The sequence below is a fragment of the Desulfosporosinus sp. OT genome (assembly GCF_000224515.1).
GTDB lineage: Bacteria > Bacillota > Desulfitobacteriia > Desulfitobacteriales > Desulfitobacteriaceae > Desulfosporosinus.
In genome coordinates, this window is record NZ_AGAF01000229.1 from 1 (window position 1) to 57,671 (window position 57,671).

At 41.4% G+C, this 57,671-nt stretch carries 55 protein-coding genes and 1 riboswitch (1 of these 56 running past the window's edge); of the genes, 12 read left to right on the plus strand and 43 right to left on the minus strand.

Features of this window, described 5'->3' with window-relative positions:
• Positions 1-534: 534 nt before the first annotated feature.
• From dapA to DOT_RS21165, 9 genes are all read right to left on the minus strand, one after another.
• The gene (gene dapA, locus DOT_RS21130) at positions 535-1,425 is read right to left on the minus strand and encodes a 4-hydroxy-tetrahydrodipicolinate synthase (RefSeq protein ID WP_009623352.1); all 891 of its coding nucleotides are present in this window, start codon (positions 1,423-1,425) and stop codon (positions 535-537) included.
• Between the two features lie 87 nt (positions 1,426-1,512).
• Positions 1,513-1,688, minus strand: a riboswitch (Lysine riboswitch).
• 91 nt (positions 1,689-1,779) lie between these two features.
• Positions 1,780-1,941 carry a hypothetical protein gene (locus DOT_RS31275; protein WP_009623356.1) on the minus strand — a complete coding sequence of 54 codons (162 nt, stop codon included), beginning with the start codon at positions 1,939-1,941 and terminating at the stop codon, positions 1,780-1,782.
• 152 nt (positions 1,942-2,093) lie between these two features.
• The gene (locus DOT_RS21135; RefSeq protein ID WP_009623358.1) at positions 2,094-2,672 is read right to left on the minus strand and encodes a hypothetical protein; all 579 of its coding nucleotides are present in this window, start codon (positions 2,670-2,672) and stop codon (positions 2,094-2,096) included.
• Positions 2,673-2,749: 77 nt separating this feature from the next.
• Positions 2,750-3,247, minus strand: a complete 498-nt coding sequence (locus DOT_RS21140; RefSeq protein ID WP_009623360.1) for a DinB family protein — start codon at positions 3,245-3,247, stop codon at positions 2,750-2,752.
• Positions 3,248-3,338: 91 nt separating this feature from the next.
• On the minus strand, positions 3,339-3,641 hold the full coding sequence (locus DOT_RS21145; protein WP_282433487.1) for a GNAT family protein: 303 nt from the start codon (positions 3,639-3,641) through the stop codon (positions 3,339-3,341).
• Complete coding sequence (locus DOT_RS21150) at positions 3,638-3,919, minus strand: hypothetical protein (protein WP_009623365.1); 282 nt, start codon at positions 3,917-3,919, stop codon at positions 3,638-3,640. Before DOT_RS21150 ends, DOT_RS21145 begins: the two co-directional genes overlap by 4 nt.
• Positions 3,920-4,002: 83 nt before the next feature.
• Positions 4,003-4,626, minus strand: coding sequence for a hypothetical protein (locus DOT_RS21155; protein ID WP_009623367.1), 624 nt, complete (start codon positions 4,624-4,626; stop codon positions 4,003-4,005).
• 79 nt (positions 4,627-4,705) lie between these two features.
• Complete coding sequence (locus DOT_RS21160) at positions 4,706-5,107, minus strand: hypothetical protein (RefSeq protein WP_009623370.1); 402 nt, start codon at positions 5,105-5,107, stop codon at positions 4,706-4,708.
• 635 nt (positions 5,108-5,742) lie between these two features.
• On the minus strand, positions 5,743-6,669 hold the full coding sequence (locus tag DOT_RS21165) for an ATP-binding protein (RefSeq protein ID WP_242833885.1): 927 nt from the start codon (positions 6,667-6,669) through the stop codon (positions 5,743-5,745).
• Positions 6,670-7,336: 667 nt separating this feature from the next.
• Here DOT_RS21165 and DOT_RS21170 point away from each other — a divergent pair.
• Both DOT_RS21170 and DOT_RS21175 read left to right on the plus strand, forming a co-directional pair.
• Positions 7,337-7,594 (plus strand): hypothetical protein, encoded by a 258-nt coding sequence (locus DOT_RS21170; RefSeq protein WP_009623374.1) that lies wholly within the window; start codon positions 7,337-7,339, stop codon positions 7,592-7,594.
• Between the two features lie 80 nt (positions 7,595-7,674).
• Complete coding sequence (locus DOT_RS21175; RefSeq protein ID WP_009623376.1) at positions 7,675-8,088, plus strand: RidA family protein; 414 nt, start codon at positions 7,675-7,677, stop codon at positions 8,086-8,088.
• A gap of 3 nt (positions 8,089-8,091) precedes the next feature.
• On the opposite strand, the gene DOT_RS21180 is transcribed toward DOT_RS21175, so the two are convergent.
• The 11 genes from DOT_RS21180 to DOT_RS21230 all read right to left on the minus strand — a co-directional run bounded on the left by DOT_RS21180 (position 8,092) and on the right by DOT_RS21230 (position 23,175).
• Positions 8,092-8,547, minus strand: coding sequence for a (2Fe-2S)-binding protein (locus DOT_RS21180; protein WP_009623378.1), 456 nt, complete (start codon positions 8,545-8,547; stop codon positions 8,092-8,094).
• Positions 8,548-8,608: 61 nt separating this feature from the next.
• Positions 8,609-10,852, minus strand: coding sequence for a xanthine dehydrogenase family protein molybdopterin-binding subunit (locus tag DOT_RS21185; protein ID WP_139024272.1), 2,244 nt, complete (start codon positions 10,850-10,852; stop codon positions 8,609-8,611).
• Between the two features lie 241 nt (positions 10,853-11,093).
• Entirely contained in the window at positions 11,094-12,362 is a 1,269-nt protein-coding gene (hutI, locus tag DOT_RS21190; protein WP_009623382.1) for an imidazolonepropionase, read from the minus strand.
• Between the two features lie 251 nt (positions 12,363-12,613).
• Positions 12,614-13,510, minus strand: a complete 897-nt coding sequence (ftcD, locus tag DOT_RS21195; protein WP_009623384.1) for a glutamate formimidoyltransferase — start codon at positions 13,508-13,510, stop codon at positions 12,614-12,616.
• Between the two features lie 3 nt (positions 13,511-13,513).
• The gene (locus DOT_RS21200) at positions 13,514-14,149 is read right to left on the minus strand and encodes a cyclodeaminase/cyclohydrolase family protein (protein ID WP_009623386.1); all 636 of its coding nucleotides are present in this window, start codon (positions 14,147-14,149) and stop codon (positions 13,514-13,516) included.
• A gap of 522 nt (positions 14,150-14,671) precedes the next feature.
• Positions 14,672-16,696 carry a urocanate hydratase gene (locus DOT_RS21205; RefSeq protein WP_040413110.1) on the minus strand — a complete coding sequence of 675 codons (2,025 nt, stop codon included), beginning with the start codon at positions 16,694-16,696 and terminating at the stop codon, positions 14,672-14,674.
• Positions 16,697-16,720: 24 nt separating this feature from the next.
• Entirely contained in the window at positions 16,721-18,277 is a 1,557-nt protein-coding gene (hutH, locus tag DOT_RS21210; RefSeq protein WP_009623389.1) for a histidine ammonia-lyase, read from the minus strand.
• Positions 18,278-18,437: 160 nt separating this feature from the next.
• A complete protein-coding gene (locus tag DOT_RS21215; protein ID WP_009623391.1) occupies positions 18,438-19,238 on the minus strand; it encodes a methyltetrahydrofolate cobalamin methyltransferase in 801 nt (266 codons plus the stop codon).
• Positions 19,239-19,457: 219 nt separating this feature from the next.
• On the minus strand, positions 19,458-20,090 hold the full coding sequence (locus tag DOT_RS21220) for a corrinoid protein (RefSeq protein ID WP_009623393.1): 633 nt from the start codon (positions 20,088-20,090) through the stop codon (positions 19,458-19,460).
• A gap of 127 nt (positions 20,091-20,217) precedes the next feature.
• Positions 20,218-21,672 carry a trimethylamine methyltransferase family protein gene (locus DOT_RS21225; protein ID WP_009623395.1) on the minus strand — a complete coding sequence of 485 codons (1,455 nt, stop codon included), beginning with the start codon at positions 21,670-21,672 and terminating at the stop codon, positions 20,218-20,220.
• Between the two features lie 45 nt (positions 21,673-21,717).
• Positions 21,718-23,175: a trimethylamine methyltransferase family protein gene (locus DOT_RS21230; RefSeq protein WP_009623406.1), complete on the minus strand. Its 1,458-nt coding sequence runs from the start codon at positions 23,173-23,175 to the stop codon at positions 21,718-21,720.
• Positions 23,176-23,841: 666 nt separating this feature from the next.
• On the opposite strand from DOT_RS21230, the gene DOT_RS21235 reads away from it, so the two are divergent.
• The 3 genes from DOT_RS21235 to DOT_RS21245 are packed head-to-tail and all read left to right on the plus strand — an operon-like array spanning position 23,842 to position 26,806.
• Positions 23,842-25,068 carry a glycine betaine/L-proline ABC transporter ATP-binding protein gene (locus DOT_RS21235; protein ID WP_009623408.1) on the plus strand — a complete coding sequence of 409 codons (1,227 nt, stop codon included), beginning with the start codon at positions 23,842-23,844 and terminating at the stop codon, positions 25,066-25,068.
• On the plus strand, positions 25,037-25,879 hold the full coding sequence (locus DOT_RS21240) for a proline/glycine betaine ABC transporter permease (protein ID WP_009623410.1): 843 nt from the start codon (positions 25,037-25,039) through the stop codon (positions 25,877-25,879). Before DOT_RS21235 ends, DOT_RS21240 begins: the two co-directional genes overlap by 32 nt.
• Before the next feature lie 24 nt (positions 25,880-25,903).
• A complete protein-coding gene (locus tag DOT_RS21245; protein WP_009623412.1) occupies positions 25,904-26,806 on the plus strand; it encodes a glycine betaine ABC transporter substrate-binding protein in 903 nt (300 codons plus the stop codon).
• Positions 26,807-27,033: 227 nt separating this feature from the next.
• Here DOT_RS21245 and DOT_RS21250 read toward each other — a convergent pair whose 3' ends face one another.
• The 9 genes from DOT_RS21250 to DOT_RS21290 form a co-directional block, all read right to left on the minus strand.
• Complete coding sequence (locus DOT_RS21250; protein ID WP_009623416.1) at positions 27,034-27,978, minus strand: glycine betaine ABC transporter substrate-binding protein; 945 nt, start codon at positions 27,976-27,978, stop codon at positions 27,034-27,036.
• 112 nt (positions 27,979-28,090) lie between these two features.
• A complete protein-coding gene (locus DOT_RS21255; protein WP_009623418.1) occupies positions 28,091-28,735 on the minus strand; it encodes an ABC transporter permease in 645 nt (214 codons plus the stop codon).
• On the minus strand, positions 28,736-29,851 hold the full coding sequence (locus DOT_RS21260; protein ID WP_009623419.1) for a betaine/proline/choline family ABC transporter ATP-binding protein: 1,116 nt from the start codon (positions 29,849-29,851) through the stop codon (positions 28,736-28,738).
• A 59-nt stretch (positions 29,852-29,910) separates the two neighbouring features.
• Positions 29,911-30,567, minus strand: a complete 657-nt coding sequence (locus DOT_RS21265; protein ID WP_009623420.1) for an ABC transporter permease — start codon at positions 30,565-30,567, stop codon at positions 29,911-29,913.
• A 309-nt stretch (positions 30,568-30,876) separates the two neighbouring features.
• A complete protein-coding gene (locus DOT_RS21270) occupies positions 30,877-32,280 on the minus strand; it encodes a sigma-54-dependent Fis family transcriptional regulator (protein WP_009623421.1) in 1,404 nt (467 codons plus the stop codon).
• Positions 32,281-32,331: 51 nt separating this feature from the next.
• On the minus strand, positions 32,332-33,228 hold the full coding sequence (locus tag DOT_RS21275; protein WP_009623422.1) for an FAD binding domain-containing protein: 897 nt from the start codon (positions 33,226-33,228) through the stop codon (positions 32,332-32,334).
• A 43-nt stretch (positions 33,229-33,271) separates the two neighbouring features.
• Positions 33,272-34,045: an ABC transporter permease gene (locus DOT_RS21280; RefSeq protein ID WP_009623423.1), complete on the minus strand. Its 774-nt coding sequence runs from the start codon at positions 34,043-34,045 to the stop codon at positions 33,272-33,274.
• The gene (locus DOT_RS21285) at positions 34,042-34,797 is read right to left on the minus strand and encodes an ABC transporter ATP-binding protein (RefSeq protein WP_009623424.1); all 756 of its coding nucleotides are present in this window, start codon (positions 34,795-34,797) and stop codon (positions 34,042-34,044) included. The genes DOT_RS21280 and DOT_RS21285 overlap by 4 nt, the downstream gene beginning before the upstream one ends.
• A 139-nt stretch (positions 34,798-34,936) precedes the next feature.
• Positions 34,937-35,929, minus strand: coding sequence for a MetQ/NlpA family ABC transporter substrate-binding protein (locus DOT_RS21290; protein WP_009623425.1), 993 nt, complete (start codon positions 35,927-35,929; stop codon positions 34,937-34,939).
• Positions 35,930-36,608: 679 nt separating this feature from the next.
• Here DOT_RS21290 and DOT_RS21295 point away from each other — a divergent pair.
• From DOT_RS21295 to DOT_RS21310, 4 genes are all read left to right on the plus strand, one after another.
• On the plus strand, positions 36,609-37,163 hold the full coding sequence (locus DOT_RS21295; RefSeq protein WP_009623426.1) for a sigma-70 family RNA polymerase sigma factor: 555 nt from the start codon (positions 36,609-36,611) through the stop codon (positions 37,161-37,163).
• Positions 37,156-37,920: a DUF4367 domain-containing protein gene (locus DOT_RS21300; RefSeq protein WP_009623427.1), complete on the plus strand. Its 765-nt coding sequence runs from the start codon at positions 37,156-37,158 to the stop codon at positions 37,918-37,920. Before DOT_RS21295 ends, DOT_RS21300 begins: the two co-directional genes overlap by 8 nt.
• A gap of 82 nt (positions 37,921-38,002) precedes the next feature.
• Positions 38,003-38,425, plus strand: coding sequence for a hypothetical protein (locus tag DOT_RS21305; protein WP_009623428.1), 423 nt, complete (start codon positions 38,003-38,005; stop codon positions 38,423-38,425).
• A 461-nt stretch (positions 38,426-38,886) separates the two neighbouring features.
• Positions 38,887-39,366, plus strand: coding sequence for a hypothetical protein (locus DOT_RS21310; RefSeq protein WP_009623429.1), 480 nt, complete (start codon positions 38,887-38,889; stop codon positions 39,364-39,366).
• 527 nt (positions 39,367-39,893) lie between these two features.
• Here DOT_RS21310 and DOT_RS31475 read toward each other — a convergent pair.
• Together DOT_RS31475 and DOT_RS21320 are read right to left on the minus strand one after the other, a co-directional pair.
• The gene (locus DOT_RS31475) at positions 39,894-40,055 is read right to left on the minus strand and encodes a hypothetical protein (RefSeq protein ID WP_207637060.1); all 162 of its coding nucleotides are present in this window, start codon (positions 40,053-40,055) and stop codon (positions 39,894-39,896) included.
• Positions 40,052-40,255 carry a hypothetical protein gene (locus DOT_RS21320; RefSeq protein WP_207637061.1) on the minus strand — a complete coding sequence of 68 codons (204 nt, stop codon included), beginning with the start codon at positions 40,253-40,255 and terminating at the stop codon, positions 40,052-40,054. The genes DOT_RS31475 and DOT_RS21320 overlap by 4 nt, the downstream gene beginning before the upstream one ends.
• 144 nt (positions 40,256-40,399) lie before the next feature.
• On the opposite strand from DOT_RS21320, the gene DOT_RS21325 reads away from it, so the two are divergent.
• Both DOT_RS21325 and DOT_RS21330 read left to right on the plus strand, forming a co-directional pair.
• The gene (locus tag DOT_RS21325) at positions 40,400-40,987 is read left to right on the plus strand and encodes a hypothetical protein (protein WP_009623435.1); all 588 of its coding nucleotides are present in this window, start codon (positions 40,400-40,402) and stop codon (positions 40,985-40,987) included.
• Positions 40,988-41,040: 53 nt separating this feature from the next.
• Positions 41,041-41,742 carry a hypothetical protein gene (locus DOT_RS21330; protein ID WP_009623436.1) on the plus strand — a complete coding sequence of 234 codons (702 nt, stop codon included), beginning with the start codon at positions 41,041-41,043 and terminating at the stop codon, positions 41,740-41,742.
• A 444-nt stretch (positions 41,743-42,186) separates the two neighbouring features.
• Here the strand turns inward: DOT_RS21330 and DOT_RS21335 are convergent, their stop codons facing one another.
• The 10 genes from DOT_RS21335 to DOT_RS21380 form a co-directional block, all read right to left on the minus strand.
• A complete protein-coding gene (locus DOT_RS21335; RefSeq protein WP_009623437.1) occupies positions 42,187-42,996 on the minus strand; it encodes an ABC transporter permease subunit in 810 nt (269 codons plus the stop codon).
• Between the two features lie 5 nt (positions 42,997-43,001).
• Positions 43,002-44,087, minus strand: a complete 1,086-nt coding sequence (locus DOT_RS21340; RefSeq protein WP_009623438.1) for a class I SAM-dependent methyltransferase — start codon at positions 44,085-44,087, stop codon at positions 43,002-43,004.
• Between the two features lie 531 nt (positions 44,088-44,618).
• A complete protein-coding gene (locus DOT_RS21345) occupies positions 44,619-45,428 on the minus strand; it encodes an ABC transporter permease subunit (RefSeq protein ID WP_009623439.1) in 810 nt (269 codons plus the stop codon).
• On the minus strand, positions 45,419-46,345 hold the full coding sequence (locus DOT_RS21350; protein WP_009623440.1) for an ABC transporter ATP-binding protein: 927 nt from the start codon (positions 46,343-46,345) through the stop codon (positions 45,419-45,421). The genes DOT_RS21345 and DOT_RS21350 overlap by 10 nt, the downstream gene beginning before the upstream one ends.
• 140 nt (positions 46,346-46,485) lie before the next feature.
• Positions 46,486-47,817, minus strand: a complete 1,332-nt coding sequence (locus DOT_RS21355) for an AarF/ABC1/UbiB kinase family protein (protein ID WP_040413111.1) — start codon at positions 47,815-47,817, stop codon at positions 46,486-46,488.
• A gap of 211 nt (positions 47,818-48,028) precedes the next feature.
• Entirely contained in the window at positions 48,029-48,586 is a 558-nt protein-coding gene (locus tag DOT_RS21360) for a hypothetical protein (RefSeq protein WP_009623442.1), read from the minus strand.
• Between the two features lie 241 nt (positions 48,587-48,827).
• Positions 48,828-49,541 (minus strand): lysophospholipid acyltransferase family protein, encoded by a 714-nt coding sequence (locus tag DOT_RS21365; RefSeq protein ID WP_009623443.1) that lies wholly within the window; start codon positions 49,539-49,541, stop codon positions 48,828-48,830.
• Between the two features lie 264 nt (positions 49,542-49,805).
• Complete coding sequence (locus tag DOT_RS21370; RefSeq protein WP_050809933.1) at positions 49,806-50,309, minus strand: nitroreductase family protein; 504 nt, start codon at positions 50,307-50,309, stop codon at positions 49,806-49,808.
• Positions 50,310-50,594: 285 nt separating this feature from the next.
• Positions 50,595-50,936 carry a toprim domain-containing protein gene (locus DOT_RS21375; protein WP_009623446.1) on the minus strand — a complete coding sequence of 114 codons (342 nt, stop codon included), beginning with the start codon at positions 50,934-50,936 and terminating at the stop codon, positions 50,595-50,597.
• A gap of 77 nt (positions 50,937-51,013) precedes the next feature.
• Positions 51,014-52,708, minus strand: coding sequence for a M3 family oligoendopeptidase (locus tag DOT_RS21380; RefSeq protein WP_009623447.1), 1,695 nt, complete (start codon positions 52,706-52,708; stop codon positions 51,014-51,016).
• 394 nt (positions 52,709-53,102) lie between these two features.
• Here DOT_RS21380 and DOT_RS27950 point away from each other — a divergent pair, with 394 nt between their 5' ends.
• On the plus strand, positions 53,103-55,397 hold the full coding sequence (locus DOT_RS27950) for a diguanylate cyclase (RefSeq protein ID WP_009623448.1): 2,295 nt from the start codon (positions 53,103-53,105) through the stop codon (positions 55,395-55,397).
• Here the strand turns inward: DOT_RS27950 and DOT_RS21390 are convergent.
• Together DOT_RS21390 and DOT_RS21395 are read right to left on the minus strand one after the other, a co-directional pair.
• Positions 55,394-57,262: an ATP-binding protein gene (locus tag DOT_RS21390; protein WP_040413112.1), complete on the minus strand. Its 1,869-nt coding sequence runs from the start codon at positions 57,260-57,262 to the stop codon at positions 55,394-55,396. The genes DOT_RS27950 and DOT_RS21390 overlap by 4 nt on opposite strands.
• Positions 57,255-57,671, minus strand: the 3' portion of a protein-coding gene (locus DOT_RS21395; RefSeq protein ID WP_009623450.1) for a response regulator transcription factor. 276 nt of this gene lie beyond the right edge of the window; only the last 417 of its 693 coding nucleotides appear in the window; its start codon lies beyond the right edge, outside the window; its stop codon occupies positions 57,255-57,257. Before DOT_RS21395 ends, DOT_RS21390 begins: the two co-directional genes overlap by 8 nt.

The following is a 57,671-nucleotide window of genomic DNA, read 5'->3' on the forward strand; positions in this document are numbered from 1 at the left end:
CAGAGATACGAACCTGACGTCACTATCAGAAGTTATTTTCTAAATAAATCTTATTGGAATAAACGAAGCAAGGAGGGCTTAACGCTCTCCTTGCTTCGTCATAAAAAAACAGGACTACTACAACGGCATGGTAAGATGCGTTCGACAGAGTATCCTAAGATTCCCAAGAAAAATAAGTTAGAGAGTAAGCCAACTATACCGCCATCTTGTACAAAGCGGTGTTGCAATCCACCATTCACAACTTACAAACTTGTGAGGCTCACGTCCTGGAACAGCCAAAATTACTGGAAATACTACTTGAAACACACACAAAATGGTAGTAATTCCAAAGACTACTGCAGTCATTAAAGGGAATTTGATCTTCAGCTACTTGATCTATAGTCCAGCCTTCACCATCAAACGCAAAAATCTGAAAAAGCCATTGTTTCCTTCATACCCCGGTGGGGTTGAATAAGCATTATTCGCTAACCAATTGGAAGGTATTGCAAAGACACGTCTCTTTCATTGATTTGCTGGTATCGTCCCTAATAACCTTCAAACGTTTAATCCATGTGCTCTCATAAGAGAGACCAACTTTTCACGGTTTGTATCCTCCATTGTAGTGAGAGGTAATCTGAGATAATCCTTACAGAAACCCATAGCTGCCATAGCAGCCTTGACCGGAATTGGGTTTACTTCACAAAACAGTGCGTCTATAAGGGTATAAAGTTTATATTGCTGCTCTGCACTACCGGCAATGTCACCTTTAAAGAAACGGGTGCAAATCTCACGTGTCTGTGCCGGCATAATGTTGGAAAGCACAGAAATGCCGCCAACTCCACCAAGCGCCATGAGTGGAACTATCTGATCGTCATTGCCTGAATACAAATCAAGCTTGCCACACACACGCGCCATCGTTTCAACAACTTTTGAAATGTTACCATTTGCTTCTTTAATCCCTACTATATTTTCGTGTTCAGCTAATACCTCGTAGGTTGCAGGCTCAATATTTATACCTGTCCTTGAAGGCACATTATAGAGAATGATAGGCTTTGTGCTCTTGTCGGCAATTTGAGTAAACATTTTAATCAGGCCTTTTTGCGTAGCTTTGTTGTAATAAGGGGTAACTACGAGCATGGCATCCGCACCTGCTTCGCAGGCACAACGAGTGAGATCATGCGCGTATTCGGTGTCATTACTACCTGTGCCTGCGATGATCGGCACTCTGCCTCCTGCGTACCGAACTGCAAATGTAATTGCTTCTCTGTGCTCCGCGTCAGTTAAGGTCGATGCTTCACCTGTGGTTCCACAAATCACCAGAGCATCAATCTCTTCTGCAATTTGCCAATCAATCAATTTGCCAAACTGCTCATAATTAATTCCGGATTCGTCCAGAGGAGTGATGAGAGCTGTGGCGATACCTTTGAAAACAGTGTTCTTTTTCATGTTAATTCTACCTCTCCTTTTATACAAAAAAATAGCTGATACGGAATCAGCTACTAAATTACTCATATGATTTTCTAATCATACTGTAATATAGATAGCTCTCCGCAAATGCGACAGTTGAACAAATCTTATTTTGTTCAACCAGCCCAGTCCCCACGTAATTGGAACCAACTTCGGCATCTACACCTTTCACCGAAGCTACGGTCTTACGTAAACCTTAACAACTTCGGGTACTGATTGTACAATGCACCTCTATCATTTATATCAGTCTAGCCATATATCCTTATACTTGTCAAGCACAAATTAGTAGACACACAAGGAGACAGGAGTATAAGGAGTGGTTTTTGTGAATTTTTATATCTTGTTTACACCTTTTAATGATTCCTCAAAACTATTACCGGTACCTATTCTTTTTAAGTGTGTTATTGCAAAGTTCTCAATAGTATCGGGTATTCTATCCCCGTGTTCTAGTCTCAGAATAAAAATCCTTCCTAAGTTTGCCTCTGAATATTTCATACTTCTCCCTCTCTCAACAAATTAAATATAATGGTAAACAAGCCGTCCTCATACCCGGATTCACCGACCATAATGTATCACGTATTGTCAAATCATCCTTAAAGCGGGGCGAATGCCGTAACAAGCTAAGTTGACACACCCATCTCGCTTGATTACGAAACCGCCAACACTCCCAGGAAAACAGCCATTACAAACGAATCCGTTATCAACGGAACCATGCCGTCCCAGTAACTTGACATTCCGTCCAATCGGTAATAAAGCACATAACAAATTAAACCGACAACGGTGGCAATTCCTACAAGAGCCCCCAATGCCGTCGCACGTCCAGATCCAAAGCGCCCCGTTCCGTACAGCACAGCGACTGCTGACAGCTCTAATGCCGCCCAAATATGCATTATTATCAGTTCCGATGTCACAATCCGGTGAAATGCCATGTTCGTAACCAATAGCAGTACAACGAACAAAACTGCGCCGCCAATCAGAATAAACTTTACCGGCAGACCTTTGGAAATAAATGAAAGCGAGAGAATGCCAGTAGACATCAGAGTAATCGCGACAACTCCTGCGATCAAAGCGGCAATAATAGAGAACACGCCGATCGCCCCACCGGGTGAATCCGGTCGAAAGGAAACAATCCACCAGATAAGGTAAAACAAGCTGCAAAACAAAAGCAGCAGATTTCCGTAGAATATCACCCAGATCGAGTCAGTGAAATTGTCGAAACATTTCATAGTGACCTCCCATACCCAATAACCATACACACCCCCAACGCTCTTTCACCCATCGCTTGTTGTCCAGAATTCCCTTCTTACTTGTTTTCTAAATAGTAATTAATCAAATCAAGTGAGGGCGGTTGTTTCTTCAATTGCCTCAGCATAGATACAACTTGCCCTCGGTGATAGGATGAATGATTATTAACGTGTAACATTTGCTTCCATAATTCCAAACGATATGGTATTCCTTTAAGATTCTTATAACTAATTTCTTCCATCAAATTCTCTTCTTTTAATGAATCCAAATAAGAATTCAACAGCTTCTTAAATTCACCCCATCGTTTGGTCAATGCATCAACAGTTGAAAAATCATTAGCATTTAATAAAGTCCTGCCTTGTTCTCCCCTCCAGCGCGATAGCCACAGTTCTTCGGCTCCTAAAATATGTACCATCGTATCTCTTACTGAACGGAAACTACTTGATAAGTCCCGGATTAACTCTTCATTTTCTAAATGACTTATCGCATCCAGTAACTTGAAATTGGCCCACTCGTCATAATAATAAAGTTCAATTATTTGTCCCTTGGTAATCATTGTCTTACCTCTTTCAAATGGAATTATTAGAATTTTTCTTCTTATTCCCCATAAATAACGAACATTGCATGATAAGTTTATATTAGAAACCTTATTTTGTAGTGTCAGACTTCAAAAACGAATATAATATCAAATCAACAACACCTTTACCTTTCCAAACATACCCTTGCCGAATTATTCCTTCTTTAACAAAACAATTTCTTTGTAATACATTCTGCGATTTAATATTTTCTGGCATGACGAAGGCTTGAATACGGTTAATGCCTATATCATTAAAGAGGTAATCTGTCATTGCCTTAACAGTTTTAGTAGCGATTCCCGTAGCCCAAAACCTCTCATTTAGTCTGTAACCTATTGTTATCATATTTACATCATGAGAGTAGTCAAAAGTTATCCGAGGTTTTCAAACCGATTTTCAGACAAACGTTTAATATCCAAAGTCTGACCATCAGTAACCCAGAACTTTAGCTGAAGTTTATCTTGATCGTCGAAGTCTTTAACCGTATATTTGGCCGATTTTTCACTAACACCTAGATATTTTTTAATTGTGTCTTTGCTTTTTTCTACATCTTCACATGAAATGCATAAAAACAAAGTTTCAATATTCCTTTCGTCTATATCAATGTATTCTTCTTGGATATCTTTGAAATTTTTTTCGTTAATGGAATCCATTAATCCTAATTCGATGTAATTTTTTAGAAGTCTGACCGTTTCCTTCCTTAGATATTTTAATGTATCCCAAGTAGTTCCATTAACTATTTGTCTTTATAGAAGTTATGTGAATGTCCCACTATTCCACTTCCATATCGATTTGTATCGTTCACTTTCGTTAGGTTGGTTCCAAAGGCAGACCTTCCATATTTTAATTCGATCAAAGCTAGACGGTGTCGACAATTGCCTTTGCCTTTATGAATTGCAATATAATCGAAACGACCGAAACCAATTCCGGGAGTGCTATACTCCATATCTGTTATAAAGTAATCCGAATCTGAACAAGAGTTATTTTTAAGAAGTATAGCCTGTTGGGCTATTTTTTCTTTCTTTATTTTATTCCTTGGGTTTGATCCATTCTGATATTTCTTAACATATAATTCGAGCTTAGGAATTATGTTCATCCATTCTTTTACTGGAGCGTTTTTTTGGGGAATCAGCTCACCGGAGTTCACGAGATATTTTTCATCAAAATCAAATCTCAACTGATTTTGATGAGTGCAGCTAATTTTCAAGAGATTTCCTCCCATATAATATATATTAACGTACTCATCACGAATTCCCAAATAATACTTGTCGCTATTATTCTTGATCATTTCTAACAGGTCGGTAAGTGCACCATCCTTAAATTGCTTATATAACACCTTGTCAGTTTCCAATCCCCTCATAATCAAATTCTCCTTCTTACCTTGAATTTTACCTAACGATTAATATTATTGATAAAATAAACCCCTTCTGTTAACTCGGTTACAGAATTTTTACAAATTCCTCTATAAACGCTACAAAAATATCATATCTTGTTTTACAGTAATTTCTATAAGCAACATAATGACTCATATCATACTTAAATACATCGACAGGGAATTCTCCCTTTTCTGATTCACATAATGCAATTAAGTTACTTCTAAAAGCCTCCTTAGTAAATCCAAAAGCTGCCTCCTTTAGCTCATACTCCCGGTTGTTTTCTGCCCATTTTGATACGATCTCCCAGAGAGTTTTATCATAATATGTCCCTAGACTGTCGTCTGCATCTCTCGGATTCTCACAGGGCAACTTAAGAAATGATGCGTAAGAAATCGGTGTAACTTCTTCCCCTTCAATCCATCGAATCGATTTGATCCCATGTCTATCACAAATTTTTGCTATCATTTTTTGTTTCCCTCCAATTTAGAGCTTACATCTAGTGGAATAATGACCTTAAGCTACATTCATGCTTATTTAATTATCAAAGAACGATTTAGTGTATGAAATCCATCAATGATTCATATTAGCTTAAACTGCTTAAGAATAGTTTACTAGACAGTCAGGACAGAAAAATGTTCTTACCTGAATGCGGTCCAATTGTGCTTTCAGTACATAATAACAAGAATCACTGGTTAGTTTCTACAAGGTGAGGAATTCGTCAACAAACGTTTGTCTTTTTCGACATTTTTCGTCCTAATTATAGAGATTCTTGAATTGCGGTGTTTATTAAGGTTAAGCTTTATCCAGAAATGCATTACTATATTCCGTCCACCTAATATCTCGCGTACTTGATCCCCATTTTGAACATAAAAACCCGGCCATAGTTACAAAGTAACCTAAGCCGGATTTAGTATCCTTACGTCTCCGAGCATCGACATTAAAGGACCTAGTTATTTGACACCATGGCCCTTCACCGTAGTTACAGAAGGCCGATATAGCGGCACTTAGGGAGCTACGGCGTAATTATTTTCGTTAACTATTAGGTCCACCGTTTAACGAGATCAGGTGGAATCTCGACGCACAACTCTTGCCACCGCTTCTTATTTACTCATTTCTATGTATACATAAAATGTAGAGCCGATCGGACTAGTGTCAACACTGATCCTCCCGTTATGTCGTGAAACTATACCGTAACACACGGCTAATCCTAAACCAGTCCCTTGTTCTTTCGTTGTAAAGAATGGGGTGCCTAACTTTTCTAGAATGTACTGTTCAATTCCATTGCCTTCATCCGATATTGCTAAGACTACCTCACTATTATTAGTAAAAGTTCTTATTCTTAACTGTCCGCCCCTAGACATTGCTTCAAATCCATTGCGGACAAGATTTAATATCAGTTGACGTATCTCTTGAATGTCAAGTTGCAAATCAGGTACATTATTAAGCTCTACAGTCACTAATGTATCATTGTTTTGGGCGTCAGCTTGAATGAGCGGCAAGGTGGATGTGACAATATCATTAATATTGTGTAATTGAAACATTGTGGGTTTGGTTCTTCTAATTGAAAGAAATTCCGCAAGAATAGAATTTGCACGATCTAGTTCTTCAATCATAAGGTCAAAATATTCTATATCTCGCGGCTCTTGTTTGTTCCTAAGCAATTGCAAAAAACCCTTCACTGTTGTCATTGGATTCCGGACTTCATGACTAATACTTGCAGCCATTTCACCAATTAAATTTAACCTTTCAAGTTTAGCCATCTCTATCTCGGCTCTTTTACGTTCCAATATTTCCTGTGTAAGTAAGTCATTAGCGGTTTGTAATTCCTTAGTCCGCTCTGTGACTAAATCCTCTAGATAAAACTTATGCAACAAATCTCTCCGCTTAAGTTTATATAGTAAGGCGGATAGAAAACATGATAGTAGAACTATCGAAAAACCGTTAATATAGTTCCCTTGGCGTATATTCAGATCCTTTTGACTAATAGTTAGTAAAATCATTAACACAACACATGATGATCCGTACATAGGTGTAATAGTCCTAATGTTATAATTGAACATTACAGCTATTGTAATGCATATTATAAGGTAAACAATAATTTGCCCATGGATCTTTTGATCGATCCAACCAGAGATTACAGCTGTAAGGCTTAGTAAAAAAAAAGAATACAGAATTACGTATAATTTATGAAATAAAGTTATCTCATTTACGAAATGAGCTATTATTTTGTAGAAAACCAAAATACACAGAAGTGATACCGAACTCAAAGCGACATGAGAATAAAATAGATAAAGATAACCATTATTAATAATCCAAAGACCCTCGGCTCTATTGAGATAGTCTATAAAAAGAAGAAATATACTTAACAATAATATAATAATAGATAAATTCTTGGTTCGTTTAAAATTATTGTAAGTTATAATCTCCTCAATGTCCTTTTTATGGTACTCGCTTTTATATTGTAATGGAAAGACCTCCATGCGATACATCTCCCTATTTCATATCCACCCTTTAGATAAAGATAATATTCCTTAATATTATAGAATATTCAACACAAACCGTGATTTTCCTGTATAATAGCGTGGATTTTAAAGTCAAAGCAGATCACAGCAGTTCACATAATAATTGTATCATAGTATATTGGTACCAAGGTACAAAAATATTATGATACTTGTTTTGAAAGGGGTCATTTAGGTGGACAAAATCAAAGTTGAACGTGTTCAAACGGGTGTACGCATTGAGAAGCGCATAATAAAAGTTCTCAAAGGATTAGCAGAATACCACGATATTTCTCTAGGTGATTTATTAGAAGGAATAGTTTTACATGCATTTGAGGGAAAACAGCCGTTCAGTGAAGCTAGTCTGCAAAAAATTATCGAGCTAAAGAAAATATATGATTTAGATTTGAATGCAAACGCAAGCCACAACCTGGTTGAGGATCATATTCTTTAACACAGAAAAAAATGCGTTAGTAAGAAATTCCAATCCTCTCACCAACGCATAATATTTTTTCTCAAAAGAAAGGAATCAAAATGAGCAAAAAGATATCATTAATTCATTCTACAAACTTAGCTCCTGTTGATTATGCATACGCTGGGCGAATACCATCAGGTATGGATTTATTATTTTTAGCGGGGGCCTGTCCTCTTAATGAAGAAGGAAAAGTACCCAATCTAAGTGATTATGAGCTTCAGGCAAAACTCTGTGTAGATAATTTGAAAGAAGCATTAAAGGAGTGCGAAGCCTCATTGGAAGACATCGTATATACCAGAGTCCTTGTCGCATCTCAAAATCGGTCCGATTTAGTATCAGCATGGGAAACAATTAGAAAAGAATTTGGTGATCATGATGTCCCAAGTACCTTATCTGGAGTTACAGTATTAGGTTATACAAATCAATTGGTGGAAATCGAAGCTGTAGCAGCAGTAGAAAACCGTACAAAATGAGTTCTATTCTTCGGCTGCTTCCTTGATTGCGTGGACTATTTTGTTATATCCGGTACATCTGCATAGGTTACCTGAGATGGCAATTTTGATTTCTTCTTCAGATGGATTGGAATTTGCCATCAAGAGTGCTTTGGCAGACATCAGCATTCCTGGCGTGCAGTAGCCACACTGGATCGCGCCATTATTAATAAATGATTCCTGTAATCTGTCCATCTGTCCATTCTTTTCTAAAGCTTCGATGGTCAAGATTTCCTGCCCGTGAATTTGAGGTGCAAGAACTAGGCAGGAATTTACCGCCTTGCCGTTCATGATCACAGTACAGGAGCCGCATTCACCCTCGCCACAGCCCTCTTTTGTCCCTGTCAAACCCAGTTTCCCTCTCAATAAATCAACCAATCTCATAGTTGGACAAATGTCCATTTGATATTCTTCACCATTGACCTTAAACTCGATTTGCAATGCCTAACACCTCTTGTCTCTTATACAATGACAATTTTCATATCTTAATTCCCCAAATATATTACAATGCCGCTAAAATTTTTTCCGGTGTGAGAGGCATATCGGACAATGAAGTCCCCAAGGCATTATTTACGGCATTTATTACCGCTGCTGCAACAGGGACAAAGGCTATTTCCCCTACACTTTTTGCCCCATAGGGACCTTCATCCCCTCCCTGTTCAATCAAAAGCGTTTTTACAGTGGGCATATCCGGCGCATTAATTACATGATAATTTGCTAAGCTGCTGTTAAGTATTCTTCCGTCGTTACCTATTTTTATTTCTTCATATAATGCATAACCTATTCCCATTTGTACGCCCCCTTGGATCTGCCCTTCAACCATTCCAGGGTTAATGGCTTTTCCAATATCATGAACTGCAAGATAATCTGACACTCTAACCCTTCCGGTCAGGGTGTCCACCTCAACTTCAGCAAAGTGTACAGCATAGACACCAGGATTAGATGTTCCATGATAGGTGTGCGTAATGACGATATCCGTATTATCCTTAGTTTTAGCCGTTGTTGCTATTTCACGATAACTTATGGTCTGTTGCTGATGGCCACTAATCCCTACCGTACCATTAGCAACTTCTAAATACTGTTTAGGCTTTCGAAAAATAAGGGACGCACATTCTAGTATTTTTTCCTTTACTCTCTTAGCTACTTCATAGGCACAAGCACCACAAATATAGGTTACTCTGCTGCCATAAGAGCCAAAATCATAAGGGCCGTTTTCCGTATCTGCTTCCAAAACGGTAATATTGCTAGGATCAATATCTAATACCTCTGCAGTGATCAGTTTAATCGATGTAATCGTCCCACAACCTAAATCATGCAGACCAGTATTCAAAATAAAACTGCCATCCTCATTCATCTTGAGGGTCATTGTACTATGTTCAGGAAAGCCACCATACATCCCATTTTTATGTGCTGCACAAGCTAATCCTACACCCCGCCGATATCTTCCTTTATCTGGCATTCTGTAATATCTTTCATTCCAACCAAATCTGGCAGCCCCTTTCTCCAAACACTCAATTACGCGAGCGTTTCCCAATGAAAACGAGGATGCTTTGTCTCTGTCATAGGGATGGACAAGATTCTTGCGCCTGAATTCTACGAGATCCATAACTAACCTTTTGGCAACTGCGTTCATATGGATTTCCAGGGCAGTCATTATTTCTGGAGCTCCCCACCCTCTGGCGCCACCTGCGACAGGTGTATTGGTGTAAACAATCTTACCCTGATGTTGGTAGTAAGGAATTCTATATAATCTACAAATTTTTTTAGACATGGCATAAGCATTATCTACTGAACTGGTAGCATAAGCTCCAGCATCTAAAACGGTATCTACGATACAATCTTCCAGAATTCCATCCTTTGTAACACTGGTTTTTATCGTTGTACTCGTTGCTGGTCTGGTCATGGTCGCCATAATACATTCTTTTCGATCGAAAATCAACTTGACAGGACGTCTAACTTCCTTTGCCAAAAAGGCAGTAATTGGCTCGATGATCGCTTCTTGCTTTCCTCCGAAAGAACCTCCCATGGGCATTTTAATAACTCTAACCTTGTTATAACTTAATTCAAGCAAATCCGCTACAATCGTTCTTACGCCAAAGGCACCTTGGCAACCTGCCCAGATGGTGAGCTTCCCTGCGCTATTATAATCTGCTACACAGACATGCGTTTCGATTGTCGCATGGTGCACCTTTTGAGTACGTGTTGTTGTCTCCACTTCCACACTATCATTAGAAACTAACACCTGCTCCCCTAGTTGATAGTCATATTGATAGATCAGATTACCATCAGGATGAATTTTAGTTTTCTCATCTAGCAACGCTGCTTCAGGAGTACTTAAAACAGGCAGCACCTCATAATCCACTTGAATAAGTGAGATGGCATCTTTAGCAGTTTCAAGGCTGGTAGCAACAACAGCTGCAACCCGATCCCCAACAAACCTTACTTTTTCTGTAAAGAGACGCTCATCCTCCAGGCAAAAATCCTGGTCAGGTATGATTCTATAGCGGCTATACGTTTTGTTCGGTGTATTTAAATGGGTGAAAACTCTTATCACACCCGGCAGTGTTTCTGCTTTGCTTGTATCGATATTTTTGATAATTCCATGTGCTATCGGACTTAAAAGTAACTTTGCATACACCATTTTGGGCAGATTCAAATCGCTGACATAGACTAATTCTCCTCTCACCTTTTGAGGTGCGTCATGAATTGGATACGTCTGTCCAACATATTTAAAATCTTTGGTCAACATGCTCACCCCTTGCTGCTTTAACTCGTTTTACAATCTTCAGTTAGATTTAAAGTTCACGCCCTAAACGGAGAAGTTGCCCAAAGAGAGAAAAATTAGAAATCCGCATGAACACTAGGTTTTTGGTAGATTGAGATGCTACTCCAAATTAACCAAAATAACATGGTATCATGCGGAAATGTGTATTAGAAGCTGAAACGTGCTCGGAAACACTATTCGGTTAGCAATATTATATGTCAGGTTATGACGAGGTACAAGCACTCCAAACTACTCTGCCTCGTTTAATCACCCTCTCAACCGGGTTGCTACCGAAATGGTAAGGTAAATAATTCAGATTAGGAACGTCAAGTATAAGAACATCTCCCTGCTTCCCTACTTCCAAACTGCCCACCAGATTAGACTTTCCAATGGCATGAGCTGCATTAATAGTGACTGCAGTCAAAGCTTCTTCTGGGGTAAGACGGAGATAGAGACAGGCAAGGGTTATGACTAAGGGCATGGATTCCGTAGGGGAAGACCCTGGATTGGAATCAGTTGCCAAAGCTACGGGGACTCCGGCACTAATCATGGCCCTTGCTCGAGCATACGAATTTTTGGCTAGGTTAAACGAAGTTGATGGAAGCAGTACTGCAATGACTCCTTGTTTAGCCAGTGCAGCTATTCCTTCATCCGAGGCTTGAAGAAGATGCTCGGCACTAGTTACCTTCAGTTTCGCCGCTAATTCTGCTCCTCCGGCTGGGGCTAATTCATCGGCATGGATCTTCAGCTTAAAGTGAAGTTGTTTAGCTTTGGCTAAAATCCTCTCACTTGAGTTAAGACTAAAAACACCAGGCTCACAAAAGACATCACAAAACTCCGCTTGGCCCTGAGCAGCAATTTGGGGCAACACATCATTAATAAGATAATTTGTAAACTCTTCTTCGTTATAACCCGGTGGAACGGCATGAGCACCCATGAAAGTTGATACTAAGTCGATTACCTGTTCATTATCTAGTTCTTTAATGAGACGCAAAGCCCTCATTTCTTCCTCTAACGTTAATCCATAACCACTCTTTACCTCAGCGGTTGTCGTTCCCAGACTTAGCATCGTCTGAAGTCGGCGACTGGTTTGAGCTTTAATCTCTTCATCCGTGGCCTGCTTCGTACTCCGAACCGTTGAAAGGATTCCCCCGCCCTGTTTTAGGATCTCTAAATAGGGGACACCTTTAAGTTTCAAAGACAACTCATTTTCCCGCGAGCCAGCATAGATAACGTGCGTATGAGGATCAACAAACCCAGGGGTAACAACCTTTCCTTTGGCGCATATTTGTATCGTTTCAGGTCCTACACAGCCACCCGCTAGAAGTTCCTCCGTTGTGCCTATCGCAGTAATCTTTCCCTCTCGAATGGCGACGGCACCATCTTTAATCGGACTAATCTCGGACATACCCTCCCCGCGAGCCGGACATCCAGAATGACCCATCATCGTCGCCATCATATCAGCAGAATGGATCAATATATCCGCATACATCACAAAAATACCTCCTTGTAATTGTCAACCCCGTTCCCAGCCCCACGGCGCAGCATCGAAGCAAAGGTACGATTTGCTTAGAGAGCACTTTAGCGGAATTGCGTCAATGAGCGCAGACGATAAGGCGTTAAGAAACGTGAAGGTTCACATACAGAACAACCAAGAGGTTCCGCGTTTTAGTCTTAACGTCAAGCGAATAGCAATGCAGCGTGTGCGAACGGGCAATCGCACCTCTGCTCGACCCAAGCCGTCTAGAATCCAAACACGTGCTTCTCTAAGATCTGCTCGTTTGAGAATTCATGCAGGCCTAAATAGTAAGTTGCCACATCCATCATAGCATCCAGCGGAACAAGTCCCACAATTTCGCTGCCGACTATAGGTACACCAAAATGGGCTGCTTCAGCTTTAATAAATTCTAAGGCTCGATACAACGGGGTCCCTTGGGTATCCACCATATTCATCGAGATCTGCACAATCCCTTGCTCGGAAAGATCAATTCCCAAGGCTTTGACATTGACAAAGCCCCCTGAACTCCCTCGAATTCCTTTAGCAATAGCCTTACCAATTTCCATATTAGTTGTCCCCAGATTTACGTTAAACGCCACAAGGGGCGGACGAGCTCCAATGGCAATGGCGCCAGCTTTTCCTAAGACCTTGGGTCCATAATCCGGAGTACGCTCAGGGGTCTTAATACTCTCCTTTAATCCTTCATATTGTCCTCTGCGTACATCGGCCAAGTTGCGGCGTTCGGGTCTAATGGCAGCCTTCTCATAGAGAAAGACTGGAATCATCAATTCTCGTCCAACACGTTCACCTAATGTTTTAGCCAAATCGACGCATTCGTCCATAGACATTCCACGCACGGGGACAAAGGGGCAAACATCTGTCGCTCCCATCCGAGGATGTTCCCCCTGATGCTGATTAAGATCAATCTTTTCCGCAGCTTTGCTAATTAGTCTCCAAGCAGCTTCAAGAACCTTCTCAGGCTCGCCGATCATGCTGATAACCGTTCTGTTGTGATCCGCATTACTAGAGTAATCCAACAAGGTTACCCCCGGTACTTGTCTCACCTCGGCAACAATCTCTTCAACGACATCCAGCCGCCTACCCTCACTAATGTTAGGAATACATTCCACAACTTTTACCACTTATTATATCCCTCCAAGTCGACTCATCAAGCTTGCCTGGCATTCCTCAAATAACCGATTTCCCTCTTCACGTAAAGTATGGCTTTCAGCCAGTAAAGCCTCTTTTGTCTTAGGTTCCTTTAACCCTAAGGCATTAATCTGGACATTATAGAGAGCCCCTTCTAAGCCGGACTTGAACATCAGGGCTGCAACTCCCATGTCACTCAAGGCGTTCGGATTTCCAATGGTTAACAAGTTTGGCATTTCACACAGTCCCGCCAAGCATTTCTTAGCTGTTTGCAAAGGAATCTCCGCAGCCTTGAACGTCGCCTTTTCTATAGCCTCTCTCCGAATCAGTTTCTCTTCATCGCTATTCTTAGGAAGACTCAAGGCCTCCATAACTATGTTAAAGCCTTGCGTATCCTCATCCACAAGTGTCAATAACAATTCTTGCTTGGCCACAGCAACTTCCAATAAAGACTTTATCTTATCTTGCACAGCGAAAAACTTTTCCCGCCCCAGCGTCAAACGACAAACCATAGCCACAAGCGCATATCCTTGAGCGCCAGCGTAAGCAGCCACACTTCCGCCGCCCGGTGCCGGCGAAGTCGAAGCCACCTCCTGGGCAAATTCGCCTAAACTCATATCCTTCAGATCCATTATCCCAGCTCCCTTCCTTTGTTTCGACCAGCCTTCACGACGCAACACCGAAGCAAGGTGCATTTTTGCCTAAAGAGCCGACCCGCGTCATTATGATATGCTGTACAATTCCACAACTCCAATACCTTCAATGAATGACCTAATGAGACCAACATAAGGAATTTCTTAGTCTAGAGAGTAAAGTAAAGTAGAACTACACGGGTATAAGCAAGTATGCAAGTAAGAACCGTCCCCACTTGTACGCGCTTGCACTAAACACTCACTTTCGCGCCAAGTGTATTGGCGTTAAAACGCAAACAGCATCATAAACTCTCCCGTCGTCGTCCACCCCGTTCGACCCAAGCTCAGAGGAAGTTTCTTAGCTTAGGGAGCACTTTAGTGGAATTGCGTGAATGAGCGTAGACGATAGGGCGTTAAGAAACGCAACGGTTCACAGGCAGAAAAGCCCAGAGGTTTTGCGCTTTTGCCTTAGCGACAAGCGAATAGCAATGCAACGTGTGCGAGCGGGCTAAGATACTTCTCTCACCCAAACAGCTTATTAACCAACTCATCAATTAACTCATCTTTTGGTATAAAGGGCACTGTAACATGTCCTGAACCCTTATAACGTTCATTGAACTCGATACTAGTTTCGATGGAATGTTCATTTCTGGCCCAAGACCGACGAGCCACTCCACCCATCACATCCCACAAGAGAGCTGATTTAATAATATTATCTACTCGCTCGCTTCCGTCTAACACTAAGCCGAATCCACCGTTAATGGCTTTGCCAATCCCGACGCCCCCTCCGTTGTGGAGGGATACTAGACTCATCCCTCGGGCAGCATCTCCTGCAAAACTTTGGACAGCCATATCAGCCATGACATTACTACCATCTTTAATATTTGCTGTTTCCCTAAATGGAGAATCCGTTCCACTAACGTCGTGATGATCCCGCCCAAGCATAACTGGACTAATCTCTCCATTGCGAATCATTTCATTAAATTTGAGCGCAATTTTAATCCGCCCTTCGGCGTCCTGATAAAGAATTCTAGCTTGCGTGCCGACGACAAGTTTATTTTTTTCAGCATCTTTAATCCAAATATAGTTGTCGCGATCTTGGCCTCGACGATTTGGATCGATACAGGCCATCGCCGCTTCGTCAGTTTTGCGCAGATCGTCTTTTTTGCCGCTGAGACAAACCCACCGAAAGGGCCCATACCCGTAATCAAAGAGCTCCGGCCCCATAATATCTTCAACATAGGACGGGAAAATAAAGCCATCTTTTTCGTCCACGCCATTTTTGGATATTTCTTGGACACCTGCATCATAAATGGCCTTCATAAAAGAATTCCCATAATCAAAGAAATAGGTTCCTCTTTTTACCAGAGCACTGATTAACTCGTAATGGCGAATTAAACTCCGGTCAACCAGTTTATTAAATTCAACCCGATCCGAGCCAAGTAATCTGGTCCGCTCTTCAAACGTGACACCCTGCGGACAATAACCTCCATCATAGACAACATGGCAGGAGGTCTGATCGGAAAGTAAATCCACTTTAATGTTGTGCTGAACAGCATACTCCAATAAATCAACGACATTGCCCTGATAAGCAATAGACATCGGTTCTTTCTTCTGCACATATTCAGCTGCAAGACGAAAGACTTCCTCAAGATCTGCAGACATTTTACTAACCCAACCCTGCTCATAGCGGGTTCTTATTCTTGACTCATCAACTTCAGCAATAATGCCTACGCCTTGAGCTATTTCCACGGATTTAGGCTGTGCCCCACTCATGCCTCCCAGACCAGAAGAGATAAACAAATATCCTTTCAGATCTTCATCGTGTGGGATTCCTAACTTCAGTCTCCCCGCATTTAGCAAAGTGTTGAAAGTTCCATGCACAATTCCCTGCGGTCCAATATACATCCAGCCACCAGCTGTCATCTGGCCATAGTTTGCCACACCCATTTGCTCAGCAATTTCCCAATCCCTCTGATTGTCAAACATACCGACCATTAAAGCGTTGGTAATGATCACCCTCGGCGCTTCTGGTCGAGATGGAAATAATCCAACTGGGTGGCCGGATTCCACGACTAACGTCTGCTGATCTGTCAATACTTTAAGATATTTTTTGATTAGCCGATACTGTAACCAGTTTTGGCAGACACTTCCTGTCTCGCCGTAGGTTACAAGCTCATAGGGATAAAGGGCTACATCAAAATCTAAGTTATTCTCAATCATAACCTGGAAGGCCTTACCTTCAATACAGTTCCCTTTATATTCATCAATTGGTTTCCCATACAATCGTCCAACCGGACGGAAACGATAGGCATAAATCCGACCTCTGGTCCGTAATTCTTCCAGAAATTCCGGGGCTAATTTTTCGTGGAGTTCTTCGGGTACATAACGCAAAGCATTTTTTAAGGCGATCTTTGTCTGAGCCAGAGTTAGGCTGAACCCTCTGTCTGGAGCCCTTCTGATTCCTTCTATAAATTCCGGCTTATCTGGCAGTTCGGATTCTAATTTTACCGTCATGGCTTGCGAAATGTCATAATTATTAATCATGGCAGGAACCCCCTTAACAAATCACTAAACTTTTAATTGCAGTTTGCAACGAACCGTCTTAGCTAATTTTCCTGAGGAAACTAACTTTTTAGCACCTTGAATATCAGGATACATGACACGATCCTCTTCAAGTGTGCCCACCTTTGACCGGACAAGTGTATAAGCGCTCTCGCTGCCCTTCCCGAGTTTGAGTTCTTCTTTACCTATTCGCAAATCAACAGCCTGACAGGCCGCCAATAGTTCCATGGCCAAAACATGGGCTGTATTTTCGATGATAGCTCGAGCTTTACGAGCTGCAATCGTTCCCATGCTTACATGATCTTCTTGATTAGCGGAGGATGGAATTGAATCCACACTGGCCGGATGAGCCAATGTCTTATTTTCGGAAACCAGTGAAGCAGCGGAATACTGCACAATCATAAAACCAGAATTCAGCCCCCCGTTTGGCGTTAAAAAGGCAGGTAGTCCACTTAAAAAAGGATTCACCAAGCGCTCTACTCGCCGTTCAGCAATGTTCGCCAGCTCAGCCACAGCAATCCCTAGAAAATCCATCGCTAAAGCAATCGGTTGCCCATGAAAATTCCCACCTGAAAATACCTGTTTTTCTTCTGGGAAGATCAAGGGATTATCGGTCGCAGAATTCATCTCAGTTTCTACAACTTTCTTCACGTACGCTACCGCATCTCCAGAAGGACCATGCACTTGAGCTACACAACGAAGTGAGTAAGCATCCTGGACTCTGGGGCGTCGCCCGTTTGCCATAAACGTACTCCCCTCCGTGAGAAGACGCATCTGTTTTGCCACATCAATCTGACCCTTATGAGGGCGCACAGCATGAATTTTAGGATCAAACGCATCAAGAATCCCTTCGAGGGCTTCAAAGGATAAGGCTGCCGTTATATTCGCGGATTCCCATAAAATTTCAGCATCCCAGACGGCTAAAGCTGCAATTGCTGTCATTACTTGGGTTCCGTTGATTAAGGCCAAACCTTCTTTCCCTTCTAAGACTACGGGCACAATCCCAGCTTGAGCTAAGGCCTCCTGCCCAGTCATCCGCTGCCCTTTGTAAAACGCTTCACCCTCACCAAGCAAAACTAAAACCATATGCGACAAGGGCGCTAGATCTCCGCTAGCTCCTAACGAACCTTTTTCTGGTACAACGGGAACAATCCCCGAATTAAGCAGCTCTATCAAGGTTTCCAATGTTGAAAGCCGGATGCCTGAAAAACCTTTTGCTAAGGCGTTAGCCCTAAGAAGCAAAATTGCTCTTACAACTTCAGCTGGCAGTGGCTCCCCCACGCCTGTGGAATGACTCATAATGAGATTACGCTGCAGCTTTCGGGCATCCTCTTTAGATATAACGATATTACTAAACATTCCAAAACCAGTCGTTATCCCATAAACCAATTGATTTTCTTCAATCAGCTGATCGACATACTCTCTGGATCTTATGACCTTCTTCTTGGCACCTGAGTGCAATTCCACTTTGGCACCACACCGCGCTACCGCAACCACCTGCTCCAATGTGAGTGTTTCTCCGTCCAAGATAACCTTCAGATGTTCTGCTGAGACTCCACTCATAACATGCCACTCCTCTAAGCTCAAATAACTTTCAATAACTCGCTGTGGTTGTTGATACGTAATTTTCCCTGTCCAACCTGATAACATTCATCCAAAACCCTATTTGAAAATCTTGATTAAAGATAGGTACAGTAGCCCCTAAGGACTACTGTCAAGGTCATTAGGACTGGTATAGCCCCTGGCGATGGACTGATAGATAATTTCCACAGTACGGATCGAGCCCCAGCAAAGCTTGAGAACCGTGGACAAAGCCCATCATTACTCGGTCAAGTGGATCCAAGATATAACTATCCATTCCCATCGTCATGGTCTGAACCAAAAACAGCTGATTCAAGACCTTGCGGTTAGGTAGCCCAAAAGAAACATTACTTAACCCACAGACCTTATGCACCTTGGGATATTCTTTGCTAATTAGAGCTAGCGTTTCCAAGACCTCTACTCCAGCTCGATCTCCTGTACTTACCGGCGTAACCAAGGGGTCAAAATATATATCCTCTTCCTGAATTCCTGCTTCAGTTAAACTTTGATACAGCTTCTTTACCACCCGCATCCGTTTCTCGGCTGTCTCAGGAATTCCAGTATCATCCATACACAAGGCGACAATTTTGGCTCTGTATTTTTGGACTAGCGGCAGTATCTGCTGATATCGTTCGACCTCAGCAGTAATGGAGTTGATTAAAGGTTGTCCGTGTTTGACCAAAGAAAGCCCTTTTTCAATAGCCAGAGGGTTAGGACTGTCAATACACAGCGGAGCTTCTACCGCTTCTTGAACTGTATTGACAAGCCACTCCATCATTTCCAATTCATTAAAAATCATGGTACCGCAGTTGACATCCAGATAATTAGCCCCAGCATCAATTTGCGCTTTAGCAAGCTGACGAATATACTCTGCATTCTGAGTCTCAACAGCTTCACGGACAGCTTTTCTACTGGTGTTGATTAATTCACCGATAATTAGCACATTCATTCCTCCTGCTGCTAATAAGTTATGTTAAAGAAACTTGGCTGGCGCCCACACACACACACACACACACACGAAGACACTGTCTTCGCACGTTCTGATAATAAAATGAAAACTTGGCTAGCGCCAAGCCTTTAAGCGCCGGCAGTAGCCAAAGTTGTACTTATTCTTGCAGACTTTTATCGAAAAAACTAGTGTTAAAAACTATCCTATTATTTTTTACGCAATTAACCGACGGCATAATTCTGTCGCTGTGGCAGCATCGGGAGCATACCCATCGGCTCCAATTTGATCGGCAAACCCCTGAGTTATCGGAGCCCCTCCAATAATAATCTTAACCGTATCGCGCAAACCCTCTTTTTTCAGGGCCTCAACCGTATCTTTCATCGACAACATCGTCGTCGTCAAAAGTGCGGACATACCAATAACTTGTGGCTTGTGTTCCTTCACACCTTTTACAAACGTTGCGGGGTCTATATCCACACCTAAGTCAATAATCTCAAACCCGGCACTTTCCATCATCATGACGACAAGTTTCTTGCCAATATCATGCAGATCACCCTTAACGGTTCCGATCAACACTTTGCCAGCAGAAGGCATATCTTTGTCGGCAATCAGTGGTTTTACTAGTTCTATCCCCGTGCTCATGGCCCTTGCAGACATCATGACCTCTGGAACATACATGTCCCCGGCTTTAAAACGAACTCCAACAACATTCATACCAGCCATTAATCCTTGATTAATAATTTCTAGAGGATCGACACCATTATCAATCATTTTTTGGGTTAAAGTTTTAGCTCCTCCAAAATCACCACTGATCACTATTTGGGCTAAACTGTCAAAATCACTCATTTACTAGTCCCCCTTAAATTATTAAATAAGGCCTATCTAAGGCAACTTCTTGTTCCAATGCAGATACTTCTTTAGTTGAGCGCGGAATGTCTAACTCTGATTTCCGGCTTCTGACTTCTGACCTTTGTTAGATTGCTCCAAACTTTGCACGAGCTTCTCTGAGAACTGTATCAATTCTTTCCTTTACCTCTTCGGTTACAGGTTCGGGTCGGTGCGTTTCCAGAATATCCTTAATTCTATCTCTGGCTCGATCAACCATCGTTTTGCTCCCATTCTCTGACCAATTCTCGAAGCTGTTTAAATCCGAGAGTTCTGGCCGCCAATTCGCACGAAAATGTTTGGCCGTATGCTCATCCCCCAGGAAATTGCCTCCCGGTCCGACCCGCATGATCGACTCAACCCCTAGGGATTCTTTATCAGTATCAATGCCTTTGAGCAATCGTCTGGTCCGCCCGATAACCTCATTAGAGATAACGAGTAGCTCCAACGATCCCGTTAAACCAAATTCCATATAAAATACATCATGCATAATATTACAACCCTGAAGTGCACCCATGACTGTGAACATTGTTGACTCAACAATCGCTTGTTCATCACAAACTTTAGCATTGCAACACCCGGCATATCCCCAAGATGGCAGATTGTAGTAGTGGGCCAGATCAACAACCCCTCCTTGGAAAAGTACCGCTTCGGGAGTTCCATATACCGCTTGCATGGTCCTCATATCTAAAGGAGAATTGCCATAACCGTAAACAAACGGCGCCCCTGGAGATTTCAATTGGTGGATAACTAAGCCACTCAAGGCTTCGGCATTGGCCTGAACTAACGCCCCGGCAACCGTTGTAGGAACCGAGGCTCCTGCAACCCCACCGCAAGCAAAATTTGTTGGAACCCAATTTTCTGCAGCAAGCAATAGTTTATCAACAGACTCCTTAGGGTGCTGGAGTGGTGAGGTCGGTTCTGTGTAGACCATGAATAATGGTTTCTGGCGCAAGCGTTCCTTCCCACCAACGGCACCTGCTGCCATCTCGATGATATCTTTTAAGGTATCCCCATCTTCAGCTATGACCACCTGAGGTTTCACGGTATTCTGCACCATGATGGCATATTGTTCGCGATTAATCATGTGGGGATCAACATCTGACAAAAGGCCCATCGACATCACAAAGTCGATATTTGGCAGACTGTCACAGATTTTTATGGCGTTAGCCACATCCTCTTGGCACCAACTGCGCCTTTCTTGACTAAACGGATCTAGATAATTCATCGTATCTGATCCTGTGCCAAAGTAAACATTAGCTCCTTCTAAATGGAGCGCCGCTTCCCCATTTCGGTTGTATAGGGTAACGCGCGAAGGTGCGGATTGCAGGGCTTTCTTTACCAGGCTGCTCGGGAAATAAACCCGATTACCGTTTTCCACTAATGCCCCCGCCTGCCGAAGAAGTTCAACCGCCTCTTCATGGTAAATCATCATTCCTGTTTCTTCGAGAATTTGACAACTGGCCAGATGAATTTCCTCAGCCTGTTTTTCTGTAAGCGTTCGGAAAAACAACCCATTCCCATGTGAACTTCCTACTCCCATACTCGGTACCCCCTTTATTCTGCCAACGGCCTTAATTCATTGGGATTATTGTTTTTGCTTCTCTGTTTCTGCAATAATTTGACTCATTCCAGTGCGAACCGTTTCATCTAACAATTCGGAGGTATGAGTAGCAACAATCTCTTTGGCTAATTCAGCAGCTTTGTCTTCAACCGTTTTAGACCCCTGCTCTTCCCAAGTATCCCAAAATGAGCGATTGAACTGCTTAGGGGTCCAAATTTCGGAGCGGAAGTGTTCAAAAGTGTGGGTATGGGCAACATAATTTCCACCCGGCCCAACCTCATCAATCACATCCACGGCGAGTGTCTCCTCATCAATGCGTGTTCCTCGACCCATATAACGTGCAGCATCCATGAAATCATTACACATAGTAAGGAATGTTAAAGAACCAGTTTTACCACCCTCCAGATATCCAACATCATGGACTAAATTAGCCCCCATTAACTGGGCCATCAAAATCCCAGTTCCTGCTTCCATTCCGGCCTGGGCATCAGGTACCGGTGAATTAACACAACCCGCTTCTGTAAAGTTTGGAATTCCATAAAACTGGGATAATTGAGTCATAATCGCGTAGTTCATCATGGTTTCCGGAGATCCATACAACGTTGCCGTACTCCTCATATCCATAGGAGTCGCCCCGCCTCCGATAATGATCGGGGCTCCTTTTTGCTTTAATTGAGCCATGACTACTCCCGCCAGAGCTTCCGCGTTCATTAAAACGATGGTTCCGGCTTTTGTGACCGGTGTTGTAGCCCCAGACAAAATCCCCGGCGTATAAACTACAGGCACTCCATATTCAAAACAAGCAAACATCTTGGCAACACCATCGTTGGTGTGTACTAATGGAGAGATTGGCTCAGAGTAGAGAACCAGAAACGGATTTTTTCTAAGTTCTTCTCTGCCTCCCGCTACTAAAACTGCCATCTCTAACTGAGCACGCATGTTTATTTCATCATGGGCTGTAACGATCATCGGTTTAATAGTATTAGAAACCATCGCTTCCAGTTGATGTAGGTCGCTCACCAGAGCGTTCTGATCTGAAGCGATAGCATAACTCATAACAAAATCATAGTTAGGTAAATAATCCATGACCCGACAAGCTAATTCAACATCCTTCTTTGTAGAGCGCCGTCGCTCACCGGTTTCCAGATCTACGGTAAAGGGAAGATCCGAACCAGTCCCGAAATACGTCCTATTTTTCTCCAATGGCATAACTCGTTGGCCTTTACGATTGGCAACCACGATTTTTCTCGGTGCCAAGCGAATGCATTCTTCTACCAACCAGCTTGGAATCCGAACACGATGCTCATTAACGATACATCCAGCATCTTTTAGTAACCGCAACGCTTCCGGATGATCTACTTTAACCCCAGTACGTTCCAGAACCTCTAAGGTCGCGAGATGGATCTCCTCGATCTGACTCTCACTAACCCAACGAAGCATTGGCGTGGCTTGCTCTATACTATTGGAGCGAATCTTTTTCATGAGATGTATCCTCCTCTTGTCTTTTAGCTTCATGTCTTGCATAATTCCAACAACGTTCTCATTAATCTTTAAACTATATTGCAATTTCTATGCCACATAATAATTGAGTTTGTATTTATATTTAAACTTTCATTTTCCGCAGTTATTATAGCTTTTTCAGCCTATTCCTTAACTGATCTCATCTCTTCAATTTAATGAATCGAGACTTTTGCGCATATAATTTTTGCACACCCTTTTTGTTTATGCTTAAAACGCTTGGTTTTTAGGTGCAAAAAAAAGATGCACCTTTTTTTATTTTGCAGCCCCTTATTACGGCTATGATAGAAATAAAATCACTAATCACATAACTTTATAAAGAAAACTCATAAAATCATCTCTATAACTCATACTATAGAAAAGAATTTTTCAAAACCATTATGTTTAGTAATGAAAAGATGCAACTGACAACTTGTAACAAAATCACAGTATGGCATATTAGGGAGGATATGTAACTATTCTTAAGAAATTTCTCATTCATTTAGCGAAACAGGAGTACATGCTTAATTAGAACTTACATAGCGCTTTGACATTAAAGAATAATTAATGGTACAATAAGCCAAACAACTTGGCCCATGACACTAAGTTGTTATTTGGAATTCCCCTGAACTCTTTGAGAGGAGGTAAATCGTGGGGATAAAAATAGAAGTCAAAAATTTAATCAAGGTCTTTAGTTCCCAGCCACAAAAAGCATTACACTTATTAGATAAAGGTTTGAGCAAAGAACATATTCTTGCCGAAACTGGTCTAAACATCGGTGTAAATAATGTAAGCTTTACTGTGAATGAGGGTGAAGTTTTCGTCGTTATGGGGCTTTCTGGAAGCGGCAAATCCACCATTCTTCGTTGTCTCAACCGCTTAATCGAACCAAGCTCAGGTTCAGTCATCATTGACGGCGTAGATATTACTAAACTAAAGTCTCAAGAGCTCAGACAAGTTCGACAAAAGAAACTAGCAATGGTATTCCAACAATTTGCGCTTTTACCTCACCGAACCGTATTGCAAAATACGGTTTATGGTTTGGAAGTCCACGGGGTAAGCAAAGAGGAGCGTGAAAAACGAGCCTTGGAAAGCTTGGCAATGGTTGGGCTAGCCGGGTGGGAAAATTCCTATCCGGATGAATTAAGTGGTGGAATGAAACAGCGGGTTGGCTTAGCTCGTGCCTTGACCAATAATCCGGATATCCTGCTCATGGATGAAGCGTTTAGCGCCTTAGATCCTCTCATTCGAGAAGAAATGCAGGACGAATTACTAAATCTTCAGCAGAAGATGAATAAAACCATCGTGTTTATTACTCATGACCTGAATGAAGCCTTGAAAATAGGTGATCGAATCGCTTTCATTAGAGATGGTTCACTCGTTCAAATAGGTACGCCAGAAGAGATCATTGGGAAACCAGCCGATGACTATGTCGCAAAGTTTGCCCGCGGTGTTGATCGCAGCAAAATCTTAACCCTGAAAGATGTAATGAAACGACCCCAGCCTATAGTGCAGCTTCGTGATGGTCCACATGTTGCGCTACGAATTATGAAAGAACACGGTATTTCCAGTGTATTCGTCGTAGATCGCGCCAAACATTTACAAGGGCTTATCACTGCAGATCTGGCGCTGGAAGCGGTTCAGGCCGGTACCGTGAGTCTGCATGATGTGAAACTGCTAGAGGTTCCGACTCACAATGAAACTGTCCTCGTTCAAGATATTTTTCCGGTTATTGCAGAAAGCAAGGTCCCCTTAGCGGTGATCGATGAAGAACAGCGTCTTATTGGAATCATCGTCCGGGGTTCTGTGCTTGCTGGGCTAGCCGACACAGGAGGTGACCCAAAAGATGTATCGTCTACCACTGGGACAATGGGTTAACCAAGGTGTAGAGTGGACTTTGAATAATTTTGGCAATGCGTTTGATACCTTCACCAAATCTGTAACTAACATTACAGATTCATTACGGCAGGGTTTAGGATTAGTTCCTTGGTTTTTGATCATTATTATTTTCGCTCTGTTGGCTTGGCGTGCTAAAGGGTGGCGTCTGGCTTTAGGGACTTCAGTAGGGTTATTTATTATCTATAACCTAGAATTATGGTCTCCCTTTCTGGACACACTCATTCTCGTGTTGATTGCTTCCCTCGTTTCTCTGATTATAGGGATTCCCTTAGGAATACTCGCAGCACGGAGTGATCGCTTTCATAAGATCCTCTCCCCCGTATTAGATTTCATGCAGACAATGCCCTCGTTCGTCTATCTCATTCCGGCATTGATGTTTTTTAATCTAGGTACCGTATCTGCTGTTTTCGCTACCGTAATCTTTTCAATGCCACCTGTTATTCGTTTAACAGATCTTGGGATTCGTCAAGTCCCTGCGGATCTAGTAGAAGTCGGAGAAGCCTTTGGGTCAAGCTCCAGTCAGATGCTCTGGAAAATCCAACTTCCCTTAGCACTGCCTACAATTATGGCAGGCATCAACCAGACCATGATGCTCTCCCTTTCCATGGTCGTCATTTCAGCAATGATTGGAGCTCAAGGACTAGGTGCCGGAGTTCTTGCTGGAATTTCTCAAATGGACATTGGTAAAGGCTTTGAGTACGGTTTAGCTGTCGTTATACTTGCTATGATCCTTGACCGTCTGAGTCAAGGGGTGGTTCGTAATTCTAGGGCAGCTATTAAAAAATCATAACAATAGAAAGAGGAGGATGATCGAGTGAAATTACAAAAAAGTCTATGGAAACGAGGCCTAGTTTGGTCCATGGTGGTAGCTATGATAACCGTGGGACTGGTGGCAGGGTGTGGAACCACTCCAGCCAAAGAGGATGCCGGCACCACGCCGAGCGAAAACAAAACGGTTAACATTGGTTACGTTAATTGGGCTGAAGATGTGGCTGTAAGTAATATCTGGAAAGTGCTACTTGAGGAGAAAGGTTATCAGGTTAATCTGAAGAGTCTTGATGTCGCCCCACTCTTCGTCGGCTTAAATAAAGGAGATCTAGACGTCTTCATGGATGCCTGGCTTCCAATTACACATCAATCGTATTGGGATAAGTATAAAGACAATCTCGATGACTATGGAACATGGTATAAGAGTGAGGCAAAAATTGGCCTTGTTGTCCCTAAGTATGTCGATATTAATTCCATTGAAGAGATGAAAGCGAAAAAAGATCAGTTTGATGGTAAAATTATTGGCATTGATCCAGGTGCTGGAATTATGAAAGCCACTAGCAAAGCTGTTGGGGATTATGGTATAGACTATGAAGTTGTCCAGAGTTCAGAAGCAGCCATGATGACCGCTCTTGACAAAGCCTATCGTGACAAAAAATGGATTGCTGTTACTGGTTGGAGTCCGCATTGGATGTTTGCCAAGTATGATCTTAAATATCTAGAAGATCCGAAGGCGGACTTTGGAAGTGCTGAACAGATTCATACCTTGGCCAACAAGAATTTCACAACAAAAAACCCAGACATTTCCAAGATGCTAAAGGCGTTTAAACTCGATGATCAACAAATCGGTAGCCTCGAGAGTCTAATTAACGGCGGTATGCAACCTGAAGAGGCTGCGAAAAAATGGATCACGGATAATAAAGATTTAGTTGATGGTTGGATGAAGTAGGCGTTAGCAACTAAAGTCATGATCTTCTGCTTTAAGTTGTAGAAATTACACTGTTTTCGATAACTTTAAAAAAGCAACTAAAAGGGATAGGATTCATAATATGAATTCCTATCCCTTTTAGCGATCTTGTTACCTCTGTTTCTTTGCTCATGGGATCGATCATATTTGCTAAATTACGTCAATGCGAACAGACAATTAAGCGTTAAGAAACACAACAATTTAACTCTCTACTTTAATAGGCCTTTACTTTTCAAAAACGTAGTAGAAACTTCTTCGATAGACATTTTCTCAACATCAGCCTGCTTATTCAATTCTGTGATCGTTGCAGTATCTAGAAGATCACTTAGTTTCTTCAGATCTGCCGACAAATCGGGATAAGCTTCCACAATTTCCTTCCTTACAACAGGACAAGCATTATAGACAGGAAAAGCGTTTTTATCATCTTCGAGCATAACGAGCTTATCTGTAATAATTCTCGGTTCTGTGGTAAACGCCAGAGCCAAATCTCCTTTTTTCGCTTTGAGAGTGTCATAGTTTAACCCCATGGCGACATCCACGAGATCGTCTTTGGGCATTTTAAAATCATAGGACTTTTCAAAGGATGGCAAACCATCCGCTCTGCCATCCCATTCTGGGAAGCTGACGAATTTCAAGTGTTCACCTTTTTTCACTTGGGCAACATAGTCAGAGGTCGTTTTCAAGTTATACTTTTCAGCAATATCCGAGCGAACGACGATTCCATAAGTATCATTTAGTGGTGCATAATCCAGCCACTCGATGCCGTTCTTTTCATCCCAGTCTTTAATGAGCGTATAGCTTTCTTTCGCATCAAACACAGGGTCATGTTTCATTAAGTTGATCACACCTGTACCAGTATACTCCCAGTACATATCGATTTGTCCAGATGTCAGAGCTGGACGGATAACAGCCAGTTCTCCTAACCCCATCTTGTTTTCCACTGGGTATCCCAGACCTTTTAGATACTGTAAGCTTAGTGTTCCTAAGAGTGAAGCTTCTGTAAAAGTCTTAGAAGAAATCTTAATAGTAGGTCCTTTTTTGGCGTTATCAGCGTTACCCTCGGTCGTCTTCTGTGAACTGCAACCCACTACCCCTCCAAAAGCAAGTACTAAGGACAAGACGGCTATAAGGCCAAATAAAAATCTTTTCTTCATGTACACACTCCTCCTTCTTTAAGCTATGATTGTCTATCTCCTTTGAACCTTTTCTTCACTTTCTATTTCCTACTAGTTTATCCCCTCCTTTCAACATCCTTTACAGGTCATGTTATTCAACCCACGTGCTAGGCGGGGTGATTCGTAACTCGATATAACTTAACATCCGATCCATGAAAATAGCCATGATAGCCCCAAGCCCTGCTCCAACAATTAAGTATTCGGGCCTAAAGAGGGACAATCCCCCCATAATTAAATTACCTAAACCACCCGCCCCAATAAGAGATGCTAGGGTACCCATACTGACAACATAAACGGTTGCAGTTCGAATGCCACTGAGTATGATCGGCATGGCCAAAGGGATTTCCACCTCGAATAAAATCTTCCCTTTGGACATCCCCATCCCGGAAGCTGCTTCCTTCACATCAGGGCTAACCCCTATGATTCCAGCGATTGTATTTCTGACGATTGGCAACAGACTCTGAAATAATAAAGCCAGCACGGCGGGTTTTATTCCCAAACCAAGAATTGGCAATGCCAAAGCAATAATCGCTAATCCAGGAATAGCTTGTAAAACGTTAAGTAAGTTAAGGGTAACCAGACCGAACCTTTTAAATTTTGGACGGGTTAAGAATATCCCGAGCGGTACAGAGATCAGAATCGCTATAGCTACGGTGACCACCACGATCAGAGAATGCTCGAACAAAGCTTCTGGCGCCTTTTCAAAAAGAGCGAACCTGAAATTCTCCCAAGTCATCTACTCACCCTCTTTCCGATAGACATGTTTCCGAATGTCTTTGAAAGAGAGCATTCCACGCAGTTCTTCGCCTTTCAGAATCCCAAGATAATCAACATCATATTCCAGCAAACGAGAGAGCGCATCTGGTAGGGATGTTGACGTTTGGACGAAAGCCTTCTCCGTACGCAGAACCCTTCTTTTTAACCTCTCCGAGTCATCCCCTGAATCGCCAAAATCCGCTAAGGTGAAGTGCCCACAGCTTATACCTGCTTCATTTAGAAGAAAAGCTACTTCTGCCCCAGTATCCCTCATTTTTTGGGCAGCACCCAGTAATTCATGTTCTCTCACAATACACCCAACCGGTTGCATCGCTTCTTCTACATGAAACAAGTTCAACTTTTTGACAACCCGATCATGACCAATAAAGTTCTCCACGAAATCATTCTTTGGATTCGTTAGAATGTCTTCCGGAGTTCCAAATTGAACTAACTTTCCAGCATTAAAGATGGCAATTTTATCTCCCATCTTGATAGCTTCGTTAATGTCATGCGTCACAAAGACGATTGTTTTCTTAATCTCCTTTTGCAAACGCAGGAATTCATCTTGCAAATGGGTACGGGCTATAGGATCAACTGCTCCGAAGGGTTCATCCATAAGCATGATGGGAGGATCGACTGCCATAGCTCGGGCTACACCGACTCTCTGCATTTGCCCACCACTGAGTTGTGACGGGTATTTATCTCGAGTCTTTTCAGGGTCAAGGCCCATCATTACTATAAGTTCTTCAACCCGTTTCTTAATCTTATCCTTCGGCCATTTATATAACCGCGGTACGATGGCAATGTTTTCGGCAATCGTCCGGTGCGGCAGAAGGCCGATCTGCTGAATCACATAGCCAATACCCATTCTCAACTGATCCGAGTCCGTATTCATTACATCGTTTCCATTAATTTTGATCGACCCAGACGTAGGTTCAATCATGCGGTTAATCATGCGTAAAGTTGTACTTTTACCGCAACCAGAGGGACCTACTAATACACAAATCTCTCCCTCCGGTATGGAGAGAGATAATTGGTCCACTGCTGGCAGCGCTTGGCCAGGATACTGTTTCGTCACTTGCTTCAATTCTATCATAAGATCCCCCTTTGCCCACTTTATCTTGTCCTCTGTTAGAACATCTATTTGAAGAGGAACTAGCGGTTAATTCTTAATCCACGGGGAACAATCCTTTTCTCAATAGCCCCAAGGATTGTGTCTAACCCAATGGCAATTAAGGAGATAATCAGTGCTCCTGTGACCATCATGGGAGTATTTGATCGGACAAGGCCTTCCGAAATAAAGCGCCCTAAGTTACGTTCCCCGATATAGGTAGCGATGGCTGCTATACCCGTAGTCATGACAACGGTTATCCGAAAACCAGCAAAAATTATCGGGATACCCAGAGGCAAAAGAATTTCGCGCATGATCCTTCCTGAACTCATACCCATCCCTCTAGCCGCTTCAATAACATTGCGATCAACATTTTTAACCCCATCGTAAACATTTCGAATTAAAGGCATCATCGCATACAGAACCAAAGCGAACAAAGCTGATTTCCGACCTAATCCAAAGGTTGGGATGGCTACCAAAATAGCAAACATAGATAAACTGGGAATACAGAAAATTGTATTCGCCAAAGCAAGGACCCGAGCAGCCCATTTGTCGTTTTTCGTTAATAGCAAGCCAATAGGCACCCAGATCTCAAGGGAAATTGCCACTGCTGATAAAACAAGCGTAAAATGATTTTCAGTATATTCTATAATTGTCCCAGTATTCTTCGTGAAAAAATTGATAAAATCTTCTAAGGTCACTCGCCATCACTCCTCCTTCTTCATATTTTAGCCAAATTCGAGGAAACTAGGCCGGCCTTTTGGTAACTATCTGAGACCCTTTTCTTAAGATTTAACCTAATACGCAAGTTATAGTAATTTGACGCAAGAACCATGCCACTTTTTAAATTAATGGTAGGATCGACATCTAGTCTTTTAGCTCATAAGGAACTGTGCAAATAATATTTGCTCGAAAAAAGCTGACAGCGCTTTAAGCGGGCACTTCCAGGCAAATGCATAAAATTTAGTTGCCAAAATTTTATGCCCATTTAATCACAATATTCGGCATTTTTAAACCTCAATCCCTAATTTTTTCATGCGATATTGGAGATTCTGGCGCGCTATTCCTATAGACTCAGCGGCCTTGGTGATATTTCCATGATGATTTTTCAAAGCTTCTCTCAGTACCTGCGTTTCTGTCTCGCGCAAAGCATGGGCTAATGTCCCAGAACCTTTTTTATAAAATTCCGAAATTGTTCCATCTTGTCTGAGAAACTTGGATTTTAGGTAATGCGGCAAATGGTCAATTGTGATGACTTTCCGGCCATCCAGCATGTTCATAGCACTTTCAATGATGTGTTCTAATTCGCGCACATTACCCGGCCATTGATATCTCATAAAAACGTCCTTTAACTTGTCGTTCATGGAAACATTTCTCAATCCATAAATTCTTTGATACTTTTTCATGAAATAATGGATTAAAGCCTCAATATCCTCTTGCCGGTCTTTTAAGGGAGGAACGTAAAGAGTAATGACCGCCAGTCGATAGAAAAGGTCTTTGCGCAAAATACCATTATTCACCGCTTCCCAAGGATCTACATTGGTAGAACTGATAACTCGGCAGTGGACTGGAATTTCCACCGTCCCGCCAACCCGCCTTACCATTTTTTCTTGCAACACCCGCAAAAGTTTAGCCTGTAGAGCGCTATTCAGAGAATTGAGTTCATCCAAAAACAAAGTTCCATTCCCAGCTTGTTGAAACAGACCCTTAGATTCTATGGCCCCTGTAAAAGCTCCTTTGGCTGTACCAAAAAGAATACTTTCCAACAAAGTTTCTGGAATCGCAGCACAGTTAATCGCCACGAAGGGCTCCTTTTTGCGGGAGCTATAATTATGAATAGCTTGAACTAATAATTCTTTACCGGTTCCTGTTTCTCCAAAGACTAAGATAAAACCGTCGGCCACTGCTGCTTTCTTTGCCGAAACAACCATTTCCTGCATGGCAGAACTAACAAAGTTGATCGATTCAAATGTATAACGAGTACCATTATCACGCTGGCGCCCATCCGATCCAATTTGATCCTGAAATTGCATCGTTTTAGTCAACAGTTCTTTAAACTTGGTAATATCTTTACACACCGAGTATACGGCAATAACCTCACTGTTTTCGATCACTGGATAAGTACTTGCTACTATGTTAACTTCTTTCCCTTTATTTGTGAAATAAGTTTTATTTTTTTCAAGAACTGTCTCTCCAGTTAGAACAGCCGTTAAATGTTCACTGCTTTCTAACGTCACCGCATCATATACTTCGGTTAAATACTTACCGACGACGTTTTCAGATACTAATTCTTCTAATTTGGCCATCTCAGAATTGTAGAAAATTATTTTGCCATGACGGTCAGTAACAATTACGCCTTCTTCAATCGAATCAAAAATATGACTAAACGTTCGAACCAAAACATCATCGAGCATAATGTTACCTCTCTTTAAGTCTATTGTTAAATCTTCCAATTCTGTCCTTATTTATTGGCCAAGACTGATAACCATCTGCTCCGGAAACATATCACACAGAAGATCATAACCTAAACCTTGTATAGCCACGCGTTTATACTCCTGTGAATGCCGACCAGGGATCGCCTGATCGACGGCTAGTGAAAGACGTTCAGAAATCTCCTGTGCCAGATCCTGATTAACTATCTTTCCTTGTAATGTTAGTTCTAACTCCTCAAGGCGAAATGGGGTCCGCCCTAAAGCACCTACCGCCCACCTCACTTCCCGGATTTGTTTATTTGCTGAGTCAATTTCAACCCTTAGCGCCATGTTCAGACGGGCAATCGTCACTGCAGAACGACTGCCCACTTTGACAAAGCCGCTCAAGATCTGTACTTCTTTCTGGGCCTTACATAACGGGAAATCGATCTCTGTTATCAACTCTTTAGCCTGTAAGCCTGCGCCGCTCCCTGCTTGTAGTTGAGCAAAGGATACTCTCCTTAATCCCTGCGGCCCAAGAATACTTACCCAAGCATCAAGTGCCAGTAATGCTGGCAGGCTATCTCCAGCTGGTGAGGCTTTGGCAATATTTCCACCTAGAGTAGCCCTGTTGCGGATCTGAGTGGAACCAACTTGTGCAGCTGCTTGTCCCAGACATCTGGCCTTCTCCCTAACCAGACTGCTCTCACTGATTTGGGTGAAAGTTGTCGCACTCCCGATTCTTAACCTGCCTTCTGCTTCCTTTATATAATTAAGCTCAGGAATTTGAGACAGGTCAATGAGCCAAGCTGGTTTAAGCTCTCCGCTATTTAATTGTATTACAAGATCCGTGCCCCCGCTGATAAAAACTGCCTCTTCCTGGATTAGGGAAAGTGTTTCTTTTACTTCTGTGATGCTCCTTGGACAGGCGAACTTAAATTTCGGCCTCATGATATAGCCCTCCTTACGTTGAGAACCCTTTGATTACATTCGCTCAGTTTCCTTTGACATGTTGCCAACGGCAAAGGATCGTTTCCAAGAGATCTACGACAATAAACAAACTGACTCCGAGTAGCGCCATCATTATGATTCCAGCAAACATCTCATCCGGTGCCGCACGGCTCCACGAATCCATAATAAAATAACCTAACCCTTCGGTCGTAGCAAACGACTCAGCGAAGAACAAAACAGCAATCGCGGTACCCATGCTCAGGCGAAGCGACGTCAAAACATCAGGCAAACTCGCTGGCAAAAGCACGTACCGATAGACTTGTACACGGTTTCCACCCAGAGAACGCAGAGATGAAACCGTTTCAGCGGGCACTTTACGAACAGCATCGCGTGTGGTCACTAGAATCTGAAAAAAGACAATAAATGTAATGAGAAAGATTTTCGAACGATCCCCTAGTCCGAGAAACAAGAGAATCAGAGGAAGAAAGACGATCTTTGGAATCGGATAGGTAATATACACTAAAGGGGCCAAAAATCGGTCAATTCGCCGTTCATGCCCCATAATCAATCCTAGAGGAAGACCAAGCAGTAACGAGAGTAAAGTAGAAAGAACGACTCGATAGGTGCTGACCCATAGGTGTCTTCCAAGATTGGCTTCTAACAGCAATCGTGAGGTGGCACTTACAGCTGCCTGAGGTGTCGGTAGCATGGGAGTTTTCAAGGTCCAGGCTACATACTGCCAGAATGCTAATAGAAATAAAGCAGCTCCCAAATACCCATAGAGCTGTCTCTGAAATTTTCTCCCCCTCTGGATCATCCGACCATCCCCCCTTCTAAGAGAGAACGGACATAGCTCGTCTTCTGAAAAAACTCGGACGTCTGACGATAGCCACTTTGCCCAACAAGAGGATTAAAAATTTCGCCCATGACCTGAGTGGGGCGACCATCTGCCAATACTAAGATACGACTACCTAGAAATACGGCCTCCTCAATACTGTGCGTCACTAAAACAGTTGTTAGCTTCTGTTCCTGCCAGATTTCTAATAAGAGTTTTTGCAATCGTTCACGAGTCAAGGCATCAAGTGCCGACAAAGGCTCATCCATCAAAAGCAGATCGGGTTGTAAAGTTAAAGCTCTTGCCAAAGCCACTCTCTGTCTTTGCCCTCCGCTCAACTGACTAGGAAAATGATGTTTCACTTCCCACAAGCCCATTTTATGAATCATTTCTTCGACTGCTCTCTGATACTTCCGCTTAGGTATATGCCGAACTCGCAAACCTAAACAAACATTTTGCTCGACATTAAGCCAAGGAAAGAGTCCATATTCTTGCAGGATAAAGGCTGTTTTCTGCCTTGCACCCACCACCTGTTCACCCCAAATCCTAATCTCCCCGCCTGTTGGTTGAAGCAACCCGGCTAAGAGATAAAGAAGAGTGCTTTTACCGCAGCCTGACGGGCCAATTAAGACAACGCTTTCTCCTGGTTCAACCTTCAAACTAAAATCGTCATAGACCTGGACCTGTGACGTTCCTTGAACATAAGCTAGATTACAATCAGAAATTTCAATCACAGGTTATTCGCTCCTTATATCAGAAGTCAGAGTTCAGAGGCCAGAGGCCAGACTCGACGTTCGAAGTCCGAAATAGAAGGCTCTCGAAGTGTAGCCGACAACCAACATCGAACAACGAACCTCGAATATCGAACCTCGATTAGGGTAGGAGACTGGGATCTACTAAATCTTGATAGCTATAAGCTTGTGGAATGAGCTTTTTATCGAGCATCCACTTCATAATACTATTGATTTCTTCCTCAGTTGGAAGTTGGAGCTTTGAGAAAGTCGGCGTTTGATAGCTTTCCTTTAGCTCAGTAGGAACTTGAGCTTTTTCCAAAAAAAGACTGCGGTATTGATCGGGATTTTTACTTAATGCTTGTCCCGCAGAGCCATAAACTCGTACTGTAGCTTTAATTCCCTCTAGGTTTTCTTGAATACTTTGAGTTCGGAATAAGAAAACGGTCTGAGAAATATTCCGATACGTATCATCAATAATCAGATGTGCCCCCTTGGCTTCAGCTAGAGATGCTAAAGGATCTGGAAGACAAGCGGTATTAATCTGATCCGATAGCAACATATCTAAGCGCACCGGCATTTTAGGAATTGACATCTTCTTTACATCGTTTAACACAACTCCTTTATCCAGGAGCATTTGATCACTGACATAATCGATAATCGAGTTCTGCGATATCCCTAGGGTCGCCCCTTTTAAACCAGCCAGATCTTTAATACTCGACTTAGGAGAGGACAAAATTGCAAAACGCCCTTCTTTAGGAGTTGCTCCAAGGCCTATTGAAGCAATCTTCACATCGGTACCAATTTTCTTTAACAATGCCACGGCTACCATATCCGCTACTTCTCCATCAATTTGCCCTGCTTGCAATGCAGTGTCCCGTTCGATGGCGCTAGCAAAGCTAACTAATTCGACAGTAACTCCTTCTTTCGCAAAGAGTCCGTCTTTTTCGGCAACATAGAACGGTAAATTATCTTCAATTGGCAATACCCCAATTTTAACCGTTTTCCCTGCGCTCTTCACAGGTTGGTTATTAGCTGGGGCCTTACTTACCGCGCAACCGGAAACAACCATCGCTAGAATAAGAACAACACAAATAATCCCCAAAACACTAAATTCGAAACTTTGTTTCCTCATTTATTCTCGACACTCCTTCTCTTTTTTCTTTCTTCTAAGCATAATTATTAGTTTCGACAGAGAGTTAGTTATTCCTTTTTGCATTCGTTGTTGTATCCAAAATGAATACCTTATCCCTTGTGGATAAACTCTCTCGGAGTCTTTCGGTACTTCTGCTGCTTGGAATGGCCTACATAATAATGTTAAGCAACCAAATAACAGATCACATTATCACGCAACATGCCTTTGGGTACAGATTGGTGGTCATGCCTTTTATTGATGCTACTTACGTTTCCTCGTCTTATCTCATCCCTTTGTAGCCGGCTTTCCCGTCCTCTGAGTACAATGAGTTAATCTAGATCTACATTCTACCGTTCTGGTCAGGATTTCCCATTCTCATAGAGAATAACAGTTAAAGAACCTCCAATATGAGGTGTAGCAAGAGGATAAAGCAAATTTCAAAGAGGAGCTGCTGAATCATATCTCGCCACTTGGATGGGAACATATTAACTTCTTAGGCGAATACAAGTTTGATTCAAGGCAAACGACAACACTAAAAATTTACGGCCACTTAAATATAGTAACGAGGATGTCAATTAGAATCTTATTGAAATATCGAAACCTGTTATCCTTTAGAGTAGGGAAAACTGGCTCAAAAATGGTATAATTAGATAAAGTATCAAAAGAACGGAAGTTATATATGCTCATTACTTTTACTGAAGATAATGAAAAACGTAATAAGCTTGAATCCTTATATAATGAATATGCTTTATACATCTATAGGGTAGCATATCAGATTCTAAAGGATAAATATCTTGCCCAGGATGCGGTTCATGAGGCTTTTATCAGTATTTTAAAAAATGTTGATAAAATTATAGAAATCAACTGTAACAAAACGAAAGCTTTTATTATTATTATTATTAGGAACATTTCTATCAATCTTTATAATCAGAGAAAGAAACAATCCAGCCTTTCCTTCGAAGAACTAGAAGGCGAATTAGCTGAATCCGTGCCAAATGTTGAGGAAACCGTGATTAGTAATGAGGCTTTTTCCAGAGTGACAGATAAAATCAAGAAATTACACCCCTTATATGCCGATATTCTTTCATTAAAATATTATTTTTACTATAAAGATGAAGAAATATCCAAGATGTTAAATATTACACCGGAAAATACTAGAATACGGCTCCACCGGGCAAGGAAATATTTGCTGGAATCATTATCTCAGGATCAGGAGGCAACCAATCATGATTGAACATGAAATTGCAAAAATAAAAGCTCAAGAAAAAATGATGGAAGCACTCTTTGAATACGCTGCAGTCTGTCATGTTGAAAATATAATACTAGAAAATCCTTGTGAAGCTGACTCAGATCCCGAAATCTCCCTCACGCAAGAGTTTGACCACAAAATGAAGAAGCTAATTGCTAGCTATAATAGAAAGTATTTAATTAAGAGCTTAAGACAAAAGACATTTATGTTCTTGCCAAAAGTAGTAGTCTTTATGCTGATCGTTCTCGGCAGTCTTACCATAATTGTAGCCAGTGTTCATGCGTTAAGAGCTAAAGCCCTCAATCTATTTCTAGATATCCAAGAAAAGTATACAGATATCCAGATGAAAGAGATTAATCCTAACCAAACAGAACAAAAGCGGCAAATAACACCTACTCAAAAGGAAATTCCTTCGAACTGGAATGGTTATGTTCCAGAATATGTACCAAAGGGATTTATAGTTGTTAAAACGGAAGAGAATGTTGTGTCTATGAGTATTCATTATGCTGATGATAAAGGGAGAACCATACGGTTCAATCAGTATCTAAATTGTGATACTGACCTGAGAATAGATACGGAAAATGCTACTTTACAACATATTTTCATACACAATAGCCAAGCTCTCATTTTTGAAAAAAATGGTAGAGTAGGTGTTGTTTGGGAAGATCAATCTCTTTTCTATATTGTAGGTCAGGCAGAACAATCAGAAATCATAAAAATGGCTAAAAGTCTAAATAAATAAAATTATTTTTCAAAAAGTGTAACAAAAAGCCTCTCCCATTTGTTTATCCTTATGAAGGAGAAAATGAGGGGAGGTGAATTTTATGCAAAAAAGAGTAGTAGTACTTATTCTGTCACTTTTGATTCTTTGTATGGTTCCTATGCAGGTGCTTGCCTCAGAACAAACCACTAATTCTATTGTAAGTCCCATGTGGGTAAACATTATAGATTATCAAAATACATTTAGTATTTCTTCTAGTGGAGCAGCAACCGTAAACACAACGCTTAATGCTGAAACTAACATAAATAAAGTAGTACTTACTGCAAGTATCCAACAATACAATAATGGAAATTGGACAACGATCAAAAGCTGGGCAAGCACTTCTTACAGTAACAGCGGATCACTTTATCAAACTAGGTATTTAATAAGCGGTTATTACTACCGTATGGTATCCAATGGATCAGTTTATCAAGATGAGTTACTTGTAGAAAATACTTCGTATACAAGTTCAAGTCGTTGGTATTAGGAAATTCCACGTTTCCCTTAAATGGAAAAACCTAATCATTTTTTATATGACATTAACATCAAAGCTTGATTTAAGTGAAAAAACCTCTATGCTAGGCGAAGAAAGATCCAACAGAAAAACATCAAAATAGCGACTTTGAAATGAATTTTAAGTAATGTATCCCGGGCCCTATTGTCGAGACATATTCTTCAAATTTAAGTAATGCATTTCTATGAGGGCTGTGCTTAGATGATAAATTCATTTTAAGCAAGCCCCTTTACTTCATCGTAGCATCCGCCGTCACCCATATTTAACCTTAATTCACATATCCGATCTTGCTCTGAGGTCCTGAAACTTTTGGAACTTTACCCCCTAAAGAGTGGTGAGGTCTAAAGTTATAGTGCTTTATCATGTAATTATTTGCTCATCGAGAGTCCAAGGTGCATTAGATGATGAAACAACGAAAGGAATGACGCTTAAAAATGTCTAAAAAAATACTATTTATTGCTTTAGCTTTTGTAATAATTATTGGAGGTGTATTCGCTCTTTCTAACCAAGTAATTATATCAAATAATATTACAGCTAGAAATTTTCTAAATGAGGTTAAGAAAGGAGACTTTGGCAACGCATTTAATTATGTTGAATATTACGATGTAGGTGATGATGTTTCACCTCAAACATCTTATGAAAAAGCGAAAGACATCTGGACTTCGAGAATGATAAAGTTGAAACAAGAAGGTATATATTTGACTAACTATAAAGATTTAACAGGTTATATGGACGATGGTTATCCAAAAGGGGAAGTAACCTTATTGTTATCTAATAATGGTGAAATAGAAGAACAAAAATGTTCAATCCATTTTAGCAAACTATCAAAAAAATGGAAAATTGAAGATCTATATTTTTATAATTCAAATCATATTTTTGAAAGGATGATCAGTGGAGATGTTAAAGTTAAGTGATCAAGAAATTACCATTATTAAATACCTATGTAATGGTTTAACAGCAAAGCAAATTGCATCAAAAATGTATTTAAGCATCCATTGTGTCCATTATCATAAAAAACAAATATTTATAAAATTGGATGCGAAGTCATCTGCTGAAGTAGTATCAATTGCTAAATCAAAAAGCATTATCTAATGAAAAAAATTACTAGTGGCTGTTACAAAAAAACAAGAACAAGCAAAAACAAACTAAGCTAGCGAACAAACGTGCCTCTCGTTCTTAGATTTTCACTCCTTGCTAAGGCTCCCGAAAAGACTTCCAGTCATGAAAAAGATACGTTGCGAAAAAGCGCTCTAAAAAAGGGCATAGCACTCCTATTGGTTCCATTTGGGGCAGGATGCCAAGATTCCTTATTGCTTTTGATATTTCAACACCTAAGCCGTTCGAAGAAGTGTATTTTTTCGGTCGTAAATGGCTTGCTCTGACAGTCGTTGTAACTCTTGATTCCGTCCTTTGGGAACAAAGTATTTCTGGGCGTGGCGGATCATACCAGAATTAAACGGCTTAAATCAACGAGTCGAAGGTAGGTCTCAACCCGTTTCTGCCCGCGTATCGGTAACTTCTTATGGTGAAAAACGCGATCAAGTAGGTTAGCTTCTAAGGCAAAGTTTAGTTCGACTTGTTTCCTGGATTCTCGCCGACTCATAACAAGGTCGGCGGCACAACCCCGAGTTTGATATAAAGTTCCTTCTGCTTTTCGAGTATACCCACACGTAGTTTATGACCAGGATTTCTGAAGCATTCAATCACATCGAGTTTGCCCAGCATCTGCTGCATTGTATAGGCTTTATACAACCCTTGTTCCTGCATCTTTTTATTAATATATGAAATGAATATCAGAGCCACAAATTCCACGAATAGCTTGCCTGTTTATACAAAGTTTGTGGGAAAAAATATAAATAATAACAAAAACTACTAATTGTAGTAGTTACAAATTGAATTGAAAGATATAGACTAAATTCAAGTTCAAAATTGAGAGGAGTTACTACTATGAAAAAGAAAAAATTGTTACCTTTATGTCTTGGTACTCTTATGTTTTTAGCCGCTTTTCAATCAACGGCATTCGCTGCAACTCAGTATGATAGGGCTTATTCTTCCTGGACTTCAGAGAATGCATCCTATGGGCCTGATGATGGTAATTATGAAGTCACGTCTTGGGATGATAACAGATGCAAAACTACTACAAATGTAATATATGACTCAACAGACATTACTTCAATAAGGAGTTATTACAATAATGATGATTGTTATCCTGGTCTGGATATCACAGATGTTAACAATAACTTTAATTCGACAGTAATTTCCTCAAACATACCAGATCCTCATTTTGATTGGGATAATGACTTTCCATGGACAAATGGTGACGAAGAAGCAGAAGTTACATGTGAATCGCCTCTCAGTCTTTCTTCTGGTACACAATATTATTTTTATTCATGGTTTGAAGAAGAATATAGCTCTGGTACCGCTACTTTCCAACTGAATACTTCTCAGAGCTACTGGGACAGCTACAACGATGAATATCAAACAACGGCGTATAGCCAGCTAGGAGCTGGAGAACTCACAGTAGATTTGCCTTAAATCATTTGATTTTATTATTTCAAATATACATTAAAATTGGAGGGAAACAAAACATGTATAAAAAAGTTATTGCAATAATTAGCAGCTCCGTTGTAGCATGTTCATTACTAGTAATGCCTATGGTTTTTGATACCAAAGCAGTATCGGCAAAAGAAGTCGGAAACGTAAAGTTCAAATTAAGCGAACAAGTAAAGTATGGAATAGTAAAAGCTAAGAATTTTGAAAATGGCTCTAAAATATCTGTACTTCATAAATTTGAAAATAAAGCTGAAGTAATTGATTTTGTAGCTTTAGCCAACGACAAGTTAAATATGCTATCAAGCGAAAAGAACTTTGATCAGTCTTTCTTTGCTACAACTACACTGGAAAAAGCCTTAACATTAAAAGAATTTGAGAATTTTGTCCTTAAATATGACTTGGATATATACGATTATAAAATAAGATTTGTAGAAAACAATGGAACTCGCGCAACGATTAGTGCTAAGCCTACTAATAATTCATTGATTGATCAAGCGATAATTATTGATGCTGTCGGTGAAAATACTTTGGTTGGGGTTATAGCCTTTACATCGAATGTAAATAAGGATAATTTAGTTAATCTAATCAATATGAAAAATGATAACAGCGTTTACTTAGTCGATGTTGATAGCTATTTCATCGGTCAAAGTATAAAAGAGCAGAATGACAAGGATATTGTAAAAGTTAAGGCAAATGATATATATTGGTATTTAGAAGATTATAAATTAATTAAATAACAGTTAGCAAGGGCCTAACAATATTAAAACCAAACACATAATTAGAGATACCGCCATGAATATAAATGGCGGTATCTCTAATTATGTGTTTGGAATTGTTTATATAATTTTGCGAGTTCTGCTAGGTACAAAGTAAACGGTAAATAATGTAACTCATTATTTACCGTTTACGGTACAAATATGTAGGGTGTTTCAAATTGTTTCTGGTAAACCTTTTCAGTATAGCTTCCGTCTCGGCGATTCATGGAAAAGTCGGCTTATAGTTACCATATATTGTCTTAGCGTTGGTTTTACGTCATTTGGTTGGCCTACACCAAAATGAAGACCAAAAAAGGGGCTGTCTCAAATAGAAATGTAATTTCTATTTTTAAAGATAGCCCCTAAATTTCCAGAAAATACATAGCTTATTTTCATTCTCGATTGTGATAAAACACTACACTTGAATCAAATCGCCAAATCCTTCCGAGAAAACAATATTCCTGCTAGAAACAAGTTCAAACCCGTTATTGCGCCTAAAGCTAAAATTTCCTTTGTTGGCAGAACCTTCTCTTGGAGGACCTGCTGAGGCCGAAACATCCCAAACGGAGTGAGGTATCTCAATCCAGAAAAACGATCACTTAGGCTTGAAACCACATCCAACCCATAAAATGCAAAAGTTAAGGCACTCGCCCAGCGCTCCGACTCTTCTTTGGTATCGAAGAGCACTGCCAATAACAGGCTGCAAGCACTAATTGTTGAACCTAAACTGAAGGCTAGGATTCCCAGTCGGAAGTATTGCCACCTTGCAATCGGTATATCAAAATGCCTTGTTGCTGTATATATCCCGCTTAGCGTGGAGCCGGTTACCAAGGCTAACTCCGTCAAAAGTACTCCTATTTGGGTATTTAGAATCTCGGAACGCGAAACTGGTGAAGATAAGGGATAAGCCATGAAGCCCTGTTCGACTGGTTGGGCCACTAAGGCATTTGCTGAGTTTATTCCATAAAAGGAAATAATCAGCGACCATATCCGACCAAACAGTTGCGCCGAAATATAAGCCTCATAGGACAGGTCAACTTCTTCCCCCGTTGAGACGCCAAACGCTCGTTTAACTCCGGAGGGAAAACTTTTCGGGATTTCCTCAATAGCCGGTGACTGGATAATAATGGGATAAATCCAAGTAACTATCCATTCGTAGAGAGCCAATCCCAACGAGTAACCGATAACTTTTTTACCCTCTTGTCTGAGCATTACCCAATACAATGTGTCATTCATCGAAGTTACCTCGACATTTCTGAACACTCATGAGAGCATTTGGCAAAGAAATAATGGGATGTTCCCAAAGGCATAACCGAAATGTTCACATCTGAGTAGCCCGTTTGCTGCAGAAGCGTAAGAATTTCTTGTTCAGTTGGTAACCCTTGAAATCCCTGATGACAAGCTAGGAAGAAACTCATCAGATTCTGCGGCACATGTGTCCGAAATACTCGAATCGGTTCACCCTTTCGCACTGCTGTTAATATGCCCACTTGCCCATCTGGAGTCAGTAACCCTTTAATACTCGCTAGGAGCTGAATTCTTTGTTCTGGCGTGAAGTAGTAAATACTGTTATTTAGTAGGCAAAGATCAAACGTTCCTGACTCATCAAGAAGTCTCTCTTCATCTGCAAGCAGTTCATTTTCTTGCTGTTTCCTATCTTGTAAATTCCTAAGTGATAAAATATCTTCGCAAAGAATATGGATTCGCCCCCCAGTCTCTTTGGCGCGCTCCTGTGCTCTAGACGCGACAACAGGATTCATTTCAAGGCCTACACCGTGTAGGAGCGGAAACTCACATGCTAGCTTATTTAAATACAACCCTTCCCCACAGCCAAGATCCAAGACTTTTTGCCATTTCTCTCGCTGGCATTTAGACCGCAAAAATGGCCAGACAAAGGGCTCTGAGGCTAAAGAGGCTTTAGAAATTAATTCTTCCTCCATGTCGGAACCAAAGACTAATTTCTCCTTTTGATTGCTTATGAGCTGCGGAAGCTCTGCAAACTCTATGCCCCAATGACTTACTAACTCCTTATACAAGGCCTCTAATCCACTATTTCTGTATTTATTGATTGCCTTTCCCAGTTTAGTAACTCGGAAGTATCCATTATTTTTGATGAGTAAGCCCTGGCAATAAGCCTGTTCTAACCAGTGATCCAAGAGAATCTTGTCCCAGCCCGGATGGAGGACCATTAGATCATCTACGTTTCCTTCTCGTTCTAATTCTGCCCAGAGATTTAACTCCATGCCAGTCTGCACGACCCATAAAAAACCCAGATGCTCCATTAGGGCTGTGGTTTTACCGAGCAATGCCAACATGCCTGCGTCCAAAATCGTTCCTCCTTTTGCTCATCCACAATTCTTCGCAATCGATCTACTATAAAGCCCCTGTTAAGAAACAGGGGCTTTATACTTATCTCTAAATTAGATTAATGATCTAATTACGAACTCCCTACAAAATATACTATGTCAGGACAAAATTCTTTTGTGCATGTATGTTAAAGTATTCAATTCCTTTAGAAAAAGCCCTTTGACTTACATCAAAAGGCTGCGCTTTTCTCATACTTATCAGAAAGTATAACTTCGTTGCATACTGCAAGAAGGCTAATACGTGCGAAGACAGTGTCTGCAAGAAGGTTTAACTCGTGCGAAGACAGTGTCTTCGTGTCGTCTGTAACATAAGTGTAACCAACGGTTTCGCCTTCGCCAAGGCTTGGCGAAGCCGGGTTTCTTTATACTAGTCAGAAAGTATAAACTTCGTTTGTATACTTTCTGGAAGCATAAGTGCAACTAAGGCGGCCGCCTGCGCAAAGCTTGGCGCCAGCCAAGTTTTCTTTATCCTAGTTTAAACGTATCACTTTCTTAAACGTGGATATCTTTCTTGCTAAAAATATATCCAGCAAGCACAATAAAAATAGTTGAAAGTCCGAACAATCCGAGGGTTGGAATGGTAGGAACCTCACCATCCAGGACCTCTTGGGGTCTAACCCAACCAAATATCGTCAGTTTTTTAACCCAGGAAAATCGATCATTAAGATCTGAACAGACATCCAGAGCATAACATAAAAAGGTGAGACTGGAAGCACTCAAAATTGTATACTCTTCTACATCAAATAAGACCGAGAAAAATAAGCTGTAGGCGCCAACCGCTGAAAACAGAGCAAATCCCAGGATCCCCAGGCGAAAATATGACCATACATCGATCGGAATATTAAACAACATCATTTCTCCCCAAATCCCTAGCACAGTCAAGCCCATCAGCAAGGTCAATCCACTTACCAGGACAGATACTTGAGTAACAAACACCTCTTGGCGCCCCACTGGAGAAGATAAAAGGTAAGCCATCGCTCCGTGATCAACTAATTTTGTGATTAAAGCATCAGCCGTACTTATCGAATAAATTCCCATCACAAGCAACCAAACTCGGCCAAAGCATTGGGTAGAAACATAGGACTCGAAGCGATTAAGTTCACTTGCTGAAGAAACACCAAAGACACGTTTCACAGAATTCGGCAGATTCATCGCTAATTCAGTCGCGACCATAGACTGAGAAATTGTAGGATAGACTCCGATCAATAGAAGATTATAGAACGATAGCCCAGTTGCGTAGTTTATCGCTTTCTTGCCCTGTTGTTTAAGCATAGCGTAAAATAATGTCTGATTCAGAAGCATCCCTCCCCTTCATAAAAATGCATGAACGCTTCTTCTAATTCTGTCGTCTTCTGAGAAAACTCCTTAACATTCACCTGAGCGAGTCCACTTAAAAGCGGGTTTAAATCTCCCTGTACTTCAACCGATAGACCTGTTCCCTTAACCGCGACAATTGCTAAGCCGTGCTCACGAAGAAGTTGTACTTGCCCTTCATCTTCAACCGTTATCTCAAAGGTTCTGTGCTGAGCCTGCCGAAGTTTTTGAATGTCCTCCACCGCAGCCAATTTACCGTCCCGAATGATTCCCACCCGATCACAGGTCCGCTCCACCTCTGGAAACATATGCGAGGAAATAAAAATAGTCTTTCCCTGGCATTTTTCTTCCAAAACCAAATCAACAAATACTTTTTGCATAAGCGGATCTAAACCTGAAGTCGGTTCATCCAAAATTAGAACCTCAGAATCCAACATCAGAGCGTAAATGATTCCTAATTTTTGTTTCATTCCTTTGGACATTTTTTTAATAGGCTGTTTCAGATTGAGATCTAAGCGTTCACTAAGGACATCTCGGCGTTTCTGGTAAATCGGTCGATCCCCATGCATTCCTGACATCAGATTTAAAAACTCTAAGCCAGACATCTGCTCCAGGAAATTCATTTCGCCTGGTAGATAACTCACGATCGCCTTTACAGCCAAGGAATTTTGCCAGCAATCAAGTCCCTTAATCTGAGCAAAACCAGCATCTGGTTTTATAAAACCCATAAGATGACGAATCATTGTTGTCTTCCCCGCACCATTGGGACCCAAAAAGCCAAATACTTCTCCTTTATTGACTTGGAAGGTTACTTCTTTAATTCCTCTAATCTTGTTAGTTTCTTTCCACTTAGTTTTACTTTTATCTTCTGGATATAGTTTAGTTATTCCTTCAACTTTAATCATCTATAATCTCCGCCCTATTGAATTATTTGTGTCGCTATCCACCTCTAATTTCCCTATATATCGCTCTAATACAAGATACGCTCAATCTTTTTTTCTGTTCCATTGCTTCTTTATTCTGGTTTACCAAAGGAAAGGAATCATTAATTTCTTTTTATAAATCTTTTGACCCATTCAATAATTAAGAAACGCTCTTTAATAAACTGAAACCGAAACGGTTTTGCTAGCTCTACTACGCTCATGCTCGGATCAAGCTCATGAACAATTCCCTGAAGCGTTAAGAGAGACTTTCCTATTAATACAAAATCTGAAGGAATCTCAATCCGATGATTAAATGCCATACTCAAAAGATCGTTGACAAGCTCAGGAAGAGCGGTTTGAGCAATTGGAACATCTAGATGTTTCCTGCGTATTTCATCCAGATCCAGTCGCAGTTGATCTAGATCCACATTTTGAGGCACCACGCCGAGTTGTAACATCGCCTTCACCATAGACTTTGTGTCACGACAGGTCAAGGAACTGATTAAATTGGCAAAGCGACGTTTCATAAGCGGAGTTAGATTTCCTACAATCCCAAAATCAACAAAAGCGATTCTCTCTCCGGATAAAACAAAAATGTTTCCAGGATGGGGGTCTCCATGGAAGAAACCGTCCTTTATGATTTGTTGAAGCAAGGCTTTACTTATGCGTGCGGCAATTATTTTCTCATTATAATGAAGGGCTGCAATTTTTTTCTGATCATTGAGTTTAACCCCATCAATATAAGTCATAGTTAGAACACGCCTAGTTGTAAACTTCCAGAAAATACGCGGGATTATGACCAAAGAATCACCCTCAAACCCTTGGGCCATTTTTTCAGCATTTTTCCCTTCAGTCGTGTAATCAAGTTCTTTTTCCAGCCATCTGGAAAATTCCTTAAGCATCCCATGAAGTGCATAATCTTTAGCCTTGGGAAGACGTTGTTCAATCAGGGTTACAATATCCTGCATGATCTCTAAATCCGTGTGAATCACAGTGGAAATGTTGGGGCGTTGCACTTTTACTACCACGGGCTCTCCTGTGTGAAGTACTGCATAATGAACCTGACCAATTGATGCTGCGGCAAGAGGCAATGGAGAAAATTCACGGAAGAGTTCTGTAATCGGAGCACCCAGCTCCTGTTCAACCGTCCGTCGGACGTTTTCGAATCGAATCAACGGAGCTCTATCCTGAAGTTGTTCCAACTCCTTTAGTATCGGCTTAGGAATGATATCTGGCCGCGTGCTGGCAAATTGTCCTATTTTCATGAACGTCGGTCCCAGTTCACCCAAGACTTGACGAACGCTCTGCCCCAGTTGAACCAAGTCCATCTCCGCAGAGGCTCGGCTACCTCCTAAACCCAAATGCTCAAAAAGAATAAACCCGAATCCATTACGGATGAACACGGATACAATCTCTTGATAACGACGAAAATGTCGCAATGTCTGTTCAAGCACGAGAACGCGCTCCTTTTTTATCTTTATGCAAGCTTACTCATACTCTCATGATATTCCCACATGTTCCAGAGTGTTTCTGAGGGCGATCGGCAATCTAAAAAAGAGAGTCTTTCACACGCGAAGGCGGTAAAAGACTCTCTTTTTAGATAAATTCATAGACAAACAACTTACTTTAATGAATCTAGAACCTGTTGATACATATCCTGTGGATTTAAGCCGTTCCCAGCTGGCCTGCCACCTGTCCCATTGACTGTTGCGCCACCATTCCCACTGCCATTTCCGCCGCCTGCTCCCCCTTGTGGGTAGTTTCCCTTAGATGAGTTTTCATTTGAGTTATTAGCGTTTTGGCTATTTCCATTGGAACTCTCCGTGTGGTTAAAGAACTTTTTTGTTGGTCTGTAAAAACAGCGTTAATTGCATCAGCTTTTTGTTGTAAAATATCTTGACTTGCATTCGGCGTATTGATCAATTCTTGCAAAATTGGTTTAAGCTTTTCTTTCTGGTCACTGGTTAAAGGGTTTTGTTGATCATTTTCTAGGCGACGTATTTCCATTGCAGCCGTTAACGCTGGATTACGTACTCTCTGCCCCTGGCCTGGTTGTCCCTGATTTGTTTGCCCTTGGGTTGCTTGTTCCTGATTTGTTGATTGTGCAGTGGTTGCTTTACTTGAACTACATCCAACGGTTCCGATCGACACGATCAGCAATAGTATCCCAACCAGTATCCAAGGTTTGCTCGAAAATCCTTGGATTTTATTTTGCTTTTCCATTTTTGATTAACACCCCCCTGATCAAAACAAGGTTTTGTAATTTATTGGTTTTTCCTTACATTAGTTCGTTAAGCTACCATATAGGCCATTACATCCTTACTATTTTCTAACTAACGCTTCAACACTCCCTTTCAACTTTATGATTAAGAATATAACTAAAATTTAGTAGAAATGTGATTAGCATCTCAAGATTTTATTAAGATTCTGGGCTCTGCCACTCCTCTCAGAATTTGCGAGTTTTCTACAGCTTACTTAAAATAATTGTACGCACTTTTTCGTGCAACCCATTAATCTGTTCTTTTGTGAGGTCATAAGTCTCAATAGGCTCCGATATTACCATTTCAACTTCTGCAGGTTTTATTAAAAAACCGCTTTCTTCCATGAGTTTAAAGCTTCCTTTAATCGTAACAGGAACAATAGGGACGTTTGCCTTTATTGCTATTCTTAAACTACCAGCTTTAAATTCCCCCATTGTATTCCCTTTCGAGCGGGTTCCTTCCGGAAAGATCACCATTGAATATCCTTTTTTTAAATAGTCTGCAGCCTGATTCATAACCCGTAGGGATTGACGCATGTCATGCCGATCCAGAAATAAACAGTTCATTTGCTTCATCCATTTGGATATTATCGGGATTTTTAATATTTCAACTTTCGCAATAAATGCTTTAGGTTTATCAATACAGCCCAAAAATATCGGTATATCAAAATTGCCCTGGTGATTACTCACGAATAAAACTGTACGATCCAAAGGAACATTCTCCGCCCCAATCACTGTAACCTTGGCACCAGCAAAGTTTAGTAAATCCTTTGCCCATTTTGATGCTACCGAATTTACTAGTTTATCTCGTTCATTAATTTTCTGCTTTTCTAAAAGACTATTAACTTTAAAATACGAAGGCATAATCTTTATCAGATAAAGCCAAAAATAAGCAAACCAAACTATCGTACGAAACATAGTTTCACTCCTATCATAACTATGATTATTAGTTATGAATTTGTTTTGTCGATTTCCTCAACAATCATATTATACCTCTTCCTTTGTAGTAAGCATAGAAATCAGGCCTGCAACAAGACTCCTGTTGCTTTCATCCGCTTTAAATAGGAATGGAGACATAGCTAAAGGTTTATGTCCCCATTCCCTACTCAATCTTATAAAATAATTCGCTGGGTATTTTCTGTAATACACAAATACTAATTTCATCTCAGTTCATCTTTATCTTTATTTGACGTAAGTAACTACATTTTTCTTTCTGGGTGCAGCATCAGGTTGATCGCCTTTCCGATAGCCGAGTGCTACTGAATATAAAGGCCGATACCCTTCCTGAACACCAAGAAGTTTTTTATATTTTGATCCGTTTTCGTTGCCAAAAACAAATAGTCCAAAGTGAATCCAGCAGGCAGCCAGGCCAATAGATTCAGCCGCAAGTAAGATATTCTGAGTTGCAGCAGCACAGTCAGCAGGCATCCACGGGCTTTCATCACCACAAACAAGGATAACTGTTGGCGCCTTATAAAATGCATTAAATTCTTGATTATTGGCTAGTTCTCTAATAAATTGCATTTCATAATTTTTTACAGCTGCTTTGGCAGCTTCGCTTAATTCGTTAATCAGCTCTGCTTTCTGTATAACTAATAAACTGCCAAGATTGAGATCCGGCGTTAGGTGCGTACTGAGCAGCTTCCAAAACAGTTTCCAATTCGTTGTCCTTGATTTGCTTGTCACTGAAACTTCGGATACTTCTACGACTTTTTATTACTTTCAAAATTTCATTCATTCTTAAGTAACCTCCAATATAATCGTTTCCAATTTTGTCTCTGGATAACCTTACGACACTTTTCGTCACCATTTCTAGTGAATAATTTTCTCTTTCTAAATGATAGCATTTGCTAACCTCTAACACCTCTATAACAACCAGTTTTTAACCAAAAAAATCCTCCGTCTGATGTCAAAACGAAGGATTTTCCTTTCTGATTTTTGTTGATTTGCTTTGTCAACCATTCCTATCTGCTAAATATCTTCGTCTTTCGGCATCTTAATCGCAAAGTGCGCTCCTTCAAGGATCTGTGCTAATACGTTCAATGGGGTAGTCGCCACTTCACGGTACATCCGGTGGGTGTATAGGTGACGAACGTTGGGAAACTCTTGTTTAAATAATCTCCTTGCCTTATCGCCGGCATGATCGGCATCCAGGAGAACGCAAACTTCATCATCACTGAATTCAGCGATTAATTGTTCCAACTTATCCGGCCCTAATGTCCCATTAGTACAAGCAATCTCCACGGGTTCATCCAGAAGTTGCTGCAAACGCTGTTTGTCTGTTTTTCCTTCTACTATAATAACTCTACCCATTATCCCACCAATACTTTCAGCCCAAATAAAAAGTTATCCAGCGTAGCTTTTACTTTTTGCTGCTGAACTATGCTTCATCATAGCTTTGCATCCTCCACTCCATCGAGCCAGTCTTCAATCACGCCAACCACTGAAGCGATGCAGCCGTCTTGAAAAGGAGAAATCAAATTAGCTAACTCGACCAGTTCCAGAAACGACTGACTACCACCAGCCTTACATAACCTCAGGTAATCAGCCCAGGCCGTGTCGTGATTTTCGCGGGACCTTTTCCAGAACTGGAAAGCACAAATTTGGGCTAGGGTGTAGTCTATATAATAAAATGGATCGCCAAAGATATGCCCTTGTTGATGCCAGTAACCACCACGTTCTAAATAATCGTTGTCCTCATAAATGCGATGGGGTAGATATTTATTTTCGATTTCTCTCCAAGCAGCTTTTCTCTCCTGAGAAGAAGCCTCCGGGTGAGCATAAACGAAATGCTGAAATTCATCAACCGTAACCCCGTAGGGAATAAAAAGTAAGGCAGCGCTCAAGTGGGCGAACTTATACTTTGCGGTGTCTTCTTGAAAAAAGAGTTCCATCCAAGGCCAGGTGAAGAATTCCATGCTCATCGAGTGAATCTCACAAGCCTCATAGGTAGGCCAATGATATTCTGGAATTTGATAGTCTTTGCTGCAATAAACTTGAAAAGCATGCCCTGCCTCATGTGTCAAGACATCAATATCACCTGAGGTACCATTAAAATTGGAGAAAATAAACGGCACCTGATAGTTGCTAATATAGGTACAGTAGCCACCACCGGCCTTACCTTTTTTAGCAACTAAATCCATAAGCTCATTCTCCACCATCGACTTGAAAAATTCGCCTGTCTCTACTGACAACTCGTTGTACATACTTCGCCCATTAGCTACAATCCACTCAGGATCACCCTTAGGCTTAGCATTGCCCGTCTGGAAATCAAACTTCTCATCGTAATACACCAGAACCTCAGACCCCAACCGTTTACGCTGTCTTTCCCGTAATTTACTAGCCACCGGAACGATAGAGTCAAGGACCTGTTTGCGGAAATTTGCCACCATGACTGGGGTATAGTCTGAGCGCAGCATTCTAGCATACCCAAGTTCAATAAAGTTTTTATAGCCCAACTTTTCTGCAATACGTGCCCGAACTTTGACCAAACCGTCATAAATTTCATCAAACTTCATTTCATTGGCACTAAAGAAGGCGTATTTAGCCTCATTGGCTCGTTTCCGCATCGATCGATCGGTCGACAACTGGAACGGAACCAAGCCCGGCAGATTTCGCTCTTCTCCTTCAAACATAATCTTGGCTGAGGCAATAAGCTTGGTATATTCACTTGACAATTTATTTTCTTGTTGCAAATCTTGAATGATTTCTGGGGCGAAGGTTTTAAGGGTTAGATCTGCTTTAGTAAAAAGCTGTTTCCCCCACTTTTCTTCTAAAGCCTGTCGAAACTTCGAGTTAACTAACAACTGATAATACCTGGAGATTAAGCCTTGATATATCGGCATGACCTCGTCAAAATAGGTCTGTTCCTCCTCATAATACAGGTCATTCGTATCAACAGTATGGCGGATAATTACCAGTTGTTCCATCGTCTCAAATTCGCTTCTTAGCTCATTTATCGCTACCATCAGAGCATCCTGTTGCTCGAAATCTCCAGCCTGATCAAACTTAGCCAAAAGGCCAGAAAACTTGGTTTCCAGTTCCGACAAATCCGGCCTTTTGTAAGTAAACTCTCTAAACTTCATAGTGACCACCTCCATGCTCTAATTCTATATGGAAACGTTTAGTGATTCAAATTTTACGTGCTCGATAACCAAGAGCCCCATTCGTATTTATTACAGAAACTCTACTTTTATCCAAATAAGCAGGATAACTGTGATAATGTGTCGTATAGTTAAGTATTGGAAAGAAGTGTGTCACTAGCAACATTATTCACCCTCTTGTGTTTACAATCATGTAGGGAAAATCATTAATCTCATAATCAAACCCAATGATCGTGAAAAGAGATACTGTGATATTCAAATATAGAAGGAGTGGCTTCCAATCGTAAAAGTTAAAAATTCCTCTGCAGCTTATCCTTTGAAAATCAGCCTAATCTATGCGCTCATTGGATGCATCTGGTTTCTATTTTCTAACCGTATGCTCAATCACTTTGTTCAGGACCCCATTCTTATGAACCATCTGCAAACAGGCACAGATGGTTTTTTTATAATCGCTACTGCAGGGCTACTTTACTATCTTTTTTATCGAGGAATGTCTCATCTTCTCCATTCGGAGAAAGGCCTACTTCAATATGAAACGCTTTTAAGGCAGATCGAGCATAAGATTCTCACATCTCAACCCCTTGAAGAAGAAATTCTTCCATACCTAACAGAACAACTCGTCAATACTTTGGGCTATACAAGTGCCTTAATCGGTATAACTGAGCCGGATGGGTCAGTATCTTTGCGTGCTAGCGCTGGGGTCTTTGACAACTCGCTGAACCGACTTGAAATACGGTGGGATGACACACCCCTGGGTAAAGGCGCATTCGGTCAATGTATCCGCTCCGGAAAAAACCAAGCACATAATATACAAGGCAATCCACAATTTAAGCCTTGGTCCCACCTGCTTGAGAAAGCTAACATCCGCTCAGTCATTGCTCTTCCACTTAAGATTCAGGATCAAGCCATTGGTGCCTTGGTTCTATTCTCCCAAAAGCCTAACTTTTTCACTCCTGCTTGTTGCTCTCACCTTGAACATTTTGCCTTCCAAGTTGCAACCGCCTATACAGCAGTGCATCTTAAAACTCGTTTAGAACGTTATCACCTGCTCTATGAACATTCCAGAGACATCTTACTTTTTATTCATCCAGATGGTCAAATAATTGATGCCAACATTGCCGCAATTCTTGCCTACGGCTATTCTAGAGAAGAACTCCTCTGCATGCGGATTCATGATTTGCGAACACCAGAAACACGCTCTACTATTCAAGCTCAACTCCAAGATGCCTCCAATGAAGGAATTCTGTTTGAAACCATTCACCACCGTAAAGATGGAACTCCCTTCCCCGTGGAAGTAAACTCACTAGGAGCCTCTCTCAACGGAGTGCCTGTTCTTTTGAGCATTGTACGTGACACTTCAGAACGCAAAAAAAACCAAAAAGCTCTCCAACAAAGCGAAGTACGTTACCGGGAAATGTTTGAAAACATGAGCAATGCTGTTGCCGTTTATGATGTTACGAATTCTGGAAAGAGTTTTATTTTCAAAGAGTTTAATCAGGCTGCCGAGAAAATTGAGAAAATCTCACGAGAAAACGTATTGGGAAAATCACCCCTCGACGTGTTCCCTAATTTAAAAGAATTTGGGCTTATTAACATCCTCTCGCGGGTTTGGAATACCGGAAAACCCGAGACTTTCCCCACGAGCTTTTATCAAGACCACCGCATAATGGGATGGCGCAATTATTACATCTATAAACTCAACTCTGGTGAAATCGTTACGATTTACGAAGATGTTACCGCGCAAAAACAAGCCGAAGAGTCCGTTTGGTTAGAAAAGGAACGGGCGCAAGTGACACTCCATTCCATCGCCGATGCGGTAATTACGACCGACGTCTCGGGGAACATTGATTACCTCAACCCTATCGCGCAAAAACTTACTGGTTGGTCGGATGCCGCTGCTAGGGGTTTGCCAATCTTTTCTGTGTTTAACATTATTAGTGATGTTACTGGTAAGGTTCCTGAGAATCCTGTGGAGAAATGCCTCAAGCTGAATCGCAGTGTTGAAGGGAATGATCATACCCGCCTCATCCACCGCGATGGGAATTCCATTGAAATAGAAAATTCCGCAGCCCCCATTAATGATCGCCATGGGAAATTTATTGGTGCAATTCTAGTCTTTCGCGATGTCAGTGATAAACAAAACCTAGTTCGCGAGCTCTCCCATCAGGCCCATCACGACGCTCTAACCGGACTTCCAAACCGTCTTTTATTCATTGATCGTTTGACCCAGGCCCTAACCCATACCCGCCGCAACAACCATAAAATCGGTATTGTCTTTCTAGATCTGGATCATTTTAAAGTCATTAATGATACGCTTGGGCATAATGTCGGAGATCTTCTTTTGCAGGCCGTCTCCAAACGCCTCCAGAACCATTTGCGCGAAGGAGATACCGTTGCTCGACAAGGAGGAGACGAATTTCTAATTCTCCTTCCTGACCTGGTTCATAATTCAGATGCCTCTACCATTGCTCAGAAGATACTCAATTCTTTCTCAGAGCCTTTTATACTCGAACAACACGAAGTGCTAGTCACACCAAGTATCGGCATTAGTCTTTATCCTACAGATGGCGATAACCTGGAAACCCTTGTTAAACATGCCGATGCCGCCATGTACCATGCCAAAGAACTGGGACGCAATAACTATCAGTTTTATAGCTCTGAATTGTCCTAAATAGGACTTAAACACAAGGGTAGTCTTATCTCAAATGTTGTGCCTTTATCAAGCTCGCTCTCTACTGTAACCTGTCCACCCTGGAGGTCTATCAAGTGCTTAGCAATAGCCAGTCCCAGTCCTGTACCATTCTCATTGCGAGACTTATCAACTTTGTAAAAACGATCCCAGATATGGTTTAGCTCATCGGCAGCAATACCATATCCTTGATCACAAATTTTGACCGAAAGCATATTAAACCCAAACAGCCTTGTTTCAACGGACACCTGGGTGTTATTGGGAGAATATTTAAGTGCATTGTCTAAAAAAATAACCAGCAGTTGGCGTAAACGATCATAATCACCCCAAAACGGCGGAATGTCTTGGTCCGATAGATATTCAATTCTAATTCCTTTCTGCTCGGCGATTGTTTGAAAACTCTTAAGCACGTCATCAAATAGGCTGGGCATATGAAGCTTTTCTTTATGCACTGTAATTTTACCAGATTGGAGCCGAGATAATTCTAAAAGGTCACCAACTAAACGTTCTAATCCACGCGTTTCTGAAAGCATCCTTTGGTGGTAACGCTTAATTTCCTCGCTTTTCTGAACTGTACCATCAACCATCGCTTCGAGGGAACCACGGATGACGGTCAGAGGAGTACGGAATTCATGCGACACATTGGCAACAAATTCCCTGCGTAGTTGCTCAAGACGCACGCTCTCACTGATGTCCTGGACTAACGCAACGCTTCCTGTTATTGCTCCTTGATTGTCTTCAATGGGTGACAAGATAAACATCAACTTTTTACCCAACCAATCTTTCAACCTTCGCGAGGACTTCTTTTCTTCCATAACTTTAGTAAGCTGGGTCTCTATTTCTAAGTTTTTGAGGTCCATTTCTAATTCTTCTATCAGATATGGATGAGGTCTGTTCATAATTTCCGCGAGAGCGGAATTGACACTTACTGGCCTAAGGTTCGTATCAAAAGCAATGATGCCTTCTGAGATACTTGATAGTATGTCCTTGAGTTTGCCTTTTTCCTGAAAAAGCAGATTAATCGTGGAGCCTAATTCCAAGGCCAAATGGTCAAGGGAATTCCCAAGTTGCCCCAATTCATCCTGGCGTTCTACCCCTGTTCTCGCTGAATAATTGCCGCGTGTTATTTCCAACGCCGTACGATTCATAGCTTTCAAGGGACGGGTAAAGATGAGGGAGTAGAATAATCCCAAGCCTACAGCTAACACCAAAGCAAACAGAAGACTGATTGCCAGAATACCGACTGCTCTGTTCAGCGTTTCTGTAACCCCCGTTACTGGAGTATGAAGAAACACCGAGCCAATTATTACATGATTGGAGTCTATGACTGGAACCCCCACGGTTATTGTGGCTTCGTTATAGACACTGCTAAAACTTTCGCTGACAGATTCTTTACCTGAAAGAACCTCTTGAATGACTTTTTCAGCCTCCTTCGGCAAGGGCTCTGAATTATTCAGGAAACTTTGTCCCTTGCCAGCTCCTATACCCAGTCCTTGGCCTGACCCTTGTCCCATACCCCAACCTGCACCCCTGCCCATTCTTTGTCCCATTCCAGAGATTATTGCCAGGTTTCCTTTACTGTCAGTAATCCATACTTTTGACTCTGTCAGGGTATCCAAAGAACGCATGTATCCACCGAAACCACTCATTTGCCCATTGGCACTTTCCAAGTACTCAGCAGCAACTTCGGATACACTGCGCGCACTTGCCAGCATAGTTTTCTCTCTGCTCTCAAATGCATATTGCCTAAACATTTGAATGAAGATTATCCCGATGGTCAGCATTGATATAAGCACTATGACAACAAATCCTACCGTTAATTTAAAAGCAATTCTTTTCTTAAACATGCTTGACCTCAAATTTATAGCCCACGCCCCAGATGGTTTTTATGTCCCAGCTATAGGATTCAGGAATATTCATTTTTGACCTAAGTCTCTTGATATGGGTATCTACCGTACGAGCATCACCAAAATAATCATAACCCCATACACTGTTTAAAAGGTTGTCTCGTGAGAAAACCTTTCCTGGGTTGGATGCCAAAATCCACAAGATCTCGATTTCTTTCTTGGTAAGATTGATAAGCCGCCCCTCAATCATCGCTTCATAGTCTGAAAGGTTTATTTTCAAGCCGGGGTGACAGATAATATCGTTGCTTTGCTCTCCAGAAATATCGAGGCGCCTTAAAACTGCACGTATTCGAGCCATGACCTCTCTGGGACTGAAGGGTTTTACAATGTAGTCATCAGCCCCGATGTC

Excerpts from the sequence above, each read along its gene's own strand:
- dapA (WP_009623352.1), bottom strand. The coding sequence starts at position 1,425 with ATGAAAAAGAACACTGTTTTCAAAGGTATCGCCACAGCTCTCATCACT.
- DOT_RS31275 (WP_009623356.1), bottom strand. The coding sequence starts at position 1,941 with ATGAAATATTCAGAGGCAAACTTAGGAAGGATTTTTATTCTGAGACTA.
- DOT_RS21135 (WP_009623358.1), bottom strand. The coding sequence starts at position 2,672 with ATGAAATGTTTCGACAATTTCACTGACTCGATCTGGGTGATATTCTAC.
- DOT_RS21140 (WP_009623360.1), bottom strand. The coding sequence starts at position 3,247 with ATGATTACCAAGGGACAAATAATTGAACTTTATTATTATGACGAGTGG.
- DOT_RS21150 (WP_009623365.1), bottom strand. The coding sequence starts at position 3,919 with ATGGATTCCATTAACGAAAAAAATTTCAAAGATATCCAAGAAGAATAC.
- DOT_RS21155 (WP_009623367.1), bottom strand. The coding sequence starts at position 4,626 with ATGAGGGGATTGGAAACTGACAAGGTGTTATATAAGCAATTTAAGGAT.
- DOT_RS21160 (WP_009623370.1), bottom strand. The coding sequence starts at position 5,107 with ATGATAGCAAAAATTTGTGATAGACATGGGATCAAATCGATTCGATGG.
- DOT_RS21165 (WP_242833885.1), bottom strand. The coding sequence starts at position 6,669 with ATGTACGGATCATCATGTGTTGTGTTAATGATTTTACTAACTATTAGT.
- DOT_RS21175 (WP_009623376.1), top strand. The coding sequence starts at position 7,675 with ATGAGCAAAAAGATATCATTAATTCATTCTACAAACTTAGCTCCTGTT.
- hutI (WP_009623382.1), bottom strand. The coding sequence starts at position 12,362 with ATGTATGCGGATATATTGATCCATTCTGCTGATATGATGGCGACGATG.
- DOT_RS21200 (WP_009623386.1), bottom strand. The coding sequence starts at position 14,149 with ATGGATCTGAAGGATATGAGTTTAGGCGAATTTGCCCAGGAGGTGGCT.
- DOT_RS21205 (WP_040413110.1), bottom strand. The coding sequence starts at position 16,696 with ATGATTAATAATTATGACATTTCGCAAGCCATGACGGTAAAATTAGAA.
- hutH (WP_009623389.1), bottom strand. The coding sequence starts at position 18,277 with ATGAGTGGAGTCTCAGCAGAACATCTGAAGGTTATCTTGGACGGAGAA.
- DOT_RS21220 (WP_009623393.1), bottom strand. The coding sequence starts at position 20,090 with ATGAGTGATTTTGACAGTTTAGCCCAAATAGTGATCAGTGGTGATTTT.
- DOT_RS21225 (WP_009623395.1), bottom strand. The coding sequence starts at position 21,672 with ATGGGAGTAGGAAGTTCACATGGGAATGGGTTGTTTTTCCGAACGCTT.
- DOT_RS21230 (WP_009623406.1), bottom strand. The coding sequence starts at position 23,175 with ATGAAAAAGATTCGCTCCAATAGTATAGAGCAAGCCACGCCAATGCTT.
- DOT_RS21240 (WP_009623410.1), top strand. The coding sequence starts at position 25,037 with ATGTATCGTCTACCACTGGGACAATGGGTTAACCAAGGTGTAGAGTGG.
- DOT_RS21250 (WP_009623416.1), bottom strand. The coding sequence starts at position 27,978 with ATGAAGAAAAGATTTTTATTTGGCCTTATAGCCGTCTTGTCCTTAGTA.
- DOT_RS21255 (WP_009623418.1), bottom strand. The coding sequence starts at position 28,735 with ATGACTTGGGAGAATTTCAGGTTCGCTCTTTTTGAAAAGGCGCCAGAA.
- DOT_RS21260 (WP_009623419.1), bottom strand. The coding sequence starts at position 29,851 with ATGATAGAATTGAAGCAAGTGACGAAACAGTATCCTGGCCAAGCGCTG.
- DOT_RS21270 (WP_009623421.1), bottom strand. The coding sequence starts at position 32,280 with ATGCTCGATGATGTTTTGGTTCGAACGTTTAGTCATATTTTTGATTCG.
- DOT_RS21275 (WP_009623422.1), bottom strand. The coding sequence starts at position 33,228 with ATGAGGCCGAAATTTAAGTTCGCCTGTCCAAGGAGCATCACAGAAGTA.
- DOT_RS21280 (WP_009623423.1), bottom strand. The coding sequence starts at position 34,045 with ATGATCCAGAGGGGGAGAAAATTTCAGAGACAGCTCTATGGGTATTTG.
- DOT_RS21290 (WP_009623425.1), bottom strand. The coding sequence starts at position 35,929 with ATGAGGAAACAAAGTTTCGAATTTAGTGTTTTGGGGATTATTTGTGTT.
- DOT_RS21295 (WP_009623426.1), top strand. The coding sequence starts at position 36,609 with ATGCTCATTACTTTTACTGAAGATAATGAAAAACGTAATAAGCTTGAA.
- DOT_RS21300 (WP_009623427.1), top strand. The coding sequence starts at position 37,156 with ATGATTGAACATGAAATTGCAAAAATAAAAGCTCAAGAAAAAATGATG.
- DOT_RS21305 (WP_009623428.1), top strand. The coding sequence starts at position 38,003 with ATGCAAAAAAGAGTAGTAGTACTTATTCTGTCACTTTTGATTCTTTGT.
- DOT_RS21310 (WP_009623429.1), top strand. The coding sequence starts at position 38,887 with ATGTCTAAAAAAATACTATTTATTGCTTTAGCTTTTGTAATAATTATT.
- DOT_RS31475 (WP_207637060.1), bottom strand. The coding sequence starts at position 40,055 with ATGAGTCGGCGAGAATCCAGGAAACAAGTCGAACTAAACTTTGCCTTA.
- DOT_RS21325 (WP_009623435.1), top strand. The coding sequence starts at position 40,400 with ATGAAAAAGAAAAAATTGTTACCTTTATGTCTTGGTACTCTTATGTTT.
- DOT_RS21330 (WP_009623436.1), top strand. The coding sequence starts at position 41,041 with ATGTATAAAAAAGTTATTGCAATAATTAGCAGCTCCGTTGTAGCATGT.
- DOT_RS21335 (WP_009623437.1), bottom strand. The coding sequence starts at position 42,996 with ATGAATGACACATTGTATTGGGTAATGCTCAGACAAGAGGGTAAAAAA.
- DOT_RS21345 (WP_009623439.1), bottom strand. The coding sequence starts at position 45,428 with ATGCTTCTGAATCAGACATTATTTTACGCTATGCTTAAACAACAGGGC.
- DOT_RS21350 (WP_009623440.1), bottom strand. The coding sequence starts at position 46,345 with ATGATTAAAGTTGAAGGAATAACTAAACTATATCCAGAAGATAAAAGT.
- DOT_RS21360 (WP_009623442.1), bottom strand. The coding sequence starts at position 48,586 with ATGGAAAAGCAAAATAAAATCCAAGGATTTTCGAGCAAACCTTGGATA.
- DOT_RS21365 (WP_009623443.1), bottom strand. The coding sequence starts at position 49,541 with ATGTTTCGTACGATAGTTTGGTTTGCTTATTTTTGGCTTTATCTGATA.
- DOT_RS21375 (WP_009623446.1), bottom strand. The coding sequence starts at position 50,936 with ATGGGTAGAGTTATTATAGTAGAAGGAAAAACAGACAAACAGCGTTTG.
- DOT_RS21380 (WP_009623447.1), bottom strand. The coding sequence starts at position 52,708 with ATGAAGTTTAGAGAGTTTACTTACAAAAGGCCGGATTTGTCGGAACTG.
- DOT_RS27950 (WP_009623448.1), top strand. The coding sequence starts at position 53,103 with ATGCTCAATCACTTTGTTCAGGACCCCATTCTTATGAACCATCTGCAA.
- DOT_RS21390 (WP_040413112.1), bottom strand. The coding sequence starts at position 57,262 with ATGTTTAAGAAAAGAATTGCTTTTAAATTAACGGTAGGATTTGTTGTC.